This window comes from Acinetobacter sp. 826659 (assembly GCF_000588515.1).
GTDB classification, from domain to species: domain Bacteria; phylum Pseudomonadota; class Gammaproteobacteria; order Pseudomonadales; family Moraxellaceae; genus Acinetobacter; species Acinetobacter pittii.
This window is the reverse complement of the sequence record NZ_JFYD01000008.1, coordinates 1-57,671: the sequence shown is the minus strand read 5'-3', so window position 1 is coordinate 57,671 and position 57,671 is coordinate 1. Positions and strand designations below refer to the sequence as shown.

General features: G+C 37.3%; 54 protein-coding genes (1 of these 54 running past the window's edge). 18 read left to right on the top strand and 36 right to left on the bottom strand.

All coding sequences use genetic code 11. The annotated features are described in order from the left end of the window. On the bottom strand, positions 1-1,229 hold the 5' portion of the coding sequence (gene lldP, locus J663_RS16060; protein WP_171073670.1) for an L-lactate permease. It extends 439 nt beyond the left edge of the window; the window shows 1,229 of its 1,668 coding nt (coding positions 1-1,229); its start codon is at positions 1,227-1,229; its stop codon lies off the left edge, out of view. A gap of 374 nt (positions 1,230-1,603) precedes the next feature. Here lldP and J663_RS16055 point away from each other — a divergent pair, with 374 nt between their 5' ends. Next, on the top strand, positions 1,604-2,974 hold the full coding sequence (locus J663_RS16055; protein ID WP_033850918.1) for a phosphomannomutase/phosphoglucomutase: 1,371 nt from the start codon (positions 1,604-1,606) through the stop codon (positions 2,972-2,974). A gap of 43 nt (positions 2,975-3,017) precedes the next feature. Here the strand turns inward: J663_RS16055 and galE are convergent, their stop codons facing one another. The 26 genes from galE to tviB all read right to left on the bottom strand — a co-directional run bounded on the left by galE (position 3,018) and on the right by tviB (position 31,695). Further along, entirely contained in the window at positions 3,018-4,034 is a 1,017-nt protein-coding gene (gene galE, locus J663_RS16050) for a UDP-glucose 4-epimerase GalE (protein ID WP_033850916.1), read from the bottom strand. After that, positions 4,027-5,697 (bottom strand): glucose-6-phosphate isomerase, encoded by a 1,671-nt coding sequence (gene pgi, locus J663_RS16045; RefSeq protein WP_033850915.1) that lies wholly within the window; start codon positions 5,695-5,697, stop codon positions 4,027-4,029. Before pgi ends, galE begins: the two co-directional genes overlap by 8 nt. Next, a complete protein-coding gene (locus tag J663_RS16040) occupies positions 5,694-6,956 on the bottom strand; it encodes a nucleotide sugar dehydrogenase (protein ID WP_033850913.1) in 1,263 nt (420 codons plus the stop codon). The genes pgi and J663_RS16040 overlap by 4 nt, the downstream gene beginning before the upstream one ends. A gap of 106 nt (positions 6,957-7,062) precedes the next feature. Beyond that, positions 7,063-7,938 (bottom strand): UTP--glucose-1-phosphate uridylyltransferase GalU, encoded by an 876-nt coding sequence (gene galU, locus J663_RS16035; RefSeq protein WP_032053498.1) that lies wholly within the window; start codon positions 7,936-7,938, stop codon positions 7,063-7,065. 11 nt (positions 7,939-7,949) lie between these two features. Then, the gene (locus tag J663_RS16030; protein ID WP_033850910.1) at positions 7,950-9,824 is read right to left on the bottom strand and encodes a polysaccharide biosynthesis protein; all 1,875 of its coding nucleotides are present in this window, start codon (positions 9,822-9,824) and stop codon (positions 7,950-7,952) included. A 212-nt stretch (positions 9,825-10,036) separates the two neighbouring features. Continuing rightward, positions 10,037-10,570: an acetyltransferase gene (locus J663_RS16025; protein ID WP_033850908.1), complete on the bottom strand. Its 534-nt coding sequence runs from the start codon at positions 10,568-10,570 to the stop codon at positions 10,037-10,039. Continuing rightward, positions 10,563-11,579, bottom strand: coding sequence for an MraY family glycosyltransferase (locus J663_RS16020; protein ID WP_033850907.1), 1,017 nt, complete (start codon positions 11,577-11,579; stop codon positions 10,563-10,565). Before J663_RS16020 ends, J663_RS16025 begins: the two co-directional genes overlap by 8 nt. Positions 11,580-11,582: 3 nt before the next feature. Then, positions 11,583-12,539: an NAD-dependent epimerase/dehydratase family protein gene (locus J663_RS16015; RefSeq protein ID WP_033850906.1), complete on the bottom strand. Its 957-nt coding sequence runs from the start codon at positions 12,537-12,539 to the stop codon at positions 11,583-11,585. A 1-nt stretch (position 12,540) separates the two neighbouring features. Next, positions 12,541-13,734, bottom strand: a complete 1,194-nt coding sequence (locus J663_RS16010) for a glycosyltransferase family 4 protein (protein WP_033850905.1) — start codon at positions 13,732-13,734, stop codon at positions 12,541-12,543. An 11-nt stretch (positions 13,735-13,745) separates the two neighbouring features. Further along, positions 13,746-14,876, bottom strand: coding sequence for a non-hydrolyzing UDP-N-acetylglucosamine 2-epimerase (wecB, locus tag J663_RS16005; protein ID WP_033850904.1), 1,131 nt, complete (start codon positions 14,874-14,876; stop codon positions 13,746-13,748). A gap of 12 nt (positions 14,877-14,888) precedes the next feature. Further along, complete coding sequence (gene wbjC / locus J663_RS16000) at positions 14,889-15,998, bottom strand: UDP-2-acetamido-2,6-beta-L-arabino-hexul-4-ose reductase (protein ID WP_033850903.1); 1,110 nt, start codon at positions 15,996-15,998, stop codon at positions 14,889-14,891. Positions 15,999-16,000: 2 nt separating this feature from the next. Then, positions 16,001-17,035, bottom strand: a complete 1,035-nt coding sequence (locus J663_RS15995; RefSeq protein ID WP_033850901.1) for a polysaccharide biosynthesis protein — start codon at positions 17,033-17,035, stop codon at positions 16,001-16,003. Between the two features lie 8 nt (positions 17,036-17,043). Continuing rightward, on the bottom strand, positions 17,044-18,171 hold the full coding sequence (locus J663_RS15990) for a glycosyltransferase (RefSeq protein ID WP_033850900.1): 1,128 nt from the start codon (positions 18,169-18,171) through the stop codon (positions 17,044-17,046). 46 nt (positions 18,172-18,217) lie between these two features. Next, the gene (locus J663_RS15985) at positions 18,218-19,513 is read right to left on the bottom strand and encodes an O-antigen polymerase (RefSeq protein ID WP_033850897.1); all 1,296 of its coding nucleotides are present in this window, start codon (positions 19,511-19,513) and stop codon (positions 18,218-18,220) included. 18 nt (positions 19,514-19,531) lie between these two features. Beyond that, positions 19,532-20,494, bottom strand: a complete 963-nt coding sequence (locus tag J663_RS15980) for a glycosyltransferase family 52 (RefSeq protein WP_033850895.1) — start codon at positions 20,492-20,494, stop codon at positions 19,532-19,534. Next, positions 20,470-21,666, bottom strand: coding sequence for an oligosaccharide flippase family protein (locus J663_RS15975; RefSeq protein ID WP_033850893.1), 1,197 nt, complete (start codon positions 21,664-21,666; stop codon positions 20,470-20,472). Before J663_RS15975 ends, J663_RS15980 begins: the two co-directional genes overlap by 25 nt. Before the next feature lie 36 nt (positions 21,667-21,702). Next, positions 21,703-22,473: an oxidoreductase gene (locus J663_RS15970; protein WP_033850891.1), complete on the bottom strand. Its 771-nt coding sequence runs from the start codon at positions 22,471-22,473 to the stop codon at positions 21,703-21,705. Positions 22,474-22,476: 3 nt separating this feature from the next. Further along, the gene (locus J663_RS15965; RefSeq protein ID WP_033850890.1) at positions 22,477-23,163 is read right to left on the bottom strand and encodes a cytidylyltransferase domain-containing protein; all 687 of its coding nucleotides are present in this window, start codon (positions 23,161-23,163) and stop codon (positions 22,477-22,479) included. A gap of 10 nt (positions 23,164-23,173) precedes the next feature. Continuing rightward, positions 23,174-24,145 (bottom strand): Gfo/Idh/MocA family protein, encoded by a 972-nt coding sequence (locus J663_RS15960; RefSeq protein ID WP_033850889.1) that lies wholly within the window; start codon positions 24,143-24,145, stop codon positions 23,174-23,176. Position 24,146: 1 nt separating this feature from the next. Next, entirely contained in the window at positions 24,147-25,202 is a 1,056-nt protein-coding gene (locus tag J663_RS15955) for a nucleotidyltransferase family protein (RefSeq protein ID WP_002063376.1), read from the bottom strand. Beyond that, positions 25,195-25,836 (bottom strand): sugar O-acyltransferase, encoded by a 642-nt coding sequence (locus J663_RS15950; RefSeq protein ID WP_032005740.1) that lies wholly within the window; start codon positions 25,834-25,836, stop codon positions 25,195-25,197. Before J663_RS15950 ends, J663_RS15955 begins: the two co-directional genes overlap by 8 nt. Then, on the bottom strand, positions 25,837-26,931 hold the full coding sequence (locus tag J663_RS15945) for an N-acetylneuraminate synthase family protein (protein WP_033850885.1): 1,095 nt from the start codon (positions 26,929-26,931) through the stop codon (positions 25,837-25,839). Continuing rightward, positions 26,921-28,057: a UDP-N-acetylglucosamine 2-epimerase gene (gene neuC / locus J663_RS15940; protein ID WP_033850883.1), complete on the bottom strand. Its 1,137-nt coding sequence runs from the start codon at positions 28,055-28,057 to the stop codon at positions 26,921-26,923. Before neuC ends, J663_RS15945 begins: the two co-directional genes overlap by 11 nt. 5 nt (positions 28,058-28,062) lie before the next feature. After that, on the bottom strand, positions 28,063-29,211 hold the full coding sequence (locus J663_RS15935; protein ID WP_033850881.1) for a LegC family aminotransferase: 1,149 nt from the start codon (positions 29,209-29,211) through the stop codon (positions 28,063-28,065). Beyond that, on the bottom strand, positions 29,211-30,407 hold the full coding sequence (locus tag J663_RS15930; RefSeq protein ID WP_033850878.1) for a UDP-N-acetylglucosamine 4,6-dehydratase: 1,197 nt from the start codon (positions 30,405-30,407) through the stop codon (positions 29,211-29,213). The genes J663_RS15935 and J663_RS15930 overlap by 1 nt, the downstream gene beginning before the upstream one ends. A gap of 13 nt (positions 30,408-30,420) precedes the next feature. Continuing rightward, complete coding sequence (gene tviB, locus J663_RS15925; protein ID WP_033850876.1) at positions 30,421-31,695, bottom strand: Vi polysaccharide biosynthesis UDP-N-acetylglucosamine C-6 dehydrogenase TviB; 1,275 nt, start codon at positions 31,693-31,695, stop codon at positions 30,421-30,423. A gap of 355 nt (positions 31,696-32,050) precedes the next feature. Here tviB and J663_RS15920 point away from each other — a divergent pair, with 355 nt between their 5' ends. The 5 genes from J663_RS15920 (at position 32,051) to J663_RS15900 (ending at position 37,448) form a co-directional block, all read left to right on the top strand. Continuing rightward, positions 32,051-33,151, top strand: a complete 1,101-nt coding sequence (locus J663_RS15920; RefSeq protein ID WP_033850874.1) for a polysaccharide biosynthesis/export family protein — start codon at positions 32,051-32,053, stop codon at positions 33,149-33,151. Positions 33,152-33,155: 4 nt separating this feature from the next. Further along, positions 33,156-33,584, top strand: coding sequence for a low molecular weight protein-tyrosine-phosphatase (locus J663_RS15915; RefSeq protein ID WP_033850872.1), 429 nt, complete (start codon positions 33,156-33,158; stop codon positions 33,582-33,584). An 18-nt stretch (positions 33,585-33,602) separates the two neighbouring features. Continuing rightward, positions 33,603-35,786 (top strand): polysaccharide biosynthesis tyrosine autokinase, encoded by a 2,184-nt coding sequence (locus tag J663_RS15910; RefSeq protein ID WP_033850871.1) that lies wholly within the window; start codon positions 33,603-33,605, stop codon positions 35,784-35,786. 190 nt (positions 35,787-35,976) lie between these two features. Next, a complete protein-coding gene (locus tag J663_RS15905; protein WP_014208039.1) occupies positions 35,977-36,702 on the top strand; it encodes an FKBP-type peptidyl-prolyl cis-trans isomerase in 726 nt (241 codons plus the stop codon). Between the two features lie 50 nt (positions 36,703-36,752). After that, the gene (locus J663_RS15900; RefSeq protein ID WP_033850869.1) at positions 36,753-37,448 is read left to right on the top strand and encodes an FKBP-type peptidyl-prolyl cis-trans isomerase; all 696 of its coding nucleotides are present in this window, start codon (positions 36,753-36,755) and stop codon (positions 37,446-37,448) included. Positions 37,449-37,495: 47 nt separating this feature from the next. On the opposite strand, the gene murJ is transcribed toward J663_RS15900, so the two are convergent. Both murJ and ampD read right to left on the bottom strand, forming a co-directional pair. Beyond that, positions 37,496-39,046, bottom strand: a complete 1,551-nt coding sequence (gene murJ / locus J663_RS15895) for a murein biosynthesis integral membrane protein MurJ (RefSeq protein ID WP_171061948.1) — start codon at positions 39,044-39,046, stop codon at positions 37,496-37,498. 72 nt (positions 39,047-39,118) lie between these two features. After that, positions 39,119-39,688 (bottom strand): 1,6-anhydro-N-acetylmuramyl-L-alanine amidase AmpD, encoded by a 570-nt coding sequence (gene ampD / locus J663_RS15890; RefSeq protein ID WP_033850865.1) that lies wholly within the window; start codon positions 39,686-39,688, stop codon positions 39,119-39,121. Between the two features lie 171 nt (positions 39,689-39,859). Here ampD and nadC point away from each other — a divergent pair, with 171 nt between their 5' ends. Further along, positions 39,860-40,705 (top strand): carboxylating nicotinate-nucleotide diphosphorylase, encoded by an 846-nt coding sequence (gene nadC / locus J663_RS15885; protein ID WP_033850864.1) that lies wholly within the window; start codon positions 39,860-39,862, stop codon positions 40,703-40,705. Here nadC and J663_RS19190 read toward each other — a convergent pair. The 6 genes from J663_RS19190 to J663_RS15860 form a co-directional block, all read right to left on the bottom strand. Beyond that, positions 40,702-40,869 carry a hypothetical protein gene (locus J663_RS19190; RefSeq protein WP_000938939.1) on the bottom strand — a complete coding sequence of 56 codons (168 nt, stop codon included), beginning with the start codon at positions 40,867-40,869 and terminating at the stop codon, positions 40,702-40,704. The two genes, nadC and J663_RS19190, sit on opposite strands and share 4 nt — an antisense overlap. A 378-nt stretch (positions 40,870-41,247) precedes the next feature. Continuing rightward, on the bottom strand, positions 41,248-43,416 hold the full coding sequence (locus tag J663_RS15875; protein ID WP_033850862.1) for a phosphocholine-specific phospholipase C: 2,169 nt from the start codon (positions 43,414-43,416) through the stop codon (positions 41,248-41,250). Positions 43,417-43,436: 20 nt separating this feature from the next. Continuing rightward, positions 43,437-43,571: a hypothetical protein gene (locus tag J663_RS19715; protein WP_255787789.1), complete on the bottom strand. Its 135-nt coding sequence runs from the start codon at positions 43,569-43,571 to the stop codon at positions 43,437-43,439. 133 nt (positions 43,572-43,704) lie between these two features. Beyond that, on the bottom strand, positions 43,705-44,421 hold the full coding sequence (gene rph / locus J663_RS15870) for a ribonuclease PH (RefSeq protein WP_002120794.1): 717 nt from the start codon (positions 44,419-44,421) through the stop codon (positions 43,705-43,707). Between the two features lie 159 nt (positions 44,422-44,580). Beyond that, positions 44,581-45,723 (bottom strand): fatty acid desaturase family protein, encoded by a 1,143-nt coding sequence (locus J663_RS15865; RefSeq protein WP_081404792.1) that lies wholly within the window; start codon positions 45,721-45,723, stop codon positions 44,581-44,583. 30 nt (positions 45,724-45,753) lie between these two features. Then, the gene (locus J663_RS15860; RefSeq protein WP_033850859.1) at positions 45,754-46,779 is read right to left on the bottom strand and encodes a ferredoxin reductase; all 1,026 of its coding nucleotides are present in this window, start codon (positions 46,777-46,779) and stop codon (positions 45,754-45,756) included. A gap of 173 nt (positions 46,780-46,952) precedes the next feature. Here J663_RS15860 and J663_RS15855 point away from each other — a divergent pair, with 173 nt between their 5' ends. Further along, positions 46,953-47,591, top strand: coding sequence for a TetR family transcriptional regulator (locus J663_RS15855; protein WP_033850857.1), 639 nt, complete (start codon positions 46,953-46,955; stop codon positions 47,589-47,591). A 138-nt stretch (positions 47,592-47,729) separates the two neighbouring features. Further along, positions 47,730-48,377 (top strand): TetR/AcrR family transcriptional regulator, encoded by a 648-nt coding sequence (locus J663_RS15850; protein ID WP_025464204.1) that lies wholly within the window; start codon positions 47,730-47,732, stop codon positions 48,375-48,377. 88 nt (positions 48,378-48,465) lie between these two features. Here J663_RS15850 and J663_RS15845 read toward each other — a convergent pair whose 3' ends face one another. Beyond that, the gene (locus J663_RS15845; RefSeq protein ID WP_033850854.1) at positions 48,466-49,083 is read right to left on the bottom strand and encodes a thiol:disulfide interchange protein DsbA/DsbL; all 618 of its coding nucleotides are present in this window, start codon (positions 49,081-49,083) and stop codon (positions 48,466-48,468) included. Positions 49,084-49,263: 180 nt separating this feature from the next. On the opposite strand from J663_RS15845, the gene ubiG reads away from it, so the two are divergent. From ubiG to ssuD, 9 genes are all read left to right on the top strand, one after another. Continuing rightward, a complete protein-coding gene (gene ubiG, locus J663_RS15840) occupies positions 49,264-49,977 on the top strand; it encodes a bifunctional 2-polyprenyl-6-hydroxyphenol methylase/3-demethylubiquinol 3-O-methyltransferase UbiG (protein ID WP_005804826.1) in 714 nt (237 codons plus the stop codon). After that, positions 49,974-50,675: an HAD family hydrolase gene (locus tag J663_RS15835; RefSeq protein WP_081403807.1), complete on the top strand. Its 702-nt coding sequence runs from the start codon at positions 49,974-49,976 to the stop codon at positions 50,673-50,675. The genes ubiG and J663_RS15835 overlap by 4 nt, the downstream gene beginning before the upstream one ends. Positions 50,676-50,743: 68 nt before the next feature. Next, complete coding sequence (locus J663_RS15830; RefSeq protein ID WP_002120710.1) at positions 50,744-51,490, top strand: YciK family oxidoreductase; 747 nt, start codon at positions 50,744-50,746, stop codon at positions 51,488-51,490. A gap of 215 nt (positions 51,491-51,705) precedes the next feature. Further along, complete coding sequence (locus J663_RS15825; RefSeq protein WP_005071792.1) at positions 51,706-52,119, top strand: RcnB family protein; 414 nt, start codon at positions 51,706-51,708, stop codon at positions 52,117-52,119. A 212-nt stretch (positions 52,120-52,331) separates the two neighbouring features. Then, positions 52,332-52,661, top strand: coding sequence for an RcnB family protein (locus J663_RS15820; RefSeq protein ID WP_002120775.1), 330 nt, complete (start codon positions 52,332-52,334; stop codon positions 52,659-52,661). A gap of 120 nt (positions 52,662-52,781) precedes the next feature. Then, positions 52,782-54,137 (top strand): amino-acid N-acetyltransferase, encoded by a 1,356-nt coding sequence (gene argA, locus J663_RS15815; protein ID WP_016802669.1) that lies wholly within the window; start codon positions 52,782-52,784, stop codon positions 54,135-54,137. A gap of 336 nt (positions 54,138-54,473) precedes the next feature. Then, entirely contained in the window at positions 54,474-55,442 is a 969-nt protein-coding gene (locus J663_RS15810) for a sulfonate ABC transporter substrate-binding protein (RefSeq protein WP_005804832.1), read from the top strand. Between the two features lie 72 nt (positions 55,443-55,514). After that, positions 55,515-56,498 (top strand): sulfonate ABC transporter substrate-binding protein, encoded by a 984-nt coding sequence (locus tag J663_RS15805; protein ID WP_033850852.1) that lies wholly within the window; start codon positions 55,515-55,517, stop codon positions 56,496-56,498. 26 nt (positions 56,499-56,524) lie between these two features. Next, positions 56,525-57,671: FMNH2-dependent alkanesulfonate monooxygenase (gene ssuD / locus J663_RS15800; RefSeq protein WP_033850850.1), on the top strand; the 1,147-nt coding region annotated here is incomplete at its 3' end.

Below are 57,671 nucleotides of genomic sequence, written 5' to 3'. Positions count from 1 at the left end.
TTTAACTCATTGAGTGTTTCACCAAAAGTTGTTACGGCCTCACTTGCTTTCATTTTCAAGAAAATAGCAGTGATGATTGCAGCAATAAAAATTGCCGTACCTGTTGCAGAGAACCAGTCAAACTTATAAATCGCTTCGTATGGCTTCATCTCTGCCACAATCGGTGGCATTTTCTCGACCAATTTGTGTAAATACGGCACTTCAAGTTTAAAAATCCAGTGTTCAAGAGCACCATCTTTTGCAAATAATGCTTTAAATGGCTTAACGCTCCAGATCGTCACCATCACGGTTAAGATTGCAAATGGAGACCATGCCTTAGCAATTTTGCCAATGCTATAACGTTGAACCGTGGTTGGTTGCTGAGTTAAAGTTTGGCCAGCTTCAGGTTCAAAACGGAAAATATGTTTTGGTTTCCAAACACGGAACAGTAAAGTTAAGCTCACCAATGATGCAATTGCTGCGGTAATATCTGGTAACTCAGGACCAATGAAGTTAGAAGTGAGATACTGAGCAATCGCAAACGAACCACCACCGACAACTACCGCAGGCCAAGTTTCTTTAACACCACGCCAACCGTCCATAATCGCCATAATCCAGAACAGCACGATCAGCGTTAAAAACGGCAACTGACGACCCACCATCTGGCTAATTTCCATAGTGTCTACGCCTGACACCTGCCCCGCCACAATAATTGGAATACCCATTGCACCAAAAGCCACTGGCGCTGTATTTACAATTAAACATAAACCAGCAGCATAAAGTGGCTTAAACCCTAAACCGACAAGGAGTGCAGCAGTAATTGCTACAGGAGCACCAAAGCCAGCCGCCCCTTCAAGGAAAGTACCAAATGCAAAACCAACCAATAGCATTTGCAAACGTTGGTCTTCGGTAATTGACAAAATGCTTGACCGAATAATCTCAAACTGGCCTGTTTTTACTGAAATTTTGTATAGAAAAACTGCCCCGATAATGATCCATGAAATTGGCCATAGACCGTAGAAGAAACCGTAAATAATGGATGCAAAGGCCATTTGACCCGGCATTTGATAGAAAAAGAGCGCAATCAATAATGCAATAATGACTGTGCCCGTACCCGCGATACTACCTTTTAAACGAAAAACTGCTAATGCTAAAAAGAAGAAAATAATCGGGATTAATGCAACCGCACTGGACAGCCAAATATTATTTAAAGGGTCATAAAGTTGTTGCCACATATTGAGCATTGTCATCTCCTTGAAATGCCGGGGCGAATTTTTGTACCTTAAATTCTTAAACATTTAACACAATTGGTATGACCAATTAAAAATTAAGTGCAAATGTTGTTCCTTAAACCACAGACCGCATCATAAACACAGATATTCGCAAGATCAATCATTAAATAATCACTATAATTGGTAATACCAATAGTATTAAGCAAAATCAAGCTCTTTCTAATTTAGAAATTTTCTTATTAGACTAAAGTCTTAAAAATACTTTCTTATAAACTTAAATATAACTTACAGAAATGAAGTGAAAAATTTGAACATAAAACAATAAACATAATCATTTATTGATAAATGTATAATAATGCCCAAAACTTAAATCATTTGTATTGAACTGAATAATGACTACTTTAACCTGTTTTAAAGCCTATGATATCCGAGGCAAACTCGGCACCGAATTGAATGAAGAAATCGCCTATAAAATTGGCCGCGCATACGGACAAATCTATAAACCAAAGACTGTGGTTGTAGGTTGTGATATTCGTCTAAGCAGTGAGGGTTTAAAACAAGCGACTATCCGCGGGTTAAATGATGCGGGTGTCAATGTTCTTGATTTAGGCATGACAGGTACTGAAGAAGTTTACTTCGCCGCCTTTCATTTAGATGTACAAGGTGGTATCGAAGTTACTGCGAGCCATAACCCAATGGACTATAACGGTATGAAATTGGTTCGAGAAAATGCTCGTCCAATTAGTGCCGATACTGGTTTAAAAGAAATTCAGGCTTTAGCAGAAACCAATAACTTTGAAGAAGTTAGTCAAAAAGGTACAACTCAAAGCTATAACATTTTGCCTGAGTTCGTTGACCATCTACTGACTTATATTGAACCAGCAAAAATCCGCCCACTGAAGTTAGTGGTAAATGCTGGTAATGGTGCAGCTGGTCACGTGATTGATGCTATTGAAGAAAAATTTAAAGCGCTTAACGTGCCAGTTGAATTTATTAAAATTCATCATGAAGCAGATGGTACTTTTCCAAATGGCATCCCTAACCCAATTTTAATTGAAAACCGTGACAGTACCCGAAATGCTGTACTTGAGCATAAGGCAGATATGGGAATTGCCTGGGACGGCGACTTTGACCGCTGTTTCTTGTTTGATGAGAAGGGCCAATTTATTGAAGGCTACTATATTGTTGGACTCTTGGCTCAAGCTTTCTTAATCAAACAGTCAGGCGAAAAAATTGTTCATGACCCACGTTTAGTGTGGAACACATTTGATATAGTCGATGAATACAAAGGTGTTGCCGTCCAGTCAAAATCTGGCCATGCATTTATTAAAGACGTTATGCGTGAACACAATGCTGTATATGGCGGTGAAATGAGTGCCCATCACTATTTCCGGGACTTTGCTTACTGCGATAGCGGTATGATTCCGTGGTTACTGACCGTTGCCCTACTTTCTGAAACAGGACAATCACTTTCAACACTCGTTGAAAATATGATTACCAAATTTCCTTGTAGTGGTGAAATCAACTTTAAAGTAGCTGATACACAAACCACTATTCAAAAGATTTTCGACTTCTATGCCGATCAAAATCCACAAATTGATCGTACCGATGGTGTAAGCCTCGACTTTGGTGCATGGCGTTTTAACGTCCGCGCTTCAAATACTGAACCCTTATTACGTCTCAATATTGAAAGCCGTGCAGACCGCCAAGCTCAGCCAATGCAACATTATGTAGATGAGTTGACTGGATTGATTCAGAACTAATTCATAATAAAAAAGGAGCTATAAGCTCCTTTTTTATTGCTATTTAATTATATCCATTAGGATTCTGCTTCTGCCAATTCCAGCTATCAGCAAGCATATCTTCTAAACCATATTGCGGCTGCCAACCCAACTCAGCAACTGCACGACTATTGTCTGCAAAAGATGTGGCTACATCTCCAGATCTCCGCGGTGCAAACTCAAAAGCTACAGGCACACCATTAACTTTTTCAAATGTATCCTTAACTTGTAAAACAGATGAACCATTACCTGTACCGATATTCCATGCACGACAACCTGTCGCATCCAATCGGTTATTGAGAGCACATAAGTGCGCATTCGCTAAATCGACCACATGGATATAGTCACGCACACCAGTACCATCCACAGTTTCATAATCATTACCATAAATGGATAGTTTCTCACGGCGACCAACAGCAACTTGTGTCACATACGGCATTAAATTATTTGGAATACCTTTAGGGTCTTCCCCAATACGTCCACTTTTATGTGCACCGACTGGGTTAAAATAACGAAGTAATGCGATTGACCATTTTGGATTAGATGCGGACAATTTTTGTAATAATTGCTCAACAATCAGTTTAGTATAGCCATAGTTATTACTTGGCATACCTGTTGGCATTTCTTCATTTAATGGAGATATATTGGCTTCATCATAAACTGTTGCAGATGAGCTAAATACAAGCGTATAGACACCTGCCTTTTCCATCGATTTAACCAGTTGAACGCTGCCGGCAATATTATTATCAAAATAAATGAGTGGCTTTTCCTGACTTTCACCCACTGCTTTCAAACCTGCGAAGTGAATAACAGCATCAATAGTATGTATTTGAAATACACGGTCCAACTCATCTGCATTGCGGATGTCACCATGTACAAAAGTTAAACTTTTTTGGGCGATATCTTGAACTCTCTTTAAAGATTCTTCAGAACTATTTGAAAGATTATCAAAAACGACAACTTCATGACCAGCCTGCAAAAGTTCAACACATGTGTGTGAACCAATATAACCTGCGCCACCAGTGACTAGAATTTTAGCCATCTACTTTTCCTAACAAAATTTTAATTAATCCACGTGTTGAAGCGTCAAGTTTTGAAGAATCATTTTGAACGCCACTTAAAATCGGGAGTAACTGATCAGCGATCTGTTTACCCTTTTCAACTCCCCACTGGTCAAATGGATTAATATTCCAAATTACAGATTGAACAAAAACTTTATGTTCATATAAAGCAATTAACATTCCTAAACTATAAGGATTAAGTTCTTTTAATAATAAGGTAGAACTCGGCTGATTACCTTCATATTGCTTATAAATTGGCAGATTTTCTAATTCAGTTGAATCCAAAGCTTCATTACCGAAAGCCAATAAGCGTGATTGCGCCAAGCAATTAGAGAGAGCAAGATGATGTTGCTCAACTAAGGCATCTGCGTTTTCAGCATAGGTAAAGTGGTCTGCATTATAACGTTGAATTGGTGCAATAAAATCACAACTGACTGCTTGGGAGCCTTGATGTAGCAATTGATAGAACGCATGCTGAGCATTTGGACCAACTTCACCCCACACAATTGGGCAAGTATCTAGCTCAACTTTTTGACCATTGCGCTGCACCGACTTGCCATTAGACTCCATCTCTAATTGTTGTAAATAAGCAGCAAAATATTTTAAACGTCCATCATAAGGCAAGACTGCGTGAGTCTGAATATTTAAAAAATTATTATTCCAAATTCCTAATAATGCCATTAAAACAGGAATATTTTGATCAAAACTTGTATTTTGAAAATGCTCATCGACGGTATGAGCCCCTGCTAAAAGTTGCTTAAATCCATCAATACCAATCGTCAAAGCAATAGGTAAACCAATACAAGACCATAGTGAATAACGGCCACCTACCCAATCCCACAGCAATAATTGATTTTCAGGCGCAATTCCCCATTCAGACATTTTGTCAGCTTTTGTGGACACACCAATAAAATGGCTTTTTAATACGCGGGCATGTTTCCCTAACGTTTTTTCTAACCACTGACGCACTGTTTGGGCATTTGATAAGGTATCAATCGTTCCAAAAGATTTTGAAGAAATAATAAATAAAGTAGTTTCTGGGCGAAGTTGATGGAGCAGTTCTGATAGCTGACTACCATCCATCGTTGAAACAAAATGAGTGTTAAGGGGCTTAGCCGTTTTCACCTTAAAATCAGACAGCGCATGAGTCACCATTTGTGGCCCTAAATCAGAACCACCCACTCCAATATTGACAACATCTTGGATCACTTCACCAGTAGCACCACGATATTGCCCTGCATGGATTTTTTCCACTAAGGTATACATACGTTCTAACTGACTATGAACTTGTTCTGTTAAGTCTGGAAACTTTGAATAGTCAGCTGGTAAACGCAATGCCCAGTGCATTGCTTCACGTTGTTCGGTACAGTTAATTTTATCTTGTGAAAAAAGACGATTAATCCATTGGGTTAAATTTTTATTCTTCGCAAGAGCTACCAGTTGTTCCAAAATATCCTTAGTTACTCTGTGCTTACTATAATCAAAAAATAATTGATCAAACTTTACTGAGTAATTATGAAAACGATCTGGCTCTAAAGCAAATAACTCTTTGATATGTAATTTTGAGTTTTCTTCACCTAAAGTTTGAAGATGAGCTAGAGGCGAGACTAATTCCTTCGGAAATTGCTCAATTGATTTACTCATAAGCGACCTACTCCTTCATAAGCAAAGCCTTTCGCTTTTACATATGCTGGATCATAAATATTACGTCCATCTAAAATTAACGGATGTTTCATTAACTGTTGTAGTTGCTTAAAGTCAGGGCTCCAATATTGCTTCCATGCCGTGACGAGGCACAATGCATGAGCATCTTGTGCAGCCTCATATTTATCAGTGCATAAAATTAAATCTTCCCTAGGCCCGTAAGTGGCAGCTATTTCATCTAAAGCTTGAGGATCGTGCAGGCGCACTACTACGCCTTGTGCCCATAACGCCGCCAATAAAATATGAATCGGTGAGTTATGTATATTTGAAGTATTTTCTTTAAAAGAAGCACCCCAAATCGCAACCGTTTTACCATTTAGACTACAGTGATAATAATTCCATAACTTACGGAATAAAATCTCTTTCTGCTGCTCATTAATCGCCCAAACCTGCTCTAAAAGACGACTTTTTGTTCCAGTTTCAGATACAGTACTTGAAAGCGTTAAAATATCATGTGAAAAATTCTCACCACCAAATCCTACACCAGGCGATAAATATGCAGCACCAATTCGTGTATCAGCAGCAATACCATGCTTTACATTCGCAATATCAATACCTAACTTTTCGGCAACCATAGCTAAGTCATTCATATAACTAATGCGGGTCGCCAACATACCCGAGATACTAAGTTTGGTAAACTCCGCATCTAAAATTGGCATAAATAAATATTGATAGCTAAATTGGAAAAATGGACGCAATAGCTCTTGCATGGTTTCACTTGCATCCCTAGATTCAACACCAATAATGACATGTTTTACATTCAATACACTATTGATAGCATTACCCTCCTGAATCACATCAGGAAAGTAAACCCATTCATCTTTTGGCAAATGCTGTTTTAATTTTTCTGTACCGTGTAAACCAAAAGTTGAACCATTAATCATTAATCTAGGATGAACAATTGGTCGCTCACTCAGTTTTTGTACGGTTTTTAAAGCAAGTTCAATTTGTGTGGGACTAAAACAAAATAAATATACTTCAATATCTAAAGGGATCTCGGAAAAAGGGCTCTCAATTAAAAAACCTGCTTTTCTTTGTTTATTTAAATAATTATTTACTTCTTGATCTTGATACGTAAGGACAGAAACATCTTCTTCACAACTTACACAGGTACACCAATAAATTTGGTTACCATATTCAGCCAATAATGCCGCCATAACACCGGCATGTAACGTTGTTCCAAATACTGCGATTTTCATTGCACACCTGATTTATAGATTTCTATTCCTTTTCCAGGAAAAGAATATACTGCTCTGCTACCATATTCAGCAGTTTTTACAAATACTTAAGCAGAGCTACAAAACTTTATAGTTTAAGTTCTTGAATCAGATGTTTAAATTCTAATCCCAATTTAGGGTGTGCAACACCATAATGCAGTACAGCTTTCAAATAACCAAGTTTACTGCCGCAGTCAAAAGTTTGACCTTGCATCCGATAGGCTTCCACTATGTCTGTACTTTGAAGCATCGCAATAGCATCAGTTAACTGAATTTCATTGCCCGCTCCTTTCGGAGTATTTTCTAGAAGCTGCATAATCTTAGCCGGTAAAATATAACGTCCGACTACAGATAAATTAGAAGGTGCAGAGCCGACAGCAGGCTTTTCGACAATACCCTGCATAACAATACTTTCACCCTCAGCCGGGCTCTGTTTTACATCAACAATCCCATATTGATCTACTAAATGATCGGGTACTGCTTCAACCATGATTTGAGCAGCTTGACTCACTTCATAACGAGAAATCATACGCGATAAATCATTTTGCCCTGAGTTATCTTTAACCAATACATCTGGTAACAACACAGCAAAATCATCTTGCCCAATAATACTTTTTGCGCATAAAACAGCATGCCCCAAACCCAAAGGTTGAGGCTGTCTTACACTCACTACACTTACATGAGGTGGGATAATTTGAGTAATCTCATCAAGCAGATCAAACTTTTTCTTCTGCTCTAAAGTCGTTTCAAGTTCAAAGTTTCGATCAAAATAATTTTCAATTGATGCTTTAGATGAGTGTGTTACCAGAATAATTTGCTCAATTCCTGCTTCTACAGCTTCACGCACTACATATTCAATCGCAGGACGATCAACTACTGTGACCATTTCTTTAGGAATTGACTTACTTGCTGGTAAAAAACGTGTACCTAATCCAGCTACAGGTAAAACTGCCTTTTTAATCACACATTCACTCTCTAATTAACCATAATATCTTTACTACGTTTATAACCATCAACATAGTGTTCAAGTTGACATAGCGCCCAATCAATATCTTGCTGGACAGCAGTCATATTATTCACTCGATCAAAGACTTCTTGAATTTCTGTAAGAGGGTAGAATTTCTCAAAAGATCGAAGAATTCTACTATGCTCGGTATATTCAGTATTTTCTTGATCAATTAATAATTCTTCGTAAAGTTTCTCACCTGGACGCAATCCACTATAATGAATTTCGATATCCCCTTGCTTTGAACCTTGTTCACGCACAGTTAAACCACTTAAAGAAATCATTTGTCGAGCCAAGTCCTGAATCCGGACAGGTTCACCCATATCAAGTAAAAACACATCACCGCCTCTACCTAATGCACCAGCTTGAATAACCAACTGAGATGCTTCAGGAATAGTCATGAAGTAGCGTGTTACTTCTGGGTGAGTCACAGTAATTGGACCACCTTTCGCAATTTGCTGTTTAAATAATGGCACTACTGAGCCAGAAGACCCTAATACATTACCAAAACGTACGATACTAATTTGAGTTTGCTTTTGGGCTTCAGCCATTGCTTGACAATAGAGCTCTGCCATACGTTTCGATGCGCCCATTACATTGGTAGGACGTACTGCTTTATCGGTCGAGATGAGAACGAACGTTTCCACACCTTTTTTCACAGCTGCATTTAGACTATTTGCAGTACCAATCGCATTGTTCTTTAATCCTGCAATTGGATTACACTCAACTAAAGGTACATGTTTATAAGCAGCAGCATGGTAAACGGTCTGAACACCATATTGCTCGATAATACGTTCTAATTTCTGTTGATCTTGCACTGTACCTAAAATAGGAACGATTTCACATTGAGCCGTTAAGCGTAATTCTTTTTCTATGCTATAAAGGGCAAACTCTGTAATTTCATAAATAATCAGCATTTTAGGCTGATTCTTAACAATTTGACGGCATAATTCAGAACCAATTGAACCACCGGCACCAGTAACCATGACGATCTTATTTCGAATATTTTTTGCGAGCAAATGGTCTACAGGAGGTACAGGATCACGTCCCAGCAAGTCAATAATGTCTACTTCACGAATATCTGCAACTTTGAGCTCACCATCAACAAGTTGTGTAAGACCAGGGAGTTCAGTAATTTTAAGATGTGCAGGTTCTAGCTGTTGAATAATTTCACTTTTACGCACACGGCCTACAGAAGGCAATGCTAACAAAATTTCATCTATTCTATATTTTTCAAAACGTTGTAAAGCTTTCTCTAAAGATAGTACTTTTAAACCGCCAACCATATGGTCGTGTAAAGAAGTATTATCATCAATAAAGAACATTGGCAAATGATCACCCGAACGATAAAGTACTGCTGCAATTTGCTGACCAGCATCACCCGCACCATAAATTGCTACACGTTTACGCTCTTCACTCGTTTGTAAGGCAGCTTTCACAATAAAACGAATAAATGCACGGCTACACCAAACCCAACCAAACATTAAGAAGCCAAACATTAATGGAATTGAAGTCGGAACAAATGCAGGTGAAAAAGCATTCATGCCATATAAAACAATGACCATCAGCGCAACAGCTATCGCTAATTTAGCAATAAAGGCTTCGTTAAATGTTCGAACAATAAACCGATAAACTCCAGTTATCATTAAACTTAAAATAGCAACAATTGTAACAATTGCTACGCCATAATTGATACCTGGAATAACTTCTGCACCTAAGTCAAATAAACGAAGGGCGTAACATAACCACAAAATAACAGGAACAGCAAAAAGGTCTATAAGAACCAAAAAACATTGTTTCGCAAGTCTTGGGGCTGATGCGAATTGATAGATAATCTTTTTCACAATACTCTTCTAATCGTTCTAGTAACCGTGCGATATTTATACTCATTTCTTATATAACTAGAAACAAGTTTTACGCATTGGTTACATAATGTATATCAAACCATTATTACTAAATCTGTAACACATTACTTACCCTAGAAAGTCTTATCAATCATAGGGGTTATAAAGTTGTACACTTTTACATCTTTTGTTTCTAAATTAAGAAATTATCACTACATTGAATGAGTAACCACACTACCAGCTGGTAGAAATGATAAGGAGTCTATTTTCTTATTCCCTACAACTTTAACACCTACACTAAGATGAGCAAATTCACCAATATGAGTATCATGATCGATTGACGCAGCCATGTTTATAATTGCTCCATCTCCTACTTTCACATCAAACCCCACTACACAACCAGCCATAATAGTTACTCCCTCACCAATTTCAGCATTAGGGCTTATGATGGCAGATGGATGAACAACTGTAGCAATAGGTATCGATAAATTTTCTAATAGTTGAAACCATTTTTGTCTGAGCTGGTTATTTCCTACAGCAGGAATTGCAGCAGAAATATCTGACAGTATATCTGGGATACTATTTATATTCGTGACAATCGGAAAGCCCGCTATATCTGTTTTTTGTGGCCAACTGTCATCAGCAAATACCACTTTTTTCCATTTGCCCGACAAGAGAGCAGCTTCTGCAACAGATTTACCATGCCCACCTGCACCTAAAACTAATAAAACATTCTTTTTAAGCATTTTCAGTTTTTCCGGCACCAAAGAATAAAGCAAGTAAAATCAAAGGAATGTAAGCTATTAACAATAAAGATTCTGGCATCATTACTTTTTGTGATGCAAGATATGCAATAGGTAAAAGCCAAAATACATTAATCAGCAGTACACCAATTGTTACTGTAGTATGACTATTGTATTTGCGTGAAGCGTATTGATATGCATGAGATCTATGCGCATCATACATTTTATGCCCATTAATCACCCGACGGATTAATGTAAAAGTGGCATCGACGATAAATACACCTAGACATATGATCCATGCACAAAATAAAGCAGGGTCTATTTTTAAAGAAATTAAAGCCAGAATACCTAGAATTAATCCGAGAAAACCACTGCCGGCATCTCCCATAAAAATACGAGCTTTAGGAAAGTTCCATAGAACAAAACCAAGTACACATGCCGCTAAAATAAATAATAATTCACTAGATAACGGTGTACCTAATGCTAAATAAATAAAACCAAGACTTAGTACAGTAGTAATTGCTTCAACACTGGCAATTCCATTAATCCCATCCATGAAATTATATAAATTGAGTAACCATACAAGAAAAAGTACTGCAATAATATTTGCGGACCAACCTAACTGCAGGTTTCCATTGAATAATGCAACCTCAGAGAAACCACCTAGGAAAAAAACAGTACTAATCGCAATAACAAAGTGAATTGCTAATCGAAGCATTGAATTGATATGGCCATGATCATCAAGAAAACCTAAAACTGCAACACCTAATCCAGCAGCAACTAAAATTGAACCCGTAGTTGATTCTAATTGATGACTAACTATCAATCCCACTAAAAATAATAAGAAAGTGATAACAATAGATACTCCACCACCACGTGGTGTCGGAATTGTATGGGAACTTCTTTCATTCGGATTATCAATAATATTTTTCTTCAATGCGTAATGGCGCATATAGCCTGTAAGCAAGAACGAAATTAAAAAACTTGCTAATATTATCCAAATCATCAGCATAAGTTACTCACTTCTCTCAAAATATATTTTTCCTGTTTTTTCCAGAGCAGCATACGCATTAATTGGAGGAGTCCAATTTAATAAATTACGCGCTTTTGAAGCATCGATCTCTAAAGATAAGAATAATTGCTCATACAACTTACCCTTACCGACACATATAGCCCCTACCCTCATAAGAAATTTAGGGATATATATTAAGTTTGCCTTTCGCCCCATACCTTTTCTTATTGAAATCACAAGCTGTTGGGTAGAAAGTACCTCATTATCTGAAATTAAAAATAATTCATTTTTTGCTTGAGGATGCTCAATACAAGCTTCGATAAATGAAACTAGATTTTCTAATGCAACAAAAGAGCGCCTATTATTGAGGGAAGCAAAAGGTAAAGGTAGGTTAGTTGAAGCAAGTTTAAGTAATCGAGCAAAGTTGCCAGGAGCATCAGCAGCATATACTAATGGCGGCCTAATTATGACAAGCTCAGTATTTGTATTCTCAAATAATTCTTTTAATGCTTGCTCCGCTTCCAGCTTAGAAATTGCATAATCGGCATGAGGTTGTGGTGGATCTAATTCATCAAAAGCTTTTTTATTTGTTACGGCTCCATTTACACCAATTGAACTAATAAAAATAAACCGCTGAACATTATTTTCTAAGGCTTGTCGAGCGAGTTGTAATGTACCCTCCACATTTACCGCTCTAAACTGTTCTAAAGGGTTTTGCACATTATCATTTAATATATGTGCTCTTCCTGCTAAATGTATGATTACATCAATATCATTAGGAATAGGTGTCGAAAAAACAGATTCAGAAGTCGCGACTAACTGCTCCACCTTTTCAGGTAGAATATACGATTGCCGTCTATTTAAAGCATATATCTTTTGATATTTATTACTCAGAATGAGTGAACGGATCAAAGACTTACCAACAAAGCCAGATGAACCTGTAACTAAAATATTTTTCATATTACGATTCCACAATGTCAGCAAAACTTTGCAGCAACTTATCCTGATGATAATGATCTTGTAAAATTTGACGTGGTGAATTAGACACTTTGTTCAACTTAGTTTTGCAAATTTCATCAATTAATGATGCTAATCTAACTGGATCATTTGGCTCACAGATCCAGCCAATATTATGTTCTTTAACCATATTAGCCACTTCTGCATCTTCTTCCATAATAGCTAAAATTGGTCTATCAGCAGCCATAGTAAAATAGGCCTTACTAGGAACACCGAGGCCAAGCATGCCTTCTGCTAAAGTTACGATAGCAATATCACATGAGCTCAAACCTAAACTTCGCTGTTGGGCAGCTAACTCTCCAATATAAGCAACTTTATTTTTATTGTTCTCTTCTTCAGCAAACTCTTTTACCAATTGAGCATCATTTCCACCGCCAATAAATAAAAATTTGGCAGATGGATTATTAATTAAGTTTATTGCAGCTAATAAATTAGAGATGCCTTGGACACGTCCCATATTTCCAAAAAATTGGAAAACTATATTTTCGTTCCAGCCAAGTGAGCTAATAATTGAAGACTGTTGTTTCTCTCTAACCTCTATTTCAGTGAAATCTACCCAGTTCGGAATCACTGTAATATTATCGCTACCCGTTTTTTGTCTCATTAAGTTTTTCATATCACGGCCAATCACGATCAGATGATCGGCTCTAGAATAGATACGATTAAAAATAAAATTCATTATTTTAAATAAGACAGAATTTTTCTTTAAAATTCCTGCAGGAACTAAATTCTCAGGAAAAACATCATGAACGAGCAAATACCATTTAAATGGAATGAATACCCTTAAAAAAGCTAATAAAACTAGGAGAAAAAGTGGGTTTGTTCCAGAAACAACAACCTTATCCTTAGCTAAGTTTTTTAACAAAATCTTAAAAAAACCAAAAGTTTGCTGTAATTGACCAAGCAATCGCTTAAATAAATTATTTTTATCATAAGAAGCATGTAAAAATAATAAGAAACCAATATTGCTACAGAACTTTTTCTGTATTTCCTCACGATCTCCTGAATAAGGCGCTATAACAGATAACTGCTCAACCCCATCGGATTGAGCAAGTTTCTGTATAATCTTATACCAAAAGTATCCTGTAGAATTTTGATCAGGATCAATAAACTCTGAAACAACCAATACTTTTTTCACAGTTTATAACCTTAAAATTGCTTCCAAATCACTCGATTTACATAATCTGTGTAGCTCATAATGATACGCACAACTTTTTCACTTACGTTTGGCATACTGTAGTCTTCAACTAGACGTAAAAGACGATCTTCACCTCTAGTCTGACCTTCTAAAATTGCTAAACCTTGTAAAATACGTTCCGCTTTTAAACCTACCATCATTACAGCAGCTTCTTCCATTCCTTCGGGACGCTCATGTGCTTGACGTAAGTTAAGTGCCGGGAAGTTTAAAATTGATGATTCTTCGTTAATTGTTCCACTATCAGACAATGCGGCTTTTGCTGAAAGCTGTAACTTGTTGTAGTCACTAAAACCAAGTGGTTTTAGTAATTGAATTAAAGGATGAAATTCAACATTTAACTCTTCAATACGCTTACGAGTACGAGGATGTGTAGATACAATCACAGGATATTTATATTTCTCTGCAACTGCATTTAACATCTCTACCAAATCTAAGAAGTTCTGATCTGAGTTAATATTTTCTTCACGGTGAGCACTCACAATAAAATATTCATGCTCTTTTAAATTTAAACGTTCAAGAACATCAGAGGCTTCAATTTTCGCTTTGTAATGATGAAGTACCTCAAACATTGGACTACCTGTTTTAATTACTAAATCAGCGGGTAATCCTTCAGCCAATAAATAATCACGGGCAATCGTACTGTAAGTTAAATTAATATCAGCAGTATGATCGACAATTCGGCGGTTAATTTCTTCAGGAACGCGCATATCGAAACAACGGTTTCCAGCTTCCATGTGGAAAGTTGGAATCTTGCGGCGTTTTGCAGGTAATACTGCCATACAGCTGTTTGTGTCCCCTAAAACAAGTAAAGCTTCAGGCTTTACCTCATCTAAAATTTTATCCACTGCAATAATGACATTACCAATCGTTTCTGCACCGGTAGCACCAGCTGCATTTAAGAAATGGTCAGGTTTACGGATACCCAAATCAGTAAAGAAAATTTCATTTAATTCATAGTCATAGTTTTGACCAGTATGAACAATAACATGATCAAAATATTCATCACACGCAGCCATTACGCGAGACAAACGGATAATTTCTGGACGTGTGCCCACCACTGTCATTAATTTTAACTTTTTCACAAATCTATACTCTTAATTTGTTATTGGCATCGCATAAGTATCTGGCTTATTACGATCAAAAATTTCATTTGCCCATAGCATCACTATCATCTCATCATCACCGATGTTAGTAATGTCATGTGTCCACCCAGGCACTGTTTCTACAATTCTTGGTTCATCACCTTGCGTTTCAAGCTCATAAAATTCACCTGTCACGACATGCTTAAACTTAAATAGTGCCTTACCCTTAATAACAAGAAACTTTTCAGTTTTTGTATGATGATAATGACCACCGCGGGTAATCCCTGGATGAGCAGTAAAATAAGAAAATTGTCCTGCATCTGGAGTTTTCAACATTTCAACGAATACGCCGCGGGCATCACCATATTTTGGAACACTATAATCAAATTGCTCAGGTTTAAAAAAACTTAAGTATGTTGAGTAAAGTGCACGAGTAAGACCTGTTCCCACACGGTCAGTAATAAGTGTATCTCTTGATGCTTTAAAGCCATTTAAAACTTTAGCCAAATCACCTACTGTAATTTGATATTCAGGTTCGACTTGGAAAATTTGTTCAACTTGTTGCCCATTCAGAATATTCCAGAATGTTTCCACTACATCATCGACATACACAAGACGAATCACAGCATTTTCATCGTGAATTTGTAGCGGCAAGTCATTTGCAACGTTATGGCAAAAAGTCGCAACAGCTGAATTATAGTTAGGGCGTGACCACTTACCAAAAACATTAGCTAAACGGCAAATATAGACTGGATTACCTTGTGCTTGATTAAGGGCTACCAATGCCTGCTCACCACCTAACTTACTTTTACCATAAGGATTATCACGTTCAACCTGAATAGAAGATGATAAAATAACAGGCGTTTTCTTATTTGCTTGCTGCAAAATTTGAGCGATCTTTTCCGTTAAAGTGGTGTTGCCTTCGGCAAATTCACTTTCATTTAGAGGGCGATTCACTCCTGCTAAATGTATAATCCAATCAGCAGCTAAAACTGATTGTTCAAACTCTTGATCTGTTGTTTCACGATGAGCTTTTAAAATCTCAATCTCAGGTTTTTCTGATAAAAATTGAATCAAGTTCTTTGCTATAAAGCCATTTGAACCTGTTACTAAGATCTTCATATTTATGCCTCTGGATCTACATATTGTCCTTTAGTCAAAGCTCTTACAAACTCTAACTTAAGTAATAGTTTCTTCATTCCTTCAACATCCAAACGCTCAGTATTATGCGAGTTATAATCGTCAAATTCTGTAATCTTTAAGTCACCATCTTCTACGTATTTCTCATAGTTAAGATCACGTTGGTCTGCCGGTACTCGGAAATAGTCTCCTTGGTCGATGGCAACAGCCATTTCTTCACGGCTTAGTAAAGCTTCATATGCTTTCTCACCATGGCGGGTTCCCATAATGGTAATAGGATAATCTTTCTCGTTTAGTAATTCTTTTAATGCTTGAGCTAGAACTTCAATTGTTGCAGCAGGAGCTTTTTGTACAAAAATGTCTCCATTTTCACCATGTTCAAAGGCGTACAGAACCAAATCTACCGCGTCTTCAAGTGTCATCATGAAGCGAGTCATATTAGGATCGGTAATAGTTAATGGTTTACCTTTACGCATTTGGTCAACAAATAAAGGAATTACCGAACCACGCGATGCCATTACATTACCGTATCTGGTACAGCTAATAACAATATCTAAATTTTCTAAGTTTCTTGATTTAGCAACGATTACTTTTTCCATCATTGCTTTAGAAATACCCATTGCATTAATTGGATAAACTGCTTTATCTGTACTTAAACATACTACGCGGTTAACACGATTCTGAATTGCCGCTTCAAGTACATTTTCCGTACCAATTACATTGGTTTTTACAGCTTCCATTGGGTGGAATTCGCAAGATGGAACTTGCTTTAAGGCAGCTGCATGGTAAATGTAGTCAACACCACGAGTAGCATTTAAAACGCTATTGTAGTCACGAACATCACCAATATAGAATTTAAGCTTAGATGAATGATATTTTTTACGCATATCATCTTGCTTTTTTTCATCACGGCTAAAGATACGGATTTCTTTGATATCTGTTTCTAAAAAACGTTTTAGAACAGCATTACCGAAAGACCCTGTACCACCAGTGATTAACAAAATTTTATCTTTAAACATACTATCCACTATTTGCTATATAAATGTGTGATTAATTTTTTCTGCAAGTTCCACTTTTGTTCTGCAGAAGGGTAATTTTTCAATAGGACTTTTTTCCCATTCTCAACTAATAATTGTTGCAATTTCTCATTACCAGATAGTTCTAAGATTGCATTAGCGATACTCTTTTCATCTAATGGATTAAAATATAACGCAGCGTCTTCACATAGCTCTGTTGCAAAGGGACGATCACTTACAAGTAAGGGCCTATTTGCTAAGAATGCTTCAGGAAATACAGCAGTCGATGACTCAACAAGACTAGCGCAAATTATAGCGTTACTCTGTAAATATAATTCAGCAAATCTTGAATTTGGTACAAAGCCTACTGTTGCAATAAACTCATCAACTTGATGTTGTTTAGCGAGATTTAAAAGATTTTTCCAATCAGGACTACTTTCAGGAATAGTAAATAAAATCTTGATCTTATTTTTAAGAATAGAGCTCATTTTAATCTCTACAAGAGACAGAATAATCTGCTCAAGATTTTTATGAGGATAATAACTTCCTGGTACAAGAATCTGAAAAATATTCTTTTGTTTAGTGATTAGCCCCTCATTAGCTAATACATTTTTTTTAAAATTTGGGCTATATGAGTTACCAATAACAAAGATTTCTTCTTGTGAATAACCTAAATAATTTGCTAATTTTGTTTTAACCAACTCGGTTTCAACTAATAAATAGCTATGAGTCCATTGAAAGATTTTTTTCTTAATAAAATTTAAAATTTTTTCTTTAACGCCTATATTCAATTCTTTTTCATATAACATTTTCCCTAAAGCAAAACCTTGTAATGTAGTAGCTTTAGGTTTCCAATAAGCGGGTCCAAAAACCACAAAAACAAAATCTGGATTATGTTTCTTTTCAATTAAAGAAATACGCTTTCCTTGAGAAAATTTTTTATAAATTGGTTCTATATTTTCTATATAATAATGCTTAATATTATTTCTTGCTGATAAGGATAGTTGTTTATCAATTTCAGTATTAACTACACAGACCACCTCAAAATCTTTATCAGCAGTAATATTTTCGATTATAGATAAGGCGACTTGCACCCCTCCACCTTTAGAAACTATAGAAGAATCAATTAAAATTTTCATAAGAAAAATACCAACCTATAATTAGAGAAAAATTTAATATGAATTATCATCTAAGTCTTCCAGCAATATATAATGCAATAATTCCAGCAAGCATAGAACTAAATGAAGACATTAAATCACCCCTAAACATAAAAAAGAATGAGGAACATAAAAAAGTACCTATATATATTAAATAATTATTATCTTTAAACTCAAATCGAGTTAAATATAATGTATCAATAGTTTTCATTATCCCCCCCAAAAATATGGAGAAAAATAAAATTCCTAAATATCCAAAATTAACAAAACCTTCTGCCACGAATGGCATAGAAATATTATTAAAAAAATATCCATTATTTTCAGCCAGTTGATAACCACTACCAACAGCTTTATCTGGCCAAAATACACGAGGGATAAAGAAAAATATAACACCTAATAATTGATGCCCATATGTTACAAAATCAAATCTCAAAACATCCATAAAATTTTGATAGGCATCAAAATGGCCTTGAATAAAAAAGTTTTTATCTGGAATAAATGAAAGCTCAATATCTGAAGAAAAATAGCGAAATTGGTTTAAAAATGGAAATACTAAAAATAATGAAAAAAGCATTACGCAAGTAATATATATTGGTTTTTTTATGCTTTTAAAGTATGCTAAAAATATTGGCAAATAAATAAAAGCCACCATAAATCTTGGAATAGAAGTTGGAAATGCACATAGCAATACAAAACTAAATAAGATAATCTTTTTTAATGTATTTTTAGAATCTACAAATCTTAAAAAAATAAATGCAGGTAAAAATCTAGAGAGATAACTTAAAATACTTAAAAAAGGATTTAGCTCTAAATATTCAAAATCATCATCGGCAATACCCCTAAAAAATATACGCAAAAAATTAAAATTTAAAGTATAAAGCACTACAAAAAGGCATAAAAAACATATTAATAAAGAAATTAAAAAACTAGGTTCCTTCCAATTAAAATTTTTATTAGAATAATTTTTTAAGTTATTAGGATAAAAATAATATACAAAAAAGACTACAATATTAATTAAAAATATGATTATATTTGTAAAAAAATACTCATCACTCGAAAATGGAATTTTTGCCCAAATTGTTATATTTGTAGAATAATGTATCCATGGTACAAAAACCATAAATATAAGATTAAATATATAAAAAAATAAAAGAACATTAATCATTCTTTGTAAGCTTAGTGCTATAAAAAAAATAGTAAAAAATAAGTTAATAACAAAAGTAAGCCCAACACTATCAAGCTCTAATGAAAGCGTAAAAGCAAGCATTAAAAAGAAGAATAAAAGAAATCCAGAAAACAAAAAATTGTTAGTATAAAATTTCATTAAAGATTCTCTCTAAGCTTAAAATTCAAGAACATTAAAATTATGATTTTTCAAAATATTAAAAAAATCAGGATATTTACTTATAAGCGCATTAGTCTGAATAAAATAAATATTAATACCATCAAGAGACTTAACATTTAGTGCTGCAGAGCTCATAAAAGTATAAATATTAAGATAACAATTCTGATTTCTATCAAGAAAATCTATAATATAATCTTCAAAAATTTTTTTAGTTTCTACAATCTCTACATTCTTAGGAGTATTTTTCTCTCTAGGATGAGGAAAATATAGCTTTATATTAAGATCACCCATCATTTTTTCAATTTTTTCGTTAGATAAGTATGAGTCAAGCTCCTCATAAGGTTGACCTAAAAAAACATTCAAACCTTTAGTTCTAATTTTATTTTTTTCATTCCCATTAAACAGTTTAATTTCCATAGTATCTTGAATAATATTTTCAAACTCTGGATATATTGTGTAATGTAATTTACTCATACTCTTAATATCTTCCTGAAAATACTTAATACCTAGCATCCTAAATATTTTTGATTTTTTTATATCATTAATATTCTTTAAGTAATAAATACTTGTTTTTACAATATTAGCCGTTCCATCATCAAATGTAAAAATGCAGCTAGATTCCATTTTCTTTGAAAGAATATATTGAAAGTATCTGGAATCAATACTTGATAAATAGTAGTTATTATATTTTTTATTAAAACTACTCAAATTAAATTGAAAAATGAATTTTAAAAAATTAATTAAATTATAAATTGAGTTTTTATAAATCACATGCGAGTACCAATAAACTCGAGCATATTTTTTTAATTTTTCTGCATAATAATTAAATTTCTCATTATTCTCTAATGCAAATATTATGATATCAAAATCTTCTGCTGGTTTGCTTTGTATAATTTTCTCTGCTATAAGGATTTGTAATGGTGTTACACACATTATCAAACTTTTTTGACGATGTTCCATAAAACTACCAACATGAAAAGATTAGAAAGAATTAAAGCGAATGGAATCCATTCTAATTTCAATTGACTAAAACCATATAACGTACATACATAGAGTAATGAACTACTAAAGCTTACAAGCGATATAAGTTTGGTTTTAGCATGATAAAATAAGTAATTCACTAGAATAAGATATGGCATAGTTAGGCCATAACCTACCAAAAATATTACGGTAAAGTACTTTGATGCACCATACGCCCTCCCCAGAAACAATTCATACAATTGTTCAGGCAGAAGCCAACCAACTACAGCAGGTAGTATACTTAAAGGTACACTTAATAATGTGTATTTTTTTATCTGCGTTAACGTCAAAGTACTATTTTTAAGAGCTTGGTAATAATGAGGAACTATAGCTTTGTTAAGGGCCATGAAAATTATTGGTAAGACTAAAGCTATTTGTACTCCTGCTGAATAGATACCTAATTCCGATTTTGTGTACTGTTGGTAGATAAAAATACGATCTAGTTGCCCTTTAATGAAAATACTAGACTGATGTAGAATCAGGGGGAATCCGAATGAAAAAATATAAAGGATACCTAAATATAGTCTAGGCCATGTAAAGCGATAGTTATCTCTAAATAAGTCTCCCAATACCAAACTTGCAATCACGAATGTTGTTAGATTTGCAAAGACAATTGCCAATACGCGGTAGGCTACTAATTCTTGACTAAAGTATTCAAGCACAGCGACTGTGAATAAGACATTAGTTAAAGATAAGATAATTTGGATTGTAATATATTTTAGAGGCTGTTTTTGACACTGACGCAAAGCAAGTTGGACATTCACAAAAGACTGAAACATCGTTGCTAGCACAACATATGCCATGATTTCTGCTTTGAACCACCAGCATCCAATTAATAATATAAAAGAAATAGCTATGTTAAATAAATACCCTGCTTTAACAACTGTATTTAGTGCTTTCTTACCATAAAAATAGAAATAGCGTGTAACGGCACCATCTTGACTTAAGCCAACGAAAATTCCAAATAGAGATAGCATTGTTAGATAATAAGATAACTCACCAAAACCATCAGGCCCAAGCTTTCTTGTTAAATACGGCAACATCAGAAAGGGGAGACTTTTCGCAAAAAGCTCCCCGATCAAATAAATAAAGCTATCTTTTAAGACCTTCATTCAATAGCCCTATATTTTTACTACACTAGATTTCATTTACAAACTAAAGCCATCATCTACAATAATATTTTGACCTGTTACATATCTTGATTGTTCAGAAAGTAAGAATAAAACTGAACCTATGATTTCTGTAACATCTAACATACCAGCTCCATGGGTATGGCTCTTATATGCTTCTAAAAATGGTTCAGGTTGATGATCAAAGATACCACCTGGACTTACACAATTAATGCGGAATCGACTATCGTTGACATAAGCGACTGTGTATTTGTTTAAATGGAGTGTTGCTGATTTAATTGCAGCATACTCAACAGGCATTGTCATTTTCGTGTTGTTATAGATATCAAATTTTGGAGCAACTACTCCATAAATAGATGAGATATTCACCAGCGAAAAAGGAGTCTGGGATTGTGTAAAATATTTTGCACATTGCTGAGTGAACAAAAACATACTACCTAAATGTAGTGATAAGTTCTCATTAAAGCTTTCAAGGGTCACATCAAAAAAATGTGAACCATATGTCTTATTACGTGGATATGTTGTATTAACAGCTCCATCAATTTTAAGATCTGGTGAAAAAAATGACTTTACACTTGATTCATTTGTTACATCTAAACAAGCCAACGATAACTTTTCGTTTGTAGGATCAACCCCCAAACTATTTAATCGAGTTGCCATAGATTCAAGGTTTATATCAGCAGCAATAACTTTTGCGCCTTGCTCTAATATAGCCGCCACCAAACGTGTTCCTAGTAGTCCACCAGCACCAGCTACTAAAAAGGTTTTATTCTCTAATAAATTTTGCATCAGTTATTCACCTTTAATAATAGCTTCAGCTAAACGAAAATCGTAAATATCATCGATATCCACAGCTCTTGCTTTTGGCACTTCAATACTCGCAACTTTTCCTGAAAATAAACCATAGTTATTTAATACAAACTCAGGTGTTGTCGCATAGACTACTGTTGTAATATCAAAAACTTTGGGAGCGTCTTGACGGCGTGATACCTCACCTTCAGGCTGATTGACAAGCTCAACAAAACCAGCCTCATTGTACTTAACCATATTGAAATATGGACTGCGACTTGCAGGTGTAACTGCAATACAAATATCAGCTGTCTCTGCTTGTCTTTTTAAAATCGCAGCCTCTACATCCTCTTGGCTACGTAATGGACTAGTTGCAGGTAAACTAACAAACCCATCAAATGAGCCATAGTGCTCAGTTGCCCACTCAACTGCATGACGCCAAGACAACCATTCTGGACTTTGATCAGTTGCTAGTTCAACAGGTCGCTCTATAAGAATTGCTCCCCCTTCTATAGCGACTTGTGCAATAGCCTGATCATCTGTTGAAACAAAAACTTGTTCAATCAAATCCGATGCTAAAGCAGTATCAATTGAATATTGTAATAACGGTTTTCCTGCCAATGGTTTAATATTTTTTCCAGGTAAACCTTTAGAGCCGCCTCTAGCAAAAATAAATGCAAAATTTCTCATATAAGCAGTCTCATTCTTTCGTCACAAATTCTTTCATCTCTACAATCAGGCCTACTGTTCTTTCAGCTTCTTGCAGACTTATAGATTGGTTTGGCTGTCCGTTTATTTTTTTAATAAAATCGGTAACCATTTCCAAATACATTTGGTTTTTATCCCAGTCAGGGGCGCTATAAATTTCTTGTTGCTCTTTAGCCTTAATAAGCACAACTTCATTTCGAATTAAATCCCACTCAATACATCCTTCACTGCCAATAAAACGACATTTACGATGTGCTTTGCGCTGCAAAAAATCTAAGTGGATATTTACAACAGCTCCTTTCGCTGTTGTCATTAAAAGATCGGCATTATCCTCGACTTCTAAACCGAGCTCTTCTGAAGCACGTAAAACGACATATTTAGGAGTAAGCGAACCTAAAATCCATTGAGCATAATCTAACTCGTGACTCAGCTCTAATAGGACTCCTCCCCCCAATTCAGTTTTAGCAGATACTGTTTCGCGATAATCCTTGGTAGGTCGCCAATCTGGTAAATACTGACCAATTTCAATAAATGCATTATATAAGTTTCCAATGACACCCTCTTGTATCATTTGTCGTACTTGCTGCGCTGAAGGTAAATAGCGCAAACAGTAACCTACTGCTACAGGTGTCTTATACTGGGCTTCTGCATCAATTAAAGCTTGAGCATCTGTCTGGGTAACTGAAACTGGTTTTTCTATTAATACAGGGATACCTGCTTTAATAAGTGGTATTGCATGTTGGGCATGAAAAGGAGCTGGTGAGGCAATTATTGCAAACTGAACTTGCAACTGAATAATTTCATCAACACTTTCTGCTATATGATCGCTATCAGTCACTGGCTCTTTAGGAATACGACCACTAGCAGACATCACAATTAATTTTGCTTCAGGAAAAAGCATTTTAAGGTTACGACGATGTCGGGTAGCAATATTACCTAAACCAATAACAGCAATATTTTTCATATTATTCTAGACCCAACATATGAATATCTTTTTGCGCACGGTTGTAGTCTTCCATATGACCGATGTCGAGCCAATATTCATGTAAAGGATAACTTAAGACTTTATTTTTCTTTTCCATTTGCTGTTCTAAGATAGTTGGCATACCAATAAACTGTGCATTAACTTGAGCCAACAATTCAGGTGAAATGACATAAATACCTGTATTAATATCAAAGAAATAACTTGGTTTTTCAGTCATGCTTTGTATTACATTATCTTCGGAGTTTACTACGCCATAAGGAATTTGATATTGGAACTCTCGCACACACATCGTTGCAATAGCTTCGCGCTTTTCATGAAAGTCCAATAATTTTTCAAAATTCATATTTGTTAATACATCACCATTAATGACAATGAATGGCAATTTAATATCTGATGCTGGCAATAAACTCAATGCACCGCCAGTTCCAAGCGGATCAGTTTCATGTACATATTGAATCTGTACGTCAAACTTCTCACCATTACCAAAATGCTCATTAATCACTTCTGGTAAATAATGAGTAGAAATATAAAATTTGTAAAAGCCTTGATTTTTAAAGCTTGAGATAATGGTTTCTAGTAAAGGCTTACCACCAACAGGTAACATTGGTTTTGGGCATGTATCTGTCAATGGGCGTAAACGTGTACCAAAACCACCAGCCATAATAAAAACTGGATTTTCTTTACGTTTTTTACGAATCAAATCATCAAGCGTAATAATATTAACGAGTTGATTATTTTTAATTACTGGTAATGCCAGATAACTTTTTTCACGCATGATCTCAAAAATCTGGCGGTTATTTAAGCTACCTTCTTCAATACTATAAGGATTAGTATGCATGATTGTTTCAACAGCTGCATGCACATCTTGGCCTTTTAAAAGCCCTCTACGAATATCACCGTCTGTAATACTTCCGATCAATTGATTGTGATCATCAACGACCAAAACAATTCTTAAAGCATATAGATCAAGTAGCTCTAATGCTTTCAAAATTGAATCATTTTTATGCAAAATTATATTATTAACATCTCTAGTCACGACTTAATTCCTTAGCAGGTGATCCAATATAGACCTTATTCGGTTCCGTATGTTTCACAACCACGGCACCCGCGCCTATAACGGAGTTTTCACCTAAATATTTCAATTGCTCTGGACTTTTGCCCGGCAAAATAGCAGCATTTGTTCCAATGTAAGTGCCTTGCTTCAAATGAATACAACCAGACACATTAACACCTGGCATGACAGAAACGTAGTTTTCTAGAATACAATCGTGCCCAATTGTGCTGTTAAAACTTACTATAATAAAATGACCAAAACGACATGAATTTGTAATTCTCGCTCCAGCTGCAATTACCACACCTTTACTATGTTCTAGCAATTCTCGAATGCCATAGCCAAGTGATGATTGAGAATGAATCAAATTGGGATAAGATAAATCGGCATAAGCTTCATATATTCTTTTACGAATCTTCGGATCAGCAACACCTATCGCATATACCGTATCCGTTAATGTCGGTATTACTGATTCAGGCAAAATGGGGAAACCAAGTAAGGTGTCACCATCTTTGGCATTTCTTTCTAAAAAAAATATATGGCGGTAGCCTTGATCTATTGCTAAATCTACTAGCTCTTTTGCAAAGCCACCTGAACCAAAAATCGCCAGTTTTTTCATTTAAATTTCAATAAAATCGTTCTTTTTAAAGCTACGTTTTGCTTTTGTACCAACAACATCCCAATACTTATTTGGTTCTAAACAAACGCGACCAGCTCGTTTTGTCGTGACATTGTCAGAGGTTAAAAGCTCCCCTTCCGCAATATCTGTTTTAGCCACAATACTACGACGTACTAAGTAATAGTTATCGCTTTCTTGCTCTAGCATAAATTTAATACCGTCGCCTAAAGCTGCATGTGTTTTATGTAAAATTTCGACATAATGCTTAAATTCATCTGGTTCCATTGATGCTGCGTGGTCTGGACCAGCCATCGTTTTATCTAATGTAATATGCTTCTCAAAAATGCGAGCACCGAGACTTACACCAATAACCGCTGCATATTCATCAAGCGTATGGTCAGAAAATCCTGTTGCCAAATCAAATACATTTTTTAAAGTTGAAATGGCTTTAAGATTACTTTCTTCAAATAATGCTGGATATTGAGTCACACAGTGTAAGATAGAAACCTGTTCTTTCAACTGTTTACGTACTGAAATTTTAGAATAAGCTTCTCTAAATAACTGCTGAGATGGGCGAACTTCTGTTCCCTTATCGATAACAAAAGCAAATACTGATAAGGCTTGTTCAATATCACCTAAACTCGCTGTTCCTGTAGATAAAATGACATGCTTTTTTGAACATGCAATTTCATAAAGAAACGGTAAATTTGAAATATCAGCAGATGATACTTTCAAGTAAGGTACATCGATCTCATTCACCAAGAACTTCAAACTATCAGAGTCAAACGGCGTTGAAATAAAAGTAATTTGGTGTTCATCACAAAATTTCTGTATTTCTTCTGTCTGCTCATAAGTGAGCTCTAAACTTTTTACAAGCTCTAATTGGCTTTGACTAGAACCAGTATTTTCTTTTTGATATGCAGCCATTTCAGTTTGATCAGATAATAAACTATCTGCTTTAAATGTTTGAAATTTGACAGCATTCGCACCGCATTCTTTGGCTTTTAAAATAAGCTCTTTTGCTAACTCTACAGAGCCATTATGATTTACACCAATTTCTGCAATGACATAAATTTCGTCTTGATTAAAGATCATAAAATGGTGCCTTCTTTTTAAAATCCGTCGTTTTAATAAGTTCAATTATTTTCTGAGAAGTATTGCCTAACCCTAATGGTGGAACAACTTTACTCAATTCATCGTCTGGGAAATTAATTGCTTTTTGCAATGCTTCTAAAATTTCATTTTCGTCTAATTTAACATCAAGGATAGATTCACAACGCAAACGTCCTTTTTGTCGATCACCAATATTTACTGTTGGAACCTGTAACGCAGGAGCCTCTGATAAGCCACTTGATGAGTTACCCACCATAGCTAAAGCATTTTTCAAAACACTTAAATAATTTTGAATACCAAAACTCTTTACAAGCAATACGCGATCTGGCAACTGTGCTTTTAAATCAAGCATTGCTTTCACAATATTAGTATTACCATTGTCGGCATTTGGATAACTAAAAACAAAATTGACATCTTTTATTTGCTTAAGTGCATCAAATAAAGGCGCAACATTTTCTTCTAGTAAATTAGTTTCGGGATGATAAGTAATGAGAAAATATGGTTTTGAAAAATCAAAATCATATAATTCGCTTAATTCTGTAATATTTTTAAATGTTGTACGCTGGATATGATCTAACCCTAGCGCGCCAACATTAAATACCTTATCTGGTTGCTCGCCTAATTGAATAATTCGTTTCTTATATTCCTCTGCCGCGGCAAAATGAATATTAGACATTTTAGTAATCGCATGACGAATTGATTCGTCATATGCACCTTCAGTGATTTCACCACCATGCAAATGTGCAACAGGTACATGCATGATTAAAGCAGCTTGAGTCACTGCCAAAGCCTCGAAACGATCACCCAAAACAACTAATAAATCAGGTTGCATACGTTTCAATGCATCTGCAAATCCAAGTAAGCCAACACCCATTGATTTCACAACAGCGGACGACGTATCAGATGACAGTAGCATTTCTACCGATTCGGTAATTTCGAAACCATCTTGAACAATAGTTTTCCAAGTTTCGCCGTGCTCAGGTGAATAATGCATAGCCGTAGCTAGAATTTGTAACTCTAGCTCTGGATCTTGCTGAATATCTCGCATTAACCAATACAGCAAACCATATTCAGCTCGAGTTCCTGTAAAAACGGCTATTTTTTTCATTCTTATTACTCCAGAGGAACCGAACTTGGAATATTTACAACTCTTTCTTCAAACCATAATGAGTTAGTTAAATCGCCTTGTAATGCAGTTTGGTACATTGGCAATCTGGTCATTAAAGTCCAGATTGGGCGAGTCATAACCTTATTTGAATTGGTTTCATCCAAAATCAAATCTCGTTGTGCTTTATCTTTGCAAACAATGGCATTTAACCAATAGTTAGATCGGCAGTCTTCAGGTTCCACGACAAATGAAATATCACTGTCTTTAAAGAAATCTTGATATTGCTGAGCTAAATCACGCTTTTTAGCAAGGAAACCTTCCAAGCCTTCCATTTGTGCACAACCTAAAGCAGCATTCAAATTTGGTAAACGGTAGTTAAAACCATTTTCATCATGATAAAACTCATAAGGATGCGGTATTTTTGCAGTTGTCGTAATGTGCTTCGCTCTTATGCCAAGTTCTTCATCTTGACACAAGACCATACCGCCACCGCCTGTAGTGATGACTTTATTTCCGTTAAAGCTAAGTGCTGAAACTAGACCAAAAGTTCCGGTATGTTTACCTTTGTAGTAAGAACCTAAACTTTCAGCAGCGTCTTCAACTAATGCAATATTCCACTTGGTTACGACCTGTTGAAGCTCATCAATTTCAACAGGATGACCAAATGTATGCATTGGAACGATTGCAGAAATACGTTTATTAGTTGCTTTGTGTTTACATACACCTTGGTCATCAATAAAAGCATTTTCTTGCAAATAAGCGTCTAATGCCTTTGGGCACAAACCGAGTGTCTTTAATGAAACATCAATAAATAATGGTTCCGCACCAATATAAGACAAGGCATTACAAGTTGCGACAAAAGTCAAAGCTTGCGTAATTACGATATCGTCGCGCTTTACACCAGCTAGTAAAAGAGCAATATGTAATGCAGCTGTTCCATTAACAGTCGCAATGGCTTTAACGCAACCTGTAAATTGTTGAACCTTGGCTTCAAAGTCATTTACATAGGCACCAACACTAGAGACAAAAGTACTGTCAATTGTATCTAATACATATTTCTTTTCATTACCAAGAAAACGAGGTTCATGTAATGGAATAAAATTATTGGTACGATAAATATCTCGTACAAACTGATTAAATTTAGAAGTATCCATTACATTTTCCCATCTAAATATAAACCTGTTTCTTTGTGTCCAAAGTTAGGCATCATATAGTTAAATAGATCAACAATTTCTTCTTTATTCCAGTGCTTATTTAACAGCATTACATGAATTTTTTCTTCAAATACATGCAATTTATCTTCTTCAACATTTAGCTCGTTTTTAATAACCCCTAAATTATTAAAACGTTGCATATCTAAAGTTTCATTATCGGTAAAGAACTCTTCAAAATCTTTCTCACCCGTAGTTGTGCTTCCAGCAAATAAACAAGGCCATTTTCCTTGTTTTGGCAAAGTCTGAATTAAGCTACGCGCTTCATCCTCAGACTCACACAAATACGGCTCATATCCAAGGTTATTAAGATATTTGACTGCAATATCAGCAAAAGTAATGAGGTGTAAGTGCTCGCTAAGCTTAGGGAAGAAAATATCTCTATTCTCACCTAATAAACAAGACATGAGGCACAACTCACCTGACTCTTTTGGAGTAACGAAATAACGGCGAATATCATTTGGTGCAGCAATTGGCTGGTTTTTCTGAATACGTTGATTAAAACCATGTAATAAAGAACCATCTGAAAATGCAACATTCGCAAAACGAGCCGTTGAAATATCAATATGCTGACTTTGACGCATAAGGAACATTTCCATAATACGCTTTGAACCACCCATCATATTTACAGGGTTAGCAGCTTTATCTGTTGAAACACAGAAATACTTCTTTACGCCTTTTTCAATAGACTGCTGAATCGTTTTTTCAGTATTCAAAATATTGACATGAATCATTCGCATTAATGTAAATGGATCTTTTTCACTACGTACATGCTTCAAAGCAGAAAGATTTAAAACGTAGTCAAAATCACCATCATTCTGAATATATGCATCATACTCAGCAGAGCCAATATCTAGTGCAAATGTTTGGAAATCACCATCAATGTAGCCAAACGAGCTACGAATATCACGAACAACTTCTGTTAAATTATTTTCTGAAATATCAACAACGTGTAGTTTCTTAGGATTACGTTTAAAAATTTCTTTAACAACTGCTTGGCCAATAGACCCAGCCCCACCTAAAACTAAAAACTTCGATGAGGAAACAATTTCGATTAACTTATTATTCCAATGTTGAATATCATCAACAAAAAGCTCTTGTGTTCTGCCAATTAAATTTAATTGAATATCTGTAGACATTATAAAACCCTAATCAAAGTCTAATATTTGAACTTTCTTTATCCAAAACATATTTCAAATCATAAAGTACATGCTTTTCTTTACCTAAAGCATGGAACTCATCAACACTCATGGATTTAAACTGGTTATGTGCTACCGCAATGACGATCGCATCATACAAGCCTTGTTGTAATTCTTTAATTGGCGCTAGGCCATATTCGTGTTGTACTTCTGTATCATCGACCCATGGATCATAGATATCTAAATCTAAATCATACTCTTTCAGAGCTTTAATAAAATCGACAATTTTTGTATTACGAATATCTGGACAGTTTTCTTTAAAACTGAGTCCCATCACCAAAATACGAGCACCAACAACTTGTATACGCTGCTTCACCATTTCTTTGATAAGTTGGGTTGCCACATGTTCCCCCATACGATCATTTAAACGGCGAGCCGCTAATATAATTTCCGGATGTAATCCAATAGATTGGGCTTTATGGGTTAAATAATACGGATCTACCCCAATACAGTGCCCGCCTACTAATCCAGGACGAAATGGTAAAAAGTTCCACTTCGTTCCAGCAGCTTTAAGCACATCTTCTGTATCAATATCTAATTTATTAAAAATAAGTGCCAACTCATTAATAAGAGCAATATTGACGTCACGTTGTGTGTTTTCAATCACTTTAGCAGCTTCTGCTACTTTTATATTCGGCGCCTTATGAGTTCCTGCCTCAATTATAAGATTGTAGACATCATCAATATAATCAGCGATTTCAGGGGTAGAGCCTGAAGTAATTTTTAAAATATTAGTTACACGGTGAAGCTTATCACCTGGGTTAATTCGCTCAGGACTATAGCCTGCGAAAAAGTCTTGATTAAATTTTAAACCTGACACTTTTTCTAAAACAGGGATACATACCTCTTCTGTTGCACCTGGATATACAGTAGATTCATATACTACGACGTCCCCTTTTTTAAGCACCTGACCAATACTAGTCGATGCTTTAATTAAAGGTGTGAGATCCGGTTGTTTAAAGTCATCAATTGGTGTTGGAACCGTTACAATAAAAAAATTACTGTTTTTTAAGTCCTTCAAGTCAGCGGTATAACTTAATTGTTCCGCTTGTTGTAATTCTTGTGGTGACACTTCTAAGGTATGATCTTTACCGTTTTTGAGCTCATCAATACGTTTTTGATAAATATCAAAACCAACAACTGGTACTTTTTTCCCAAACTCAACTGCCAACGGCAAGCCTACATAGCCCAACCCAATAATTGCTATTTTTAAATTGGCAATTTGCATATAAACGAGCCTTTTTCCTTAGAGTTTATATCTAATAAATCATGCTTTTGGCACTGACAATGCAGCGTACTATATCAGATTTTAAGTTAGCACCGCATACCAATTGTATAAATGTGTTTACAGCACTTATAAGTAGAATTTATCAGTTTAGCTAAAATTATACATTTTTAATATTTCTGATGAATGACCACTGGTTAAATGGGTCAATCAGATAAACTAAACATACAAAGCTCTACGATTTTTCGATGTTTTTTCATTTCTTTTCAGCTAGAATCAGTTCAGCCTGCGTTTAATAGACGCTTGTTACTATGCAGTGGACAATATCAATTAAAGATAAATACACAAAGGGTTGCGTGTGAAGTATTGCCAGTTTTTTTCTGTTCTTGCCTTGAGTTTAAGTGCTGCCAGTTGTGCAGTTACTTCCGGTTTACAAACTTACGATATTCCTAATGAAGGCGTTTATAGAACAGACCTTGGAACTACCGTTAATGTAGTTAAAATTTCTCAAGAAACATTACCAGCGATACAACCTGCTCAAGTTGACTATCAACGTGACTATGCAGCTTTATTTAAAAATCAACAACCTATATATCGTTTAAGCCCAGGTGATGTTCTTTCTATTCAACTTTGGGCATATCCTGAAATTACTCCTCCTGTAAACAGTATTAGTAATGAACAATCCATTCAAGCGAATGGCTACCCTATAGATCAAAGTGGTTATATTCAATTTCCATTAGTAGGTCGCTATAAAGCTTCTGGTAAAACTTTAGCTCAAGTCAACCGTGAGCTACATAGTCAATTGGCCCGTTTCTTAAAAAATCCTGACGTTGTGGTTCGTGTTCTTTCATATGAAGGTCAGCGTTTTTCTGTACAAGGTAGTGTACTTAAGGGTGGCCAGTTCTATTTAAGTGATCAACCAGTTAGTGTATACACAGCTCTAGGGCTTGCTGGTGGAGTAACTGATAAAGGTGATAATACTTATATCCAACTCATCCGAAATGGCCAAACATATAATCTAAACACGATTGAATTAGAAAAAGCAGGCTATTCATTACACAAACTTTTAGTACAACCGAATGATACACTTTATGTCAGCACCCGAGAAAACCAGAAAATTTATGTGATGGGTGAGTCTGGTAAAAACCAAGCTTTACCAATGCGTGATCAAGGTATGACATTAAGCGATGCATTAGGTGAAAGCCTAGGTTTAAATCCTTTATCTGCTAGTGCTAGCCGTATTTATGTGTTGCGTACTAATCCAAATGACCGTACAACTGAACTCTACCATTTAAATTTAATGAGTATTGGCGACTTCGGTTTAGCAAATCAATTTAAATTACGTAGTAATGATATTGTCTATGTAGATGCAACTGGCTTAACTCGCTGGCAGCGTGTTGTCAATCAAATTATCCCATTCTCAAGTGCTTTATATAACATAGATCGTTTGGGACAGTAATATTATGCAATTTAAGAATATTTTAGTGGTCTGTATTGGAAATATCTGCCGAAGTCCTATGGCAGAATATTTCTTAAAACAGCAATATCCTCACTTAAATATCGAGTCTGCGGGTATTTCTGGGCTTACAGGCCATCAAGCAGATAGCAAAGCTCAACTTTGTATGCAACGTCTAGGCATTGATATGCAGCCTCATATTGCAAGAAAGTTAAGTGCAGAACATATTAAAAAAGCTGACCTTATTTTGGTCATGAGTCACAACCAGCAAAAGCATATTGAGCAAACATGGCCCTTCGCAAAAGGTAAAACCTATCGCTTAGGCCATTGGCAGAATAGAAATGTGCCCGATCCTTACCAGCACGACCAAGCTATTTTTGATGAAACCTGCCAGCTCATCCAACAATGTATTGCTGACTGGAAACCTTATATTTAACGCCAAGATTTTAAGCTTATGAACCAAAATACCAATACCGAAGATACAATTGATTTAAAAGAACTGTTTTTCTCACTGATTGCGCAGTGGAAATTAATTGCACTCTGCATCATTTTGAGTCTTGTATGCGCTCTACTCTATTTACGTGTAACACCAGACACCTATTCGGTTGATGCTTTGGTTCAGGTTGAAGACAGTAAAGGGGCTTCTGCTGCTCTTTTAGGTGATTTATCACAAATGATTGAGCAAAAATCACCAGCTCAAGCTGAGATAGAAATTTTAAAATCTCGTTTGGTTTTAGGTTCAGTTATTAGAGACTTACATCTCAATATACGAGTTTCTAGTACAGAGAATACTTTTACTCATCGCTTATTAAGCAATACTGAATATAAAACTGAATATAATAAAAACTCTGTTGTATTCAAAGACGGATTAAAAAGTTTTGAGATTCGTCAATTTGAAATTCCGGCTTATTACTTAGATAAAACATTACATCTTAACTTTGACAAACAATCATTGCGTTTAACCGACCCAACAACCGAAGAAGTTATATTGAATGTTCCTCTAAATCAGTTAAACCAAGTTACAGGACCACATGGTACTTGGAAAATTGCTCTATTCACAAAAGATCAATTTGATGCCACCTATAATATTACCAATCTATCGGTCCCTGCCGCTGTAAATGCCATTAGCGCAAATTATTCCGTAGCAGAACGCGGTAAGCTCACTGGTGTTTTAGGTTTAAATTATCAAGGCCAAGATAAAGAGCAGATCACTAAAGTACTTAATGCTATTTTAGCAACGTATAGTGCGCAAAATATTGAACGTCGTTCGGCAGAATCTGCTCAAACATTAAAGTTCTTAGATGAACAGCTTCCCGATTTGAAGAAGCAACTAGATGATGCAGAACGTCAATTTAACAAATTCCGCCAACAGTACAACACTGTTGATGTAACTAAAGAATCTGAACTTTATTTAACTCAAAGTATTACTTTAGAAACTAAAAAAGCTGAGCTTGAACAAAAGCAAGCTGAAATGGCAGCAAAATATACTGCCGAGCACCCAGCAATGCGTGAAATTAATGGGCAAATTACTGCTATTAATAAGCAAATTGGCGAACTTAACAGTACTTTAAAGCAACTTCCAGACGTACAACGTCAGTACTTACAGCTGTATCGTGAAGTAGAAGTTAAAACCCAGCTCTACACAGCACTTTTAAACTCATACCAACAACTTCGCATTGCCAAAGCGGGCGAAATTGGTAATGTTCGTATTGTAGACACTGCGGTTGAGCCAATTGAACCAATTAAGCCTAAAAAGTTCCAAATTTTAGTTTTGTCATTATTTTTGGGTGGCTTTATTGGAACCCTAGTTGCCTTATTACGTAATATGTTACGCACAGGTATTAAAGATTCGGGTCAAATTGAAAATGAGTTGGATTTACCAGTCTATGCAACTGTACCTCGTTCTCCAATTCAAGAAAGTCGTATCAAAATTTTAAAGAAGAAGAAGAGTATTCCTATTCTTGCAGTTAAAAACAGTGATGATATTGCAATTGAAAGCTTACGTAGTATCCGTACCGCCATTCACTTTGCTTTAGCAAATGCAAAAAACAATATCATTATGATTGCTGGCCCTTCACCAGAAGTTGGTAAATCATTTATTTCGACGAATCTTGCAACGATTTTTGCACAAGGCGACAAACGAGTACTATTGATTGATGCCGATATGCGTCGTGGTTATATGCATAAATACTTCGATGTTGATGTAAAACCAGGTCTTTCTGAATTGTTAAGTGGACAAGCTGATCTACAAAATGTATTACACAAAACTCCTGTGGCAAACCTTGATGTGATTACTCGCGGTAAGAGTCCAACAAATCCTTCAGAGATTTTAAGCTCTAACCAATTTAAAGAACTACTTGAACAACTACAAAGTCAGTATGACCACATCATTATTGATACCCCACCAGTACTTGCAGTAACCGATGGTATTATTATTTCGCAATATACAGGTGTGAACTTAATTGTTGCGCGTTATGCTAAGTCGCAAATGAAAGAGCTTGAATTAACGCTTAATCGCTTTGAACAAGCAGGTGTTAAAGTCAACGGCTTTATTCTTAACGATATTCAACGTGCCAGTGCGGGCTACGGTTATGGTTATAACTACGCTTACGCATATAAAGCGCAAAAAGAAGATTAACCGAAAAGTGATAAGAGAGCCGGATCAAATGATCCGGTTTTTTATTTAAGATTTTTTAAGTTTATTCCAACTAAAACTAACTAAAATATATAAAAAACCACTCGTTTTTTTTCTTAAACATTCTATGCTTAAGCATGCTAAGATCAAAAGCAGCCTTTTTAGACTCAAATGATTATTTTTGGAACCTTTTATGAGTAAAGCCTTACCCATTGCTGTCGCTGTAGTTTTAGGCGGTGCTGCACTTGTACCAGTTTATTATGCAAGCCAACATCCGACCACAGAAGTCGGAAGCAAAGCAAATAAAAATGCCTCTCCAATTGAAAAAATCAGTTATGTTCTTGGGTACGAAGTTGCTCAGCAAACTCCACCTGAACTAGACACAAAATCATTTGTGAAAGGGATTCATGATGCTCGCAATAAGCAACCAAGTGCTTATACTCAAGAAGAGTTAAAAGCTGCTGTTGCTGCTTATGAAAAAGAATTGCAGCAAAAAATGCAACAACAAGATAAACCAGAGCAAGCTGCTGGAGCAGCGTCTGAATCTGCAGATGTTCAATTCCTTGCAGAAAATAAAACAAAAGCTGGTGTAAAAACTACAGCATCTGGCTTGCAATATATCATCACTAAAGAAGGCACAGGTAAACAACCAACTGCGCAGTCTATGGTTAAAGTACATTACGAAGGCCGATTAATTAATGGTCAAGTATTTGATAGTTCTTATAAGCGCGGTGAACCAGTTGAGTTTCCACTCAATCAGGTTATTCCAGGTTGGACTGAAGGGCTTCAGCTCATGAAAGAAGGTGGCAAAGCGACGTTCTTTATTCCATCTAATCTTGCTTATGGTCCTCAGGAACTTCCTGGTATTCCAGCAAACAGTACGCTGATTTTTGATGTAGAACTCATTTCAGTGAAATAAAAACATTCAGGAGAGTAAAGCAGTACTCTCCTTTTTTTTTGGAAAACGGCATGAAAAAAATTGGTTTAATTATTGCAACATCAACGATGAGTTTATCTATTTTTGCTGCTGCACCTATTACAAATAAAAGCCCGGCGAAAGAACAATTTAGTTATAGTTATGGCTATTTAATGGGTCGTAATAATACGGATGCTTTAACAGATTTAAATCTTGATATTTTTTACCAAGGCTTACAAGAAGGTGCTCAGAACAAAACAGCTCGCTTAACCGATGAAGAAATGGCGAAAGCAATTAATGATTATAAAAAAACATTAGAAGCTAAACAGCTAGTCGAATTTCAAAAACAAGGTCAACAAAACGCTCAGGCAGGTGCTGCATTTCTTGCTGATAATGCAAAAAAATCGGGTGTAATCACGACTAAATCAGGCCTCCAATATCAAGTATTAAAAGAAGGTACAGGTAAAAAACCGAAAGCTGTATCACGTGTTAAAGTGAATTATGAAGGTCGTTTACTCGACGGAACTGTGTTTGACAGCTCAATCGCACGTAATCATCCAGTTGAGTTTCAGCTCAGCCAAGTGATTGCAGGCTGGACTGAAGGTCTGCAAACCATGAAAGAAGGCGGTAAAACCCGTTTCTTTATCCCTGCAAATCTCGCTTACGGTGAAGTCGGTGCAGGTGACACGATTGGTCCGAATAGCACTTTAATTTTCGATATTGAATTGCTGCAAGTTTTGCCAAAATAAATGTATTAGTATAAAAAAAGCGATCATTTAAGATCGCTTTTTTATTTTTAGTGTTTTAAATCTCTTGGTCGAAAACCCGTAAGGATTAAACCGATCAGGTAAGCAATTATCCCAACTACGCATAGCCCTACGACTTCGGCAACACGTAACCACTGTGAAAGCTCTCCGTTATACCAATTGAGTCCAAACCAAAGCGCTGCAATCATAGCAAGGTTTGCTAAACCATATTGAAGTCCCAATTTCTTCCAATGTGAACCAAATCGGAAAATATTACGCTTATGCAAATAGAAGTAGAGTAAACCGGCATTTACTAACGCTGAACCTGAAGATGCTAGTGCAAGTGCCATATGTTCTGCATGCCAATCAATAAGCTTAAAGAAACCAATAAATACAACGTTTAAAATTGCATTGGCTGCGACCGACATTAAGCCTACGCGCACTGGTGTTTTTGTGTCTTGTTGTGCATAGAAACCAGGTGCAAATACTTTAATAAGCATGAAAGAAATTACGCCAGCGCTCATACATTGCAATGCTAGAGCTGTCATTTGTGTATCACGTAGATCAAACTCACCACGCTGGAATAATGCTTGAATAATCGGTGTTGAAAGCATAAATAAAGCGATACTTGCTGGCAATCCTACCAATACAATGACTTTTGCAGCCCAGTCGATCATGCCGCGGAACTTTGCTTGATCCTGCTCTGCATGACGGGCAGAAAGCGAAGGCAAAATTACTGTACCAATCGCAACACCAATTAAACCTAAAGGTAGCTCAGTCATACGTTCGGCACTGTAGAGCCAAGACACTGAACCATCTTGCATAAAAGATGCCCAAATCGTATTTAACAGCAGGTTAATCTGAGTCACCGATACACCAAATAATGCTGGAAGCATTAATTTTAAAATACGTTCTACACCTTCATGTTTAAAATCAACTTTAGGTGGAATTAGTAGGTTTTTACGCCACAATTCAGGAATTTGTATCGCTAACTGTAATACCCCAGCCGCAACAACTGACCAGCCTAATGCTTTGATTGGCTCAGCCATATACGGCGTAAGCCACCACGCTCCTGCAATCATCGCTACATTTAATAAAACTGGCGAAAAAGCAGGTGAAGCGAACGAGCCATAACTATTTAAGATGCTGCTGGCAAAAGCCGTGAGCGACATAAACATTAAATATGGAATAGTCAAACGGAACATGCTGACAGCTAAATCGAACTTTTCCGGATCACTGTGGAAGCCCGGTGCGTACATATAGATGATTGCAGGTGCTAAAACCATAGCCACAAAAGTCAGTAAGGTCATAACTGTTAGCAAACAGCCAAATACCCGACTAATTAAGATCTGTACTTCAGCGTGTGCTCGACCCGTTTTATATTCAGTTAAGACTGGGATAAAGGCCTGAGAAAAGGCGCCTTCGGCAAATAGTCGTCGAAAGAAGTTGGGAATACGAAAAGCGACGACGAAGGTATCAAAATCTTTACCTGCACCAAACACGTTGAGCAATACGACATCACGCACGAGCCCTAACACTCGTGACAACATCGTCATTGCACTGACAATAAAAGTCGATCGCCACAATGCCATCGCACTCACCTACAGCTATATTCGAAAGACGCTATTGTAATGAAACTAGAAAATCTTTTCGTTGTGAAATGATGAATGAACTCAAGTTTTTTTCTGTGCTAACAGTTGTCTAAAGTGTTGCCATTTAAAATAAGGCCCCGGATCGGTTTTTCGGCCTGGTGCAACATCCGAATGCCCTGCAATATGGTTTTTAATTTCAGGATAAGCCTGACGGATAGCGGTAACAACGTCAGTTAATACTTCATATTGTACGTCTTCAAAAGGTAAATCATCACTTCCTTCAAGTTCTATACCAATTGAATAATCATTGCATTCTACTTTAGCTAAATAACTTGAACGCCCTGCATGCCATGCTCTCTCGTTAAAGTTAACAAACTGTAGGACTTCACCTGTACGTAAAATTAACAGATGTGTAGAAACCTGCATGCCTTCAATAGTCTGAAAATAAGGATGAACTGACCAATCTAAATTGTTTTGAAAAAACTGCTCAATATAGCCACCTCCAAATTGAGACGGCGGCAAACTAATATTATGAACCACAATCATTTGAATTTCGGTGCCAGTCGGACGCTGGTTAAAATTTGGAGAAGGGATTTGTCTCGCCCCTTTTAATTGTCCATCTATAACTTCATACGGTGTGATTTGCTTCATTGAGACGCCAATAAATTGCTTGCCAATTGTTTTAGTTTAAAACAGTTATGTGCTTTTCAAAGTAGTAAATGCGATTGTTTATCGCGATTAATCTCATAAAACAGCTTATTTTTCAGGTCGACGGTGCTAATATATCGCAAGTTTTAGGGTCATCGACAAAATGGAAACCGTATGAGCATACCTCAGTCTTTGCTTGAACAATCAATTCAAATCAATATTCAACAAGCATTACAAGAAGATATTGGGGACGGTGACATTCCCGCGATGCTCACACCTGAAGATGAGCAAGCCACTGCAACCATTATTAGCCGCGAAGATATGGTTTTAGCTGGACAACCGTGGGTTAATGCGCTCATCTCAGCTTATGACAATACTGTTCAAGTGACTTGGCTAAAACAAGAAGGTGAACGTGTTGCTGCAAACGAAGCATTTTTAAAACTTGCAGGTTCTGCACGTAGCTTACTTACTGTAGAGCGCCCTGCTTTAAACTTTATTCAAACTTTGTCTGCTGTTGCTACAAAAACTGCTGAATATGTTCAGCATCTTGAAGGTTTAAATACAAAACTTCTCGATACACGTAAAACTTTACCAGGCTTACGTATTGCACAAAAATATGCTGTTGCTATTGGCGGTGGACAAAACCATCGTCTTGGTTTATTTGATGCGTTCTTAATTAAAGAAAACCATATTATGGCAGCGGGTGGTATTGCTCAAGCAATCACCAAAGCACATCAAATTGCACCGGGCAAACCTGTTGAAGTCGAAGTTGAAACTTGGGATGAACTAAACCAAGCACTTGAAGCTGGGGCGGACATTGTCATGCTCGATAACTTCAGTCAACAGCAAATGATTGATGCCGTAAAACATGTGGCGGGCCGCTGTAAACTCGAAGCATCTGGCAATATCACTATTGAAAACTTGCGTGAAGTTGCCACCACTGGCGTTGACTATATTTCTATGGGCGTCCTAACTAAAGACGTTAGAGCTGTTGATTTATCTATGCGTTTTAATGCTTAGATAAAATCTGCGTCATTATTGGTATTTTTTTGCGACTTGGTCATGTCTGCCGCTTGTGTTTTTTGCCACGCTGACTGAGTCGCTTGTGCCCCACTATCACGTGGATCGGCAGCCATTAGAACAAATGTCACTACTGCTAATAATACAATAAAACCTTGTAGCATAAATTTTCCCCATTACTTTAAAAATTCAGGGTTTCAAGGTAAAAGATAAATATGACCAGGCTTAGGAGATTCTGTTACAAAAGGTAAGCCTTTATTTTTATTATTCATCTATACGACAGCATATTCCCACATAATATTTTATATCAACAGCATAACTCCCTTTATTTACTATCGTGACAGGTGACATGGATGTCGCCGTTTCTCTGTGTTACATGGAAGTAACATCAGAGAAACAGAGGTTTTTGTCACTTTTGACCTTTCAAAAGTGAGGAAGCCTATACAACATCTATTTGAATTTCATGTGATATGAGGCTGTGCTTTTTTATCAAAGTCATCTAAATCGACTTTAAATAACAATTCCAATTCAGGCTATATAACCTAAGACTCTAGATAACCCATATATGGATCAGAAATTGAATCTTCTTGAGTTTCAATACGTCCTGCAAAACGACGACTAAACGTAGCGTCATCAGCTAAGGTCACCGTGAAATCATACCAACCACCAAATTCAGACATATCCCAAACCAGTTCTTTTTCAGAACTATTGGTTTCTATAGTCCATGTCTTGTTTGGAAGATAAGCATTTGCTTTGACGTTGAGCTTGACTGACTTATTACCATCATGACGCACTTTTAAATACAAATTCGCATCACATTCTTCTACACATACTCTAATTTCCGGTAATGCTTGAGTCTGGTTAGCTTGACTCAAATTACCTTTAAACGCACGGTGGAAACCATTTGGTCCGAGTACCCATAAATCATACTGCCCATTTGTAGCATTCCATACATCATCGAGCTGTTTACCCGCCTCAACCATATAACGACGTGGAATTGCCGTAAGATCTAATCGGTTATAGACATGAAAAACGGCTGCTTGTTTACCTGTATTAGAGAACATCAGCTTAATCGTTTTTTGAGTGACATCGACTTTGGCACTGGTGTGCAAAATATATGGCAAAGCACGTGATGGCCTAATTCCCATTTCCTGCTGAGGAAATTGCTGCTGGCTCGGAACAGGAACTTGTGGCAATAAAGCTTGAGCAACACGAATCGCATCGGCTTCGGCTTTGGTTTTCTTCCCATCTAGTTCAGCAACAGGCAGAAGGTTCGGTGTTTTAAAATTAAATGCCGTCGTTAAATCACCACATACAGCACGGCGGTAAGGGCTAATGTTAGGTTCTTGCACACCAAAGCGTTTTTCCAAGAACTGTAAAATAGAGGTATGGTCAAAGACTTGAGAATTTACCCATCCTCCACGGCTCCACGGCGAAATCACATACATGGGAACGCGTACCCCTGGTCCATACACTCGACCATCTGGCTTAGGTTGAGATTTTGAAGTCGCTACTGCTGGATGGTTAAAGTACTCATAAGACACTTGCTGATCGTTTAAAGTCGTTTTTCCATATACAACACCGTTTACATCTTTAGACGGTGCACTTGGTGAAGGGACATGGTCAAAGAAACCGTCATTTTCATCGAAGTTCACCAATAAAACGGTTTGGCTCCACAACTCAGGGTTTTCAGTTAATGCATTTAATACTTCCTGAATATACCAAGCGCCTTGTACAGGACTAGATGGCCCAGGATGTTCACTGTAAGTTGCAGGAGCGACCAACCAACTCACCTGCGGTAATTTACCTTGTGCGATATCAGCTTTAAAAGTTCCTAAAAAACCACCATCCGGCATGGTATTGGCAATACCTTTGTAAAGTGGTTGAGTCGCATCAATCTTTTCATCGTATGCTGGACACGTTAGTGTGTCGTTACTGACAGGTTGACCAGATTGCTCATTTGCACGGCGATACTGTTTGAAGCCAGCTAACGGGTTATCGGTAAAGTTATCCGGCATATTTTGATAGACTTTCCATGTTACGCCAGCCTGCTGTAAGCGCTCAGGATACGTCGTCCATTCATAACCTTCTGTTGATGCCCCAATCCCATCAAATTCATTTACAACACTCGCAACACCTGCACCTGTAGGACCATTCGTTCCAGTCCAAATAAACTTACGGTTTGGGTTGGTCCCAGCATGCATAGCACAGTGGTAAGCATCACAAATGGTAAAAGCATTCGCTAAAGCAAACTGATATTCGACTTCTTGTTTTTTATAGTAGCCCATCGACTGTGGTTTTTTATAAGCGACCCAATCACTCATACGGCCATTGTCCCAAGCTGCTTGGCCATCAGACCATGAGTGAGGTGTACCTGAAACACGCTGAGCATTTCCTAAACGGCTGTCGAGATGGTAAGGCAGTACTTTATTTTTCTTAGCGTCGTATTGTTCCCACACCTTGCGACTTTCTGTCATTGGAATGGTAAAGCGGTCACCAAAACCACGTACACCTTTTAGTGTTCCAAAGTAATTATCAAATGAACGGTTTTCCTGAGTCAAAATCACGATGTGTTTAACATCTTGAATAGTTCCACTTTCAACTTTGGCATCAATAGCTAAAGCTTTTTGAATACTCAGCGGGAAACTCGCTAAAGCAGCTGTCCCAAACATGGTTTTTGTAGAGTTTAAAAGAAATTCGCGACGATTCATTAGTTCTATCCTAGTTCTTATTATGGTGCACAGTGCATTTTGCAATTACTGGTGGGCGGTGTTGTTGGCGATGAATTATCTGAGTCGTTATCATCGTTACAAGCACTGAGCATGAGTGCTAAAGAGGTAATTAATAAAAGTGAAAGTTTTCGCATTGGTTTTTTCCAAACGGTTTAAATGCGAACTACTAATAAAGCGTTAAAGTGACAGGCAAGTGATGTTTTTATGTCGATTTGATGAAGGCATAAAAAAACGCATCCGAAGATGCGTTTTTTAGAAAGCGTAAAATTACCAGCCTAAAGCTTCTTGTTGCTTTTTAATGAGCTCGGCAATCCCTTTTTCAGCCATTTCTAACATGGCATTGCTTTGAGCGCGGGTAAACGGTTTGTCTTCGGCAGTACCTTGAATTTCAATAAACTCGCCAGCTTGTGTCATTACTACATTTAAGTCAGTTTGACAGTTCGAGTCTTCTTCATAGCAAAGATCAAGCAACACTTCGTCTTGATACATACCGACAGAAATTGCAGCAACCAACCCTTTAAGCGGATCATGCTTAATTTTCTTTTGAGACAATAAAACATTCATCGCATCAACTAATGCTACAGCAGCACCAGTGATTGAAGCAGTACGCGTACCACCATCAGCCTGAATCACGTCACAGTCGATGGTAATCGTGTTTTCACCGAGCTTTTTCAGATCAACCATCGCACGTAAGCTACGGCCAATCAAACGTTGGATTTCTTGAGTACGACCAGTTTGTTTACCACGAGCCGCTTCACGGTCACAACGTGAATGTGTTGAACGCGGTAACATGCCATATTCTGCCGTTACCCAGCCTTGGCCTTGGCCTTTTAAAAAGCGTGGCACTGAGTTATCAATGCTTGCAGTACAAAGGACTTTGGTGTGACCAAATTCGACCAGCACAGAACCTTCAGCATAACGGGTGTAGTTTCGTGTAATTTTCACTTCACGTAATTGGTCTAATGCACGTTGGTCAATACGCATAATCCTTCCTAACTTCTCTTAAATACAAACTTGGGCATAGTATAGCAAAGGATTTTGACAGGTTGAGTTTATTCCCTACTTTCAAATGTAAGTCTGCAAGTTTCATAACTCAAAAATAAAAATAGCCCCTAAAAAGGAGCTATTTTGAATTAACTGAGATTACGCAAATTTGAATTTTGCTTTTAACTTTTCTAATGTCTGCATTACTTTTCCAGTGGTATGGTTTGGCAGTGAACATTTCGCTAAACGTACCCATACACTCCAGAACTGGTGCATAAAGTTCGCTTCATTGTAATTAATGCCATATTCTGCGCAAAGTGCCTTAATTTTCGGGGCTACATCTTTATAGCGGTTAGCTGGCATATCTGGAAATAAATGATGTTCAATTTGATGGCTTAAGTTACCACTCATAAAATGCAGCCATTCTGTACCACTAAAATTACTTGAACCACGAATCTGGCGTAAGTACCACTCTGCCTTAGTTTCAGTGTCTGTATTATCAGGCTCAAACGTTTCTGCATCTTCAGTAAAGTGACCATTAAAAATCACCGCAGATGACCACAAGTTACGAATAATATTCGCAACTACATTTCCTGCAAAAACCGGTAAAAACATAGGGCCAGAGATCACAGGGAAAAATACGTAGTCTTTTAAAACTTGGCGTGTGGCTTTTTTACGGACTTTAGCCGAATCTTTCCAAACCTGTTTCCAGCTCTTGGTTTTATAAACTAATGCATCTTCAAGATGTAAGTTTTGCACGCCTACATACCACTCAAAGAAAAACATTAACTGTAGACCTAGAGGAATATTAAACAGGTGGCGAGGTTCCCACTTCTGTTGATCACTTACTCGCAAAATGCCATAACCGACATCATGGTCTTTACCGACAATATTGGTATAGGTGTGGTGCACATAGTTATGTGTTTCACGCCAGTCATCACCCGAAGCAATGGTATCCCAATCGTAAGTATTACCGTTCAGGCTTGGTTCATTTAACCAGTCAAACTGCCCGTGCATGACGTTATGACCAAGTTCCATGTTTTCTACAATTTTAGAAATGCCTAATAAGCCTGTGCCTAGTAGCCAAACAGGCGGAATCCACCCACCAAACATCAACATGCCACGTGATGCGATTTCGGTATAGCGAACAAAATTACGTACTTTGTAGATATATTTTGCATCTTGCTCACCAAGACTTTGCATAACGTCTTGACGAATCTGCTCAACACGGCGACCAAACTCTTCAGTCTGTTCAGGTGTTAAATGAGCAGATTTAGAAACAGTAGAAAATTCTAATGCCATATTCATAAGGTTAATCCTCTTTAATTCTTTTTATAGATCAATCGTGACTGGGCTTAATGCCTGGCTCACGCATAGTTTAATTGGACGGTTCGGTTGATCTTCAATTTCACCAGTTAACAGGTTTTGAGTAACTCCGCTTACCTTGGTACAGCTGCATTTATTGCAGACACCCATACGGCAACCATGTTGTGGGCGTAAACCGGCTTGCTCTGCACTGCTCAATAAATTTGTTTCAGCTAAAAACTCGTGTTGAGCACGGCGGAAAATAACAGGCTGTGCTGCATGTGTACCAGTCACTTGAAGTGGCTGAAAATACTCTTGATGAAGCTGCGACTGAGCACCTTTTTGTATATAAATTTCATTCGCCTGCTGCATCATGCCGTGATGACCACAAACATAAGTTGCTGTATGCTCGAAATCTGGAACCAGCTTTTGCAGTAAGCTTTTAGTTAAATGCTGTTTTTGCTCGCTGGTATTAAAAAAGTGATATTGAAGCTGTGGGTGCTGTTCTGCCAAAGCTTTTAATTCAGCATGGAAAATTTCCGCACGATTAAAATAAATGACATGAATTTGTTCAAGTTGCTGTTTTAAAGCTTGCTGCAAGAGTGAATAAATTGCAGTTATACCGCTTCCGGATGCAATTAAAATGGCAGGCTGTTGGCCTTGATGCAAAATAAAATCACCTTGTGGCTGTGAAATTTCAACACACTCACCCACATGTAACAGTTGAGCTGCACGAGACACCAAGCCTTGGACCTTAATACCTAAAGCAATTTCACCTTGCGTTGTCACTTCAATAATCGAGTAACTACGTTGTTGGTAAACGCCATCGATAAGTAAAGTCAGTAAAATACTTTGACCTGCGCGGACCTGATCGAAATTAAAATTACGATTTGGTTTAAGTCTAATGAGCACCATATCGGTATGAAGTGGCTGAACGGCGGTAACTTCTGCAAGTACCCTTTTCCACGCCCAAGTCACGTTAATTTTCTGCAAGACAAAATCAACGAAATCTTCTCGAACCCAATGTGGCTGATAACTAAGTGTTGCGTTCATACGTTCCTCTTTTGTATCTGGCTATTTATTTGAGTGAACACATGTTCATATAGTGAACATATGTACACTATATTTATAACCGTTCACTCAGTCAACACTTGTTCACTATTTTTTTTATGAAAGTTTGCTCTTTTTTGTTAGACTTTGGCTCACGGTTTAAATAGGTTCTTTTAATGTCGATACGCGATGAACGAAAACAGCAAAGTCGTCAGGCACTTCTCGATGCAGCCTTGCATCTAAGTACGTCTGGGCGTTCGTTCAGTAGTATCAGTTTGCGTGAAGTTGCACGTGAGGTAGGCTTAGTACCGACAGCGTTCTACCGCCATTTTCAGGACATGGATGAGCTCGGCAAGGAATTGGTCGATCAAGTTGCCCTACATTTAAAAAGTGTCTTACATCAACTCGGTCAAAGTTATTTACAGCACAAGTCTGCTAAAACCCAAACCAGTATTGAGCTATTTGTGCAGGCGGTGAATCATAGCCCTAAGCAATGGCAATTTATGATTGCTGAACGTTGGGGCGGCTCAGAAACAGTCCGTGCAGCAATTGCACGAGAAATTGAATTTCTGATTGAAGATCTAACAACTGATCTTACGAAACTTGAAAATTTTAAACATATTCAAAACTCTCAAGACTTAAATGTCTTATCTACCATTTTGACTAATATGTCATTTACATGGGCAATGACGTGGCTCAACCTATCGAAACAATATCAAGGTGAACAGCTCAAGCTGCAACAAACTGCCTTTATTGAAAATGCTTCTACACAAGTTCGCTTACTCTTTAGAGGGATTGCAAACTGGGAACGATAGAAGCGGCAAATGACAAAAAACAGGTTATGTGGTAATACGTAAAGAGAGAAAGAAAAAGGCTAAAAATTTCGAGAAAAGTCTTTTTCTTTTTTACAGGAAGTAAACTATTAGTTAGGCCAAACTGGTGTGGGAATACCTATGAATCTTGATCGTCATACACAGTTTTTGATGCGTAAAGAAAAAATTCTGAGCGTGGCAGAAAAGTTGTTATTAGAAAACAATCAGGAAATTACTCTAGACGAGTTAGTGGCCGAGCTAGATATTGCTAAAGGCACACTTTATAAGCATTTTAGAAGTAAAAATGAGCTTCTACTTGAGCTCATTATTCAAAATGAAAAGCAAATTTTAGAAATTTCTAAAAAATATAATACAGATTTCAAAGAGTATGCTCCTCATTACATGCTTCATCATTTACTTGCACCGGGTAAAACGATTCTATTGCATCAACTTGAAGAAAATCTGACGATGACAGAGTCTAAGTTGAAGCATCTTTTCGAAGAGCTGTATGAAATTCGACAGCAGCGTATTTTGGCAATTAAAGATATTACCGAAAAGTATTTAAAATCATTAAATTATGACATGTCGATTCGTGATTATTTGTCTTATATCTGGTCACTGACTTATGGTGCATCACTACTTTTAAATTCTACTTATTATCAGCGTTCGATTGGTTCTCGCCAAAAATTAATTAATTTATATATTAATCAAGCATTATCACTGCCGACTCAAACCGCTAATTTTGACGTTTTAAATTTTCAAATTGAAGATGAAAACCAGAAAAATTAATTGAATTATTTCGTGATAATTAACGATAAATTAAATATAAAAATGGGCTTCGTATGAAGCCCATTTTTTGAAGTAAAGCCTAAACAACTTATTTTGCTTTACGTTCTTTCTCAATTAAATAATTAAGAACTTGAGTAACTTTACCATCTTCACCCTGCACAACATATTTACCATTCACGACCACTGCAGGTACGCCTGTTAATTGGTACTGTTGAGCAAGTTTATTTGACTCAGCAACTTTTGCCGTCACAGCAAACGAGTTATAAGTACTATTAAATTTCTGCTCAGGTACGCCATAACGAGTAAAGAATTTCGCAGCAGAAGCCTGATCAAAAATTTGTTGACCGTTTACTTGAATCGCATGGAATAGTGGTAAATGCGTACGTTTACGTACACCTAATGCCTCAGATGTATAATACGTACGCGCCCCTTGTTCCCACATTTTATTCATTGCAGCAGGTGTACGTACAAAACGTACATCTTTAGGAATCTGTTTTAACCACGTTTGCATATGCGGTTCAAGTTTAAAACAGTGTGGGCATCCATACCAAAAGAACTCTCGAACTTCGATTTTCCCCGGAACTTCCACTTTGCCTGGATTGGCAATCACGGTGTAGTCTTTACCAGCAACAAAATCTGCTGCAATTGCACCACCCGATACGGCCATAATTGCTGCACTCAAACCACCCAAAACCAATTTTTTCATTGCTACAGCTTTTCCTCTAAGTTGTTATGCATTAGCTTATGCCCTAAATATAAAACAAATATGCTAAATTCGTTTTGCTTCTGTGAAGTTTTTTATTGGGTTTATCGCTTTTTTCCCAATAATCGCTACACTAACGGCGAACTACATCCAAAAAGATAACTCAAGTTTAGAGGTAGCACCATGTCGCAATTGAATGTTGATTTACAAGAAATCGCAAAGTTTGAAGCACTTGCTGCCAAATGGTGGGATCAACATTCTGAATTTCGCCCCCTTCACCAGATCAATCCACTACGTCTTAACTGGATTGATGAACGTGCAGGCGGTCTCGCTGGTAAAAAAGTACTTGATGTCGGCTGTGGTGGCGGTATATTGGCCGAAAGCATGGCACGTCGTGGCGCAGATGTATTAGGTATCGATATGGGTGAAGCACCTCTAGCTGTCGGCCGTTTACATGCTCAGCAAGAAAATGTTCAAAATATTGAATATCGTCAAATTCCTGTAGAGGAATTAGCACAAGAACAGGCTGGTCAATATGACGTGGTGACTTGTATGGAAATGATGGAACACGTTCCAGATCCAGCATCTATTGTAAAAGCTTGTCAGGCTCTGGTTAAACCGGGCGGCCATGTGTTCTTCTCGACCATTAACCGTAACCCAAAATCTTATTTATTTGCCATTATTGGTGCAGAGTACGTCCTACGCATGTTGCCAAAAGGTACGCATGATTATCATAAATTTATTCGACCATCTGAAATGGCACATGATATTCGTAATGCAGGTCTTACGTTAAAAGAAATGACTGGACTACATTACAACCCACTGACCAAGCATTACTGGTTAGCGCCAAATGTTGACGTTAACTATATGGTTCATACGATTAATACAGGTGCATGATGAAAGCTGTTTTATTTGATTTAGACGGTACGCTTATCGATACAGCTGCGGATTTCATTCGTATTATTCAGCAAATGTGCCGTGATGCAAGACGCCCTGTTGTAGAAGCCGATCTTATTCGCACTCAGGTGTCTGAAGGTGCACGTGCGATGGTGAAATTGGTCTATCCAGAGCTGGATGTGGCCAATCCAATTTTCTTGGCACATCGTCAAAACTTTTTAGATCTGTACGGCAATAATATTGTGGTTGATACAGATCTGTTTGAAGGCATGTATCCACTCTTAGAAGAGTTAGAAGCTGCACAAATCCCCTGGGGTATTGTGACCAACAAACCGCGCGGATTAAGTGAATCTCTTTTAGAAAAGTTAAATCTGACCGAACGCTGTGCAGTTTTGGTATGTCCTGAAGATGTCAGTAAAACCAAGCCAGATCCAGAACCAATGTATTTGGCCGCTAAACAGTTGAATATCCCAGCAAATGAAATTATCTATGTGGGTGACCATCCACGTGATATTGATGCTGGTCGCAATGCCGATATGTATACCATCTTGGCAGCTTATGGCTATTTACCTATCGAACACCGTGATGATTTAGCATCATGGCAGGCCGATTCGATTGTAAATACAGTGACAGAATTACACGATATGTTACGTCAAAAGCTTCCTGCTCTACAGGAAAATCAGCGTATGATAAGTTAACATCAGAGTTTTATAGACTTTTTTAACGGCTATTCGTTTTATCAATATAAAAAGAAGGAGGTTTACCAATGAAATATTCAGAATACCAACCTCGTCCGGATCTACTCAAAGATCGAATTATTTTAATTACCGGTGCTGGTGATGGAATTGGGCGAGCTGCGGCTCTAAGTTATGCCCTACATGGTGCAACCGTTGTCCTGCATGGTAGAACCTTAAATAAACTTGAAGTTATTTATGATGAAATTGAGAGTCTAGGTGCACCTCAACCCGCGATTTTACCGCTACAGCTTTCAAGTGCATCTGACCGTGATTATGATTTTTTAGTCGATACGCTCGAAAAGCAGTTTGGGCGTCTAGACGGTATTTTGCATAATGCGGGTATTTTAGGTGAACGTGTAGAGCTAGCACATTATCCTACAGAAGTATGGGATGACGTAATGGCAGTTAACTTACGTGCTCCGTTTGCCCTCACTCAAGCTCTATTACCACTTTTGCAAAAGTCAGAAAATGCCTCTGTTGTATTTACCAGCTCGGGTGTAGGCCGTGAAGCACGAGCTTTATGGGGCGCATATTCTGTCTCCAAAATTGCAATTGAAGCAGTGAGTAAAATTTTTGCAGCGGAAAATACTTATCCAAATATCCGCTTTAATTGCATTAATCCTGGCGCAACACGTACTGCAATGCGTGCGAAAGCCTACCCACAAGAAGATCCGAAGACACTACCTACACCAGAGTCTATCTTGCCTGCTTACCTCTATTTAATGGGTGAAGACAGCTTGGCACTCAATGGTCAAAGTATTGATGCGCAGGATTAAAAAGTTAAAGATGAAAAGTTAAATTTAATTACGGCCAATCATCAAATCTGGCTTGCCTATACCTGAAAAGATATACAAGCCTTTTTTATTATTGATAAAAACCCTTGATCTATCCGTAATTTTAATTGAACCATTAAATGATCTTCACAGTTTCTCTGCATTTTGCGCGTAGAGTATTCAACATGAGAGACATCAGATGTAAACGAGGATGCATCATGAAAAAGTTGTTCACCATCTTAGCCCTATGCATAACCGTACTGACCACCAGTATGGCGAGCTTTGCTGATCCCCCTTTTGACCGAGGCCATGGCCCTAAAGGTCCTAAAGGCGGAGGACCACGCGGTGAGTGGAATGATCGTGGGCCAGGATTTGGGCGTGATCATGATGATGATCGTATCCGTGACGAACGCCGTATGCGCGAAGAGCGTGGCTTTGAACGCTTAAAACAACATCGCTGGCAGCCTGGCTATGTTATGCCACAGCACTATCGTGGTAATGGCTATAAAGTCGACTATAAAGACAGTAACTTGCCAAAACCAGGCCGTAATCAGCAATGGTATAAAATCAACAATGACTATATTTTAGTCGACACAGATTCTAATAGCATTGTGAGTATTCGTGGTTTTTAAGGCGATAGACCCTCGCTATCGCTGAATAAAAAGGATAAAGCCTCTGGGTTTTATCCTTTTTTATTTTTTATATTCTTAAATGATGAATTTTCTTAATTTCTTCTTATTTCATAGAGAGTTTTCACATTTATTCTTCTTGGCCTCCACGATTTATCTGCAATTGTTCACTAATCTTTAATTATTGAAATTCAGCTCATCATTCGAGGTTTACAATGAAAAAATTAACAACAGCGATTGTTCTTTCTCTTAGTGGTTTAGTTGCAACAACAGCCATGGCAGCACCAAACGATCATAATCATCATGGCAATTACCAAAACCATGAAGTAAAAACAGTTAAAGTGATTAAAAAAGATGATCATCGCAATGCGTGGCGAGTAGGCCAGGTTGTACCGCATGAGTATCGACATTCACGTTATGTGATTGACTATCGTCAACATCAAAAATTGACTAAACCAGGTCGTTACCAAAAATGGTATAAAGTGAATGGAAATTATGTACTGGTGAATGAACAAAGTCATAAAATCATTAGAGTGGTTTACTAATTTAAAACTTTTTAAGCACCCAAATTTCAATTTGGGTGTTTTTTTATCTAAAACATGCGGCTTTAATCTTTTTTGTTTAGAATCATCTTTATATCTTTTTGCTGTTGATTCGAGATCGGTATGTCAAGTAAGCCTGTAAGTAAGTCACATAATAACACCCAGCATTATGTACACTGGTTTCGACACTCAGCGCCCTACATTAATGCTCACCGCGATAAAACATTTGTGTTGATGTTTGGTGGTGAAGCAGTCCGACATCCTAATTTCGAACATATCATTCACGACATTGCTTTATTGCACTCTCTTGGTATTCGCTTAATTCTCGTGTACGGTGCGCGTCCGCAAATTAATCAAAATCTTAAAGAAAAAGGAATCGAAACTCCTTTTTATGATAACAGCCGTATTACCACACGTGAATCTTTAAGCTGTGTCATGAGTGCTGTAGGTTCTATCCGCCTAGAAATCGAAGCATTGCTTTCTATGGGCTTAGCAAACTCGCCAATGTACGGCGCTCGCATAGATGTGGTATCAGGTAATTTTGTGACTGCTAAACCTTATGGTATTCGTGATGGCATGGATTTCCAGCTTACAGGTGAAGTTCGTTCTATCGATACAGATGCGATTGATCGACACCTCGATAATCATAATATTGTACTGCTAGGGCCAACAGGTTACTCCACTACAGGTGAGGTGTTTAACTTGCGAGCAGAAGAAGTTGCGACCAAAACTGCAACTTATTTAAAAGCAGATAAACTCATTTTTCTAGGTGAGCAACAAGGATTGCTGAATGAAGATGAGCAAATATTACGTGAATTAAGCCCACATCAACTGGACTACTATATTCAACAATACCAAACCATTAGCCCAACACTCACCTTGCATTTGCAACAGGCAAAAAAAGCATCTTTATCAGGCGTACACCGCGTTCATCTTATTTCTTATGCCTATGATGGCGCCCTTCTCGAAGAGTTATTTACTCGAGATGGTATCGGTACCATGATTACCGATGCGCATTATGAAGAAGTTCGCATGGCCAACATTCAAGATGTGGGCGGTTTAATGAATTTATTACGTCCATTAGAAGAAGAAGGTATCTTAGTTTATCGTTCGCGTGAACGTTTAGAGCAAGAGATTAGCCAGTTCGCTGTTATTGAGCGCGATGGTACGATTCTAGCGTGTGCTGCACTTTATCCAATTCCAACCGAATTTAATGAAACACGTTCAGCAGAAATTGCCTGCGTCGCAGTACACCCAAGTTATCGTAAATCGAACCGTGGTAGCCAGATTTTGCAATTCCTTGAAGAAAAGGCAAAAGAACAAGGTATTCGTCAATTATTTGTTTTAACCACCCGTACCGCCCACTGGTTCTTAGAGCACGGTTTCCATCAGGTGAGTGTTGATGACTTACCAAATGCTCGTCAGGCACTCTATAACTATCAAAGAAATTCTTTAGTCTTTAAGAAACTGCTTCCTTAGCCTTTGCTAATTTTAAGATATTCTTATTTCAGATAAGCTTAGTTCAAAAAGTACAACCGTAAACACGATTAATTTATGGTTGTACTTTTTTTAAATCTAAATTTTTTAAGGTTTTAATATTTTTTTATTTTATTTACATCAACTTAATCAAAATTCATTAAATATATTTCTAATAGATAAATCTTTTTTTCGCATAAGTTTATAGCCTATTGTGTTTAGCTTTTTTTTGCATAAATAAAGACCGAATACTTATTTTTTCTGAAATAAAAATCCATTTAGGGTATCTGCTCATCCAATTATTTTTTTCTTTTTCTCTTTCGGGGAGCACGAAATCTCATGGCACTTTTCAACACCACTTCATGGGCAAAATATTCAGTCATCGCGGCCAGCCTTGCAGGAGTGATGATGTTAAGTGGTTGTGCCAAAAAAGAGGAACAAGCCACCACAACCTTAAATATCGGCTATCAAAAATATGGGATTCTTCCTATTTTAAAGGCTCGTGGTGACTTAGAAAAAGCATTAAAAGAACAAGGCGTGCAAGTGAAATGGGTTGAGTTCCCTGCTGGCCCTCAATTGCTTGAAGGTTTAAACGTAGGAAGTGTTTCACTCGGTGAAGCAGGTGAAGCACCACCGATCTTTGCTCAGGCTGCCAATCCAAATTTAGTCTATGTCGCAAACCAACCTGCTGCGCCAAAAGCTGAAGCACTATTGGTACAAAAAGACTCTCCAATCCAATCTATTAAAGATTTAAAAGGCAAACGTGTTGCTCTTAACAAAGGCTCGAATGTTCATTACCTATTGTTAAAAGTTTTAGAAGCCAACAACTTAAGCTTAAGTGATATTCAACCAGTTTATTTACCGCCATCAGACGCTCGTGCTGCCTTTGAAAAAGGTGCTGTCGATGCATGGGTGATTTGGGACCCTTTCTTTGCAGCAGCTGAACATCAAATTCAGGCGCGAGTTTTAGCAACAGGCGAAAACTTGGTGAGTAATCATCAGTTCTATTTAGCTGACCGTAAATTTGCAGAAAATAATCCGAAAGTACTCAATACTGTTGTACAGACACTTAACCAGACCACTGAGTGGGTAAGTTCACATCAGGATGAAGCTGCCAAATTACTCGAAAAACCTACCGCACTTGAGTTTGATGTACTCAAAACTTCCATTTCACGTATGGGTTTTGGAGTTCAGCCAATCTCTGACAAGGTGGCACAAGAACAACAACAAGTGGCTGATGCTTTTTATGCACAAAAGCTCATTCCAAACAAACTCACCATTCAAGATGCCATTTTAAAACTGAAATAAACCTAGCTTGGGCACGGCTTAAATAATCATATAAATGCTGTGCCTGACCTCAAGGGGAACAAGGATATCAATATGCAACATCAATCATTATTTAATAAGAATCAGTGGACACAATTAATTAAGCGCCTCAGTGTAGTCACTGTATTAGGCTTAACAATCGCAGCGCCAGCTTGGGCAATTGACCCAACTGTGAAAGAACTTCGTATTGGTTTTCAAAAAAGTTCGATTAACTTTGCGATTGCCAAACAACAAAAATTATTTGCACAAGAATTTCCAAATGCCAAAGTTACTTGGAACGAGTTCCCTGCTGGTCCACAAATTTTAGAAGCTTTAGCTGTCGGTTCACTTGATGTAGGCGTTACTGGAGATACACCTCCTGTCTACGCACAAGCGGCTGGCAAGCCTTTATATTACATTGCCTATGAAGCGGCTAAACCACTAGCATCGGCAATTTTGGTTCCTAAAAACTCGCAACTCAAACAGCTGAAAGACCTTAAAGGCAAACGTATTGCACTGCAAAAAGGTTCAAGTTCACATTACTTACTTGTACAAGCCGTACGTAAAGCAGGCCTAAACTGGAGCGATATTATCCCCATCTGGCTTACTCCAGCCGATGCTCGCGCAGCATTTCAAAAAGGTGCTGTTGATGCATGGGCAATTTGGGACCCTTACTTCGCTTCAGCACAACTAGAAGATCAAGCTCGTGTTCTTGCGTCGGGTAAAGGTTTAAGCCCGAACTATACATTTTATTTAGCAGCTCCAAATTTTGTTAAACAACATCCGAAAGCTGTTTCAGGGCTCATCAAACAAATCAATCAAGCCGATAAATGGGTTCAAAGTCATCAAGCAGAAACGGCAGGGGCGATTGGTCAAAGTACAGGTCTTAAACCTGCAACCAGTGATTTATTTATTAAACGCCGTCCGCGCCCTTCATCAGCCGCTCCTCTTAACAGCAAAGTGATTGCTGAGCAGCAGCAACTCGCAGACATCTTTACTCAACAAGGCATCATTCCAAAACCAATCAGTATTAAACAAGCTGTTTGGGGCGCCAAGTAATTTCAATAGATATATAGGTAATGCACATGAAAATTTTCTGGTTTATTCCTACCCACGGTGATAGTCGCTATTTAGGTACAAGTAAAGGCGCTCGTCAGGTTGACCATGCCTATATGAAGCAAATTGCTGTGGCAGTAGATAATTTAGGTTACGAAGGTGTACTTATTCCAACAGGTCGTTCATGTGAAGATCCTTGGATTACGGCGGCTAGCTTAATTGATGCAACTCAACACCTTAAATTTTTAGTTGCATTACGACCAGGGGTAACCACACCAGCTTTGGCAGCACGTATGGCTGCAACGTTTGACCGTTTGTCGAATGGCCGTGTGTTACTCAACTTAGTGACTGGTGGTGATGAGGCTGAATTACGCGGTGATGGCTTATATGAAGATCACTCAACGCGTTATCAAACTGCCAATGAATACGTAAAAATCTGGCGTGAGATTTTGACACGCTCACATACAGGTGAAGCTTTTACATTCCACGGTGAACGTTTACAAGTGGATGATGCAAAACTACTTTACCCACCTGTTCAAAAGCCTTACCCACCACTTTGGTTCGGTGGCTCTTCAGACGTCGCTGTCGATTTGGCTGCTGAGCAAGTCGATACTTACCTTACGTGGGGTGAACCACCTGAAGCCGTAAAACAAAAGATCGAACATGTTCGTGCTAAAGCTGAGGCTAAAGGTCGTAAATTAACTTATGGTATTCGCTTGCATGTGATTGTTCGTGAAACCAACGAACAAGCTTGGGCAGCAGCGAACGAGCTTATCCAATATCTTGATGATGCGACTATTGCTGCCGCACAGAAAAAATTTGCACAAATGGACTCTGTAGGTCAACAACGTATGGCAGCTCTCCATGGTGGTAATCGAGACAAACTAGAAGTATCTCCAAACCTTTGGGCGGGTATTGGTTTAGTCCGTGGTGGCGCAGGTACAGCACTTGTAGGCGACCCTGAAACAGTTGCTGCTCGTATTCAGGAATATGCTGATTTAGGTATTGATACTTTTATTTTCTCAGGCTATCCACACCTTGAAGAATCAATTCGTTTTGCAGAGTTAGTATTCCCGTTATTACCAATTGAAACTCGCGCTAAACTTGCTCAGCCAAATTTAACCGGTCCATTCGGTGAAATTATTGCCAACAATTATGTTCCAGACGAGAAGAAGC

Excerpts from the sequence above, each read along its gene's own strand:
- J663_RS16055 (WP_033850918.1), top strand. The coding sequence starts at position 1,604 with ATGACTACTTTAACCTGTTTTAAAGCCTATGATATCCGAGGCAAACTC.
- galE (WP_033850916.1), bottom strand. The coding sequence starts at position 4,034 with ATGGCTAAAATTCTAGTCACTGGTGGCGCAGGTTATATTGGTTCACAC.
- pgi (WP_033850915.1), bottom strand. The coding sequence starts at position 5,697 with ATGAGTAAATCAATTGAGCAATTTCCGAAGGAATTAGTCTCGCCTCTA.
- J663_RS16040 (WP_033850913.1), bottom strand. The coding sequence starts at position 6,956 with ATGAAAATCGCAGTATTTGGAACAACGTTACATGCCGGTGTTATGGCG.
- J663_RS16025 (WP_033850908.1), bottom strand. The coding sequence starts at position 10,570 with ATGCTTAAAAAGAATGTTTTATTAGTTTTAGGTGCAGGTGGGCATGGT.
- J663_RS16020 (WP_033850907.1), bottom strand. The coding sequence starts at position 11,579 with ATGCTGATGATTTGGATAATATTAGCAAGTTTTTTAATTTCGTTCTTG.
- J663_RS16015 (WP_033850906.1), bottom strand. The coding sequence starts at position 12,539 with ATGAAAAATATTTTAGTTACAGGTTCATCTGGCTTTGTTGGTAAGTCT.
- wbjC (WP_033850903.1), bottom strand. The coding sequence starts at position 15,998 with ATGAAGATCTTAGTAACAGGTTCAAATGGCTTTATAGCAAAGAACTTG.
- J663_RS15995 (WP_033850901.1), bottom strand. The coding sequence starts at position 17,035 with ATGTTTAAAGATAAAATTTTGTTAATCACTGGTGGTACAGGGTCTTTC.
- J663_RS15990 (WP_033850900.1), bottom strand. The coding sequence starts at position 18,171 with ATGAAAATTTTAATTGATTCTTCTATAGTTTCTAAAGGTGGAGGGGTG.
- J663_RS15985 (WP_033850897.1), bottom strand. The coding sequence starts at position 19,513 with ATGAAATTTTATACTAACAATTTTTTGTTTTCTGGATTTCTTTTATTC.
- J663_RS15980 (WP_033850895.1), bottom strand. The coding sequence starts at position 20,494 with ATGGAACATCGTCAAAAAAGTTTGATAATGTGTGTAACACCATTACAA.
- J663_RS15975 (WP_033850893.1), bottom strand. The coding sequence starts at position 21,666 with ATGAAGGTCTTAAAAGATAGCTTTATTTATTTGATCGGGGAGCTTTTT.
- J663_RS15970 (WP_033850891.1), bottom strand. The coding sequence starts at position 22,473 with ATGCAAAATTTATTAGAGAATAAAACCTTTTTAGTAGCTGGTGCTGGT.
- J663_RS15965 (WP_033850890.1), bottom strand. The coding sequence starts at position 23,163 with ATGAGAAATTTTGCATTTATTTTTGCTAGAGGCGGCTCTAAAGGTTTA.
- J663_RS15960 (WP_033850889.1), bottom strand. The coding sequence starts at position 24,145 with ATGAAAAATATTGCTGTTATTGGTTTAGGTAATATTGCTACCCGACAT.
- J663_RS15950 (WP_032005740.1), bottom strand. The coding sequence starts at position 25,836 with ATGAAAAAACTGGCGATTTTTGGTTCAGGTGGCTTTGCAAAAGAGCTA.
- J663_RS15945 (WP_033850885.1), bottom strand. The coding sequence starts at position 26,931 with ATGATCTTTAATCAAGACGAAATTTATGTCATTGCAGAAATTGGTGTA.
- neuC (WP_033850883.1), bottom strand. The coding sequence starts at position 28,057 with ATGAAAAAAATAGCCGTTTTTACAGGAACTCGAGCTGAATATGGTTTG.
- J663_RS15935 (WP_033850881.1), bottom strand. The coding sequence starts at position 29,211 with ATGGATACTTCTAAATTTAATCAGTTTGTACGAGATATTTATCGTACC.
- J663_RS15930 (WP_033850878.1), bottom strand. The coding sequence starts at position 30,407 with ATGTCTACAGATATTCAATTAAATTTAATTGGCAGAACACAAGAGCTT.
- tviB (WP_033850876.1), bottom strand. The coding sequence starts at position 31,695 with ATGCAAATTGCCAATTTAAAAATAGCAATTATTGGGTTGGGCTATGTA.
- J663_RS15915 (WP_033850872.1), top strand. The coding sequence starts at position 33,156 with ATGCAATTTAAGAATATTTTAGTGGTCTGTATTGGAAATATCTGCCGA.
- J663_RS15910 (WP_033850871.1), top strand. The coding sequence starts at position 33,603 with ATGAACCAAAATACCAATACCGAAGATACAATTGATTTAAAAGAACTG.
- J663_RS15905 (WP_014208039.1), top strand. The coding sequence starts at position 35,977 with ATGAGTAAAGCCTTACCCATTGCTGTCGCTGTAGTTTTAGGCGGTGCT.
- J663_RS15900 (WP_033850869.1), top strand. The coding sequence starts at position 36,753 with ATGAAAAAAATTGGTTTAATTATTGCAACATCAACGATGAGTTTATCT.
- ampD (WP_033850865.1), bottom strand. The coding sequence starts at position 39,688 with ATGAAGCAAATCACACCGTATGAAGTTATAGATGGACAATTAAAAGGG.
- nadC (WP_033850864.1), top strand. The coding sequence starts at position 39,860 with ATGAGCATACCTCAGTCTTTGCTTGAACAATCAATTCAAATCAATATT.
- J663_RS19190 (WP_000938939.1), bottom strand. The coding sequence starts at position 40,869 with ATGCTACAAGGTTTTATTGTATTATTAGCAGTAGTGACATTTGTTCTA.
- J663_RS15875 (WP_033850862.1), bottom strand. The coding sequence starts at position 43,416 with ATGAATCGTCGCGAATTTCTTTTAAACTCTACAAAAACCATGTTTGGG.
- J663_RS19715 (WP_255787789.1), bottom strand. The coding sequence starts at position 43,571 with ATGCGAAAACTTTCACTTTTATTAATTACCTCTTTAGCACTCATGCTC.
- rph (WP_002120794.1), bottom strand. The coding sequence starts at position 44,421 with ATGCGTATTGACCAACGTGCATTAGACCAATTACGTGAAGTGAAAATT.
- J663_RS15865 (WP_081404792.1), bottom strand. The coding sequence starts at position 45,723 with ATGGCATTAGAATTTTCTACTGTTTCTAAATCTGCTCATTTAACACCT.
- J663_RS15860 (WP_033850859.1), bottom strand. The coding sequence starts at position 46,779 with ATGAACGCAACACTTAGTTATCAGCCACATTGGGTTCGAGAAGATTTC.
- J663_RS15855 (WP_033850857.1), top strand. The coding sequence starts at position 46,953 with ATGTCGATACGCGATGAACGAAAACAGCAAAGTCGTCAGGCACTTCTC.
- J663_RS15850 (WP_025464204.1), top strand. The coding sequence starts at position 47,730 with ATGAATCTTGATCGTCATACACAGTTTTTGATGCGTAAAGAAAAAATT.
- J663_RS15845 (WP_033850854.1), bottom strand. The coding sequence starts at position 49,083 with ATGAAAAAATTGGTTTTGGGTGGTTTGAGTGCAGCAATTATGGCCGTA.
- ubiG (WP_005804826.1), top strand. The coding sequence starts at position 49,264 with ATGTCGCAATTGAATGTTGATTTACAAGAAATCGCAAAGTTTGAAGCA.
- J663_RS15835 (WP_081403807.1), top strand. The coding sequence starts at position 49,974 with ATGATGAAAGCTGTTTTATTTGATTTAGACGGTACGCTTATCGATACA.
- J663_RS15830 (WP_002120710.1), top strand. The coding sequence starts at position 50,744 with ATGAAATATTCAGAATACCAACCTCGTCCGGATCTACTCAAAGATCGA.
- J663_RS15825 (WP_005071792.1), top strand. The coding sequence starts at position 51,706 with ATGAAAAAGTTGTTCACCATCTTAGCCCTATGCATAACCGTACTGACC.
- J663_RS15820 (WP_002120775.1), top strand. The coding sequence starts at position 52,332 with ATGAAAAAATTAACAACAGCGATTGTTCTTTCTCTTAGTGGTTTAGTT.
- argA (WP_016802669.1), top strand. The coding sequence starts at position 52,782 with ATGTCAAGTAAGCCTGTAAGTAAGTCACATAATAACACCCAGCATTAT.
- J663_RS15810 (WP_005804832.1), top strand. The coding sequence starts at position 54,474 with ATGGCACTTTTCAACACCACTTCATGGGCAAAATATTCAGTCATCGCG.
- J663_RS15805 (WP_033850852.1), top strand. The coding sequence starts at position 55,515 with ATGCAACATCAATCATTATTTAATAAGAATCAGTGGACACAATTAATT.